At 71.6% G+C, this 56,872-nt stretch carries 51 protein-coding genes, 1 pseudogene and 1 riboswitch (1 of these 53 cut by a window edge); of the genes and pseudogenes, 17 read left to right on the top strand and 35 right to left on the bottom strand.

The window, feature by feature from the left end; genetic code table 11:
* Positions 1-256: 256 nt before the first annotated feature.
* On the top strand, positions 257-2,197 hold the full coding sequence (gene pknB, locus ACIODU_RS27170) for a Stk1 family PASTA domain-containing Ser/Thr kinase (protein WP_401770573.1): 1,941 nt from the start codon (positions 257-259) through the stop codon (positions 2,195-2,197).
* Between the two features lie 6 nt (positions 2,198-2,203).
* Positions 2,204-3,058 (top strand): deoxyribonuclease IV, encoded by an 855-nt coding sequence (locus ACIODU_RS27175; RefSeq protein WP_401770576.1) that lies wholly within the window; start codon positions 2,204-2,206, stop codon positions 3,056-3,058.
* A gap of 15 nt (positions 3,059-3,073) precedes the next feature.
* On the opposite strand, the gene ACIODU_RS27180 is transcribed toward ACIODU_RS27175, so the two are convergent.
* Positions 3,074-3,703, bottom strand: a complete 630-nt coding sequence (locus tag ACIODU_RS27180; RefSeq protein WP_401770579.1) for a sulfite oxidase-like oxidoreductase — start codon at positions 3,701-3,703, stop codon at positions 3,074-3,076.
* A 155-nt stretch (positions 3,704-3,858) separates the two neighbouring features.
* Between ACIODU_RS27180 and bfr the strand changes: the two genes are divergently transcribed.
* Positions 3,859-4,338 carry a bacterioferritin gene (gene bfr, locus ACIODU_RS27185; RefSeq protein ID WP_356432998.1) on the top strand — a complete coding sequence of 160 codons (480 nt, stop codon included), beginning with the start codon at positions 3,859-3,861 and terminating at the stop codon, positions 4,336-4,338.
* Positions 4,339-4,340: 2 nt separating this feature from the next.
* On the opposite strand, the gene ACIODU_RS27190 is transcribed toward bfr, so the two are convergent.
* Both ACIODU_RS27190 and ACIODU_RS27195 read right to left on the bottom strand, forming a co-directional pair.
* Positions 4,341-4,637, bottom strand: a complete 297-nt coding sequence (locus tag ACIODU_RS27190; protein ID WP_401770583.1) for a bacterioferritin-associated ferredoxin — start codon at positions 4,635-4,637, stop codon at positions 4,341-4,343.
* A 169-nt stretch (positions 4,638-4,806) separates the two neighbouring features.
* Positions 4,807-6,159, bottom strand: a complete 1,353-nt coding sequence (locus ACIODU_RS27195; protein WP_356432994.1) for a class II 3-deoxy-7-phosphoheptulonate synthase — start codon at positions 6,157-6,159, stop codon at positions 4,807-4,809.
* Positions 6,160-6,420: 261 nt separating this feature from the next.
* Between ACIODU_RS27195 and ACIODU_RS27200 the strand changes: the two genes are divergently transcribed.
* Positions 6,421-8,337, top strand: a complete 1,917-nt coding sequence (locus ACIODU_RS27200) for an anthranilate synthase family protein (protein ID WP_401770585.1) — start codon at positions 6,421-6,423, stop codon at positions 8,335-8,337.
* Positions 8,338-8,383: 46 nt separating this feature from the next.
* On the opposite strand, the gene ACIODU_RS27205 is transcribed toward ACIODU_RS27200, so the two are convergent.
* Genes ACIODU_RS27205 through ACIODU_RS27215 form a run of 3 tightly spaced genes read right to left on the bottom strand, consistent with a single transcriptional unit; the run spans position 8,384 to position 11,064 of the window.
* Positions 8,384-9,088: a response regulator gene (locus tag ACIODU_RS27205; protein ID WP_401770588.1), complete on the bottom strand. Its 705-nt coding sequence runs from the start codon at positions 9,086-9,088 to the stop codon at positions 8,384-8,386.
* The gene (gene macS, locus ACIODU_RS27210; protein WP_401770591.1) at positions 9,085-10,308 is read right to left on the bottom strand and encodes a MacS family sensor histidine kinase; all 1,224 of its coding nucleotides are present in this window, start codon (positions 10,306-10,308) and stop codon (positions 9,085-9,087) included. Before macS ends, ACIODU_RS27205 begins: the two co-directional genes overlap by 4 nt.
* A 42-nt stretch (positions 10,309-10,350) precedes the next feature.
* Positions 10,351-11,064, bottom strand: a complete 714-nt coding sequence (locus ACIODU_RS27215; RefSeq protein WP_356432986.1) for a lysophospholipid acyltransferase family protein — start codon at positions 11,062-11,064, stop codon at positions 10,351-10,353.
* Positions 11,065-11,212: 148 nt separating this feature from the next.
* Here ACIODU_RS27215 and ACIODU_RS27220 point away from each other — a divergent pair, with 148 nt between their 5' ends.
* Positions 11,213-11,992, top strand: a complete 780-nt coding sequence (locus tag ACIODU_RS27220; protein ID WP_356432984.1) for an alpha/beta fold hydrolase — start codon at positions 11,213-11,215, stop codon at positions 11,990-11,992.
* Positions 11,985-12,680, top strand: coding sequence for a hypothetical protein (locus tag ACIODU_RS27225; protein WP_401770594.1), 696 nt, complete (start codon positions 11,985-11,987; stop codon positions 12,678-12,680). The genes ACIODU_RS27220 and ACIODU_RS27225 overlap by 8 nt, the downstream gene beginning before the upstream one ends.
* 54 nt (positions 12,681-12,734) lie before the next feature.
* On the opposite strand, the gene ACIODU_RS27230 is transcribed toward ACIODU_RS27225, so the two are convergent.
* The 6 genes from ACIODU_RS27230 to ACIODU_RS27255 all read right to left on the bottom strand — a co-directional run bounded on the left by ACIODU_RS27230 (position 12,735) and on the right by ACIODU_RS27255 (position 17,761).
* Positions 12,735-13,490: an endonuclease/exonuclease/phosphatase family protein gene (locus ACIODU_RS27230; RefSeq protein WP_356432981.1), complete on the bottom strand. Its 756-nt coding sequence runs from the start codon at positions 13,488-13,490 to the stop codon at positions 12,735-12,737.
* Positions 13,491-13,645: 155 nt separating this feature from the next.
* Positions 13,646-14,587: an ROK family glucokinase gene (locus ACIODU_RS27235; RefSeq protein ID WP_356432979.1), complete on the bottom strand. Its 942-nt coding sequence runs from the start codon at positions 14,585-14,587 to the stop codon at positions 13,646-13,648.
* A 66-nt stretch (positions 14,588-14,653) separates the two neighbouring features.
* Entirely contained in the window at positions 14,654-15,199 is a 546-nt protein-coding gene (locus ACIODU_RS27240) for a DUF5304 domain-containing protein (protein WP_401770597.1), read from the bottom strand.
* Positions 15,200-15,268: 69 nt separating this feature from the next.
* Positions 15,269-16,483 carry an ArsA family ATPase gene (locus ACIODU_RS27245; RefSeq protein ID WP_401770600.1) on the bottom strand — a complete coding sequence of 405 codons (1,215 nt, stop codon included), beginning with the start codon at positions 16,481-16,483 and terminating at the stop codon, positions 15,269-15,271.
* 5 nt (positions 16,484-16,488) lie between these two features.
* Positions 16,489-16,938 (bottom strand): SRPBCC family protein, encoded by a 450-nt coding sequence (locus tag ACIODU_RS27250; RefSeq protein WP_356432974.1) that lies wholly within the window; start codon positions 16,936-16,938, stop codon positions 16,489-16,491.
* 55 nt (positions 16,939-16,993) lie between these two features.
* Positions 16,994-17,761, bottom strand: coding sequence for a metallophosphoesterase (locus tag ACIODU_RS27255; protein WP_356432972.1), 768 nt, complete (start codon positions 17,759-17,761; stop codon positions 16,994-16,996).
* A 296-nt stretch (positions 17,762-18,057) separates the two neighbouring features.
* Between ACIODU_RS27255 and ACIODU_RS27260 the strand changes: the two genes are divergently transcribed.
* Positions 18,058-19,854, top strand: coding sequence for an AMP-dependent synthetase/ligase (locus ACIODU_RS27260; protein ID WP_401770604.1), 1,797 nt, complete (start codon positions 18,058-18,060; stop codon positions 19,852-19,854).
* An 853-nt stretch (positions 19,855-20,707) separates the two neighbouring features.
* On the opposite strand, the gene ACIODU_RS27265 is transcribed toward ACIODU_RS27260, so the two are convergent.
* Positions 20,708-21,862 (bottom strand): glycosyltransferase family 4 protein, encoded by a 1,155-nt coding sequence (locus ACIODU_RS27265; RefSeq protein ID WP_401770606.1) that lies wholly within the window; start codon positions 21,860-21,862, stop codon positions 20,708-20,710.
* Between the two features lie 97 nt (positions 21,863-21,959).
* On the opposite strand from ACIODU_RS27265, the gene ACIODU_RS27270 reads away from it, so the two are divergent.
* Positions 21,960-23,234 carry a glycosyltransferase 87 family protein gene (locus ACIODU_RS27270; protein WP_401770609.1) on the top strand — a complete coding sequence of 425 codons (1,275 nt, stop codon included), beginning with the start codon at positions 21,960-21,962 and terminating at the stop codon, positions 23,232-23,234.
* On the opposite strand, the gene ACIODU_RS27275 is transcribed toward ACIODU_RS27270, so the two are convergent.
* From ACIODU_RS27275 to ACIODU_RS27295, 5 genes and pseudogenes are all read right to left on the bottom strand, one after another.
* Positions 23,191-24,441 carry a hypothetical protein gene (locus ACIODU_RS27275; protein ID WP_401770612.1) on the bottom strand — a complete coding sequence of 417 codons (1,251 nt, stop codon included), beginning with the start codon at positions 24,439-24,441 and terminating at the stop codon, positions 23,191-23,193. The two genes, ACIODU_RS27270 and ACIODU_RS27275, sit on opposite strands and share 44 nt — an antisense overlap.
* Positions 24,442-24,488: 47 nt before the next feature.
* A complete protein-coding gene (locus ACIODU_RS27280; RefSeq protein ID WP_401770615.1) occupies positions 24,489-25,529 on the bottom strand; it encodes an NlpC/P60 family protein in 1,041 nt (346 codons plus the stop codon).
* 253 nt (positions 25,530-25,782) lie between these two features.
* Positions 25,783-26,811 (bottom strand): C40 family peptidase, encoded by a 1,029-nt coding sequence (locus ACIODU_RS27285; RefSeq protein ID WP_161307675.1) that lies wholly within the window; start codon positions 26,809-26,811, stop codon positions 25,783-25,785.
* A 317-nt stretch (positions 26,812-27,128) separates the two neighbouring features.
* Positions 27,129-28,493, bottom strand: a complete 1,365-nt coding sequence (locus ACIODU_RS27290; RefSeq protein WP_356430747.1) for an NYN domain-containing protein — start codon at positions 28,491-28,493, stop codon at positions 27,129-27,131.
* Positions 28,494-28,526: 33 nt separating this feature from the next.
* Positions 28,527-28,767, bottom strand: a pseudogene (locus ACIODU_RS27295) (hypothetical protein).
* Positions 28,768-28,948: 181 nt separating this feature from the next.
* Between ACIODU_RS27295 and ACIODU_RS27300 the strand changes: the two are divergent.
* Together ACIODU_RS27300 and ACIODU_RS27305 are read left to right on the top strand one after the other, a co-directional pair.
* Complete coding sequence (locus tag ACIODU_RS27300; protein ID WP_401770828.1) at positions 28,949-29,626, top strand: rhomboid family intramembrane serine protease; 678 nt, start codon at positions 28,949-28,951, stop codon at positions 29,624-29,626.
* Complete coding sequence (locus ACIODU_RS27305; RefSeq protein WP_356430749.1) at positions 29,623-29,904, top strand: Lrp/AsnC ligand binding domain-containing protein; 282 nt, start codon at positions 29,623-29,625, stop codon at positions 29,902-29,904. The genes ACIODU_RS27300 and ACIODU_RS27305 overlap by 4 nt, the downstream gene beginning before the upstream one ends.
* Positions 29,905-29,968: 64 nt before the next feature.
* Here ACIODU_RS27305 and ACIODU_RS27310 read toward each other — a convergent pair whose 3' ends face one another.
* The 6 genes from ACIODU_RS27310 to ACIODU_RS27335 all read right to left on the bottom strand — a co-directional run bounded on the left by ACIODU_RS27310 (position 29,969) and on the right by ACIODU_RS27335 (position 37,153).
* Positions 29,969-31,375, bottom strand: coding sequence for an aminotransferase class V-fold PLP-dependent enzyme (locus ACIODU_RS27310; RefSeq protein WP_401770620.1), 1,407 nt, complete (start codon positions 31,373-31,375; stop codon positions 29,969-29,971).
* Between the two features lie 41 nt (positions 31,376-31,416).
* Positions 31,417-31,534: riboswitch (SAM riboswitch) on the bottom strand.
* A 123-nt stretch (positions 31,535-31,657) separates the two neighbouring features.
* Complete coding sequence (gene trpD, locus ACIODU_RS27315) at positions 31,658-32,722, bottom strand: anthranilate phosphoribosyltransferase (protein WP_356430751.1); 1,065 nt, start codon at positions 32,720-32,722, stop codon at positions 31,658-31,660.
* A gap of 241 nt (positions 32,723-32,963) precedes the next feature.
* Complete coding sequence (locus ACIODU_RS27320; protein ID WP_356430752.1) at positions 32,964-34,595, bottom strand: cytochrome bc complex cytochrome b subunit; 1,632 nt, start codon at positions 34,593-34,595, stop codon at positions 32,964-32,966.
* Positions 34,592-35,650, bottom strand: a complete 1,059-nt coding sequence (locus ACIODU_RS27325; RefSeq protein WP_356430754.1) for a Rieske 2Fe-2S domain-containing protein — start codon at positions 35,648-35,650, stop codon at positions 34,592-34,594. Before ACIODU_RS27325 ends, ACIODU_RS27320 begins: the two co-directional genes overlap by 4 nt.
* The gene (locus ACIODU_RS27330; RefSeq protein ID WP_401770624.1) at positions 35,647-36,456 is read right to left on the bottom strand and encodes a c-type cytochrome; all 810 of its coding nucleotides are present in this window, start codon (positions 36,454-36,456) and stop codon (positions 35,647-35,649) included. The genes ACIODU_RS27325 and ACIODU_RS27330 overlap by 4 nt, the downstream gene beginning before the upstream one ends.
* 76 nt (positions 36,457-36,532) lie before the next feature.
* Complete coding sequence (locus ACIODU_RS27335; protein WP_356430756.1) at positions 36,533-37,153, bottom strand: heme-copper oxidase subunit III; 621 nt, start codon at positions 37,151-37,153, stop codon at positions 36,533-36,535.
* A gap of 202 nt (positions 37,154-37,355) precedes the next feature.
* On the opposite strand from ACIODU_RS27335, the gene ACIODU_RS27340 reads away from it, so the two are divergent.
* Positions 37,356-37,757 (top strand): hypothetical protein, encoded by a 402-nt coding sequence (locus ACIODU_RS27340; protein ID WP_356430758.1) that lies wholly within the window; start codon positions 37,356-37,358, stop codon positions 37,755-37,757.
* Positions 37,758-37,845: 88 nt separating this feature from the next.
* Here ACIODU_RS27340 and ACIODU_RS27345 read toward each other — a convergent pair whose 3' ends face one another.
* From ACIODU_RS27345 to coxB, 4 genes are all read right to left on the bottom strand, one after another.
* Positions 37,846-39,102 carry an Ig-like domain-containing protein gene (locus tag ACIODU_RS27345; protein ID WP_401770628.1) on the bottom strand — a complete coding sequence of 419 codons (1,257 nt, stop codon included), beginning with the start codon at positions 39,100-39,102 and terminating at the stop codon, positions 37,846-37,848.
* 110 nt (positions 39,103-39,212) lie between these two features.
* Positions 39,213-39,611: a cytochrome c oxidase subunit 4 gene (locus ACIODU_RS27350; RefSeq protein ID WP_161307686.1), complete on the bottom strand. Its 399-nt coding sequence runs from the start codon at positions 39,609-39,611 to the stop codon at positions 39,213-39,215.
* Complete coding sequence (gene ctaD / locus ACIODU_RS27355; RefSeq protein WP_356430762.1) at positions 39,608-41,350, bottom strand: cytochrome c oxidase subunit I; 1,743 nt, start codon at positions 41,348-41,350, stop codon at positions 39,608-39,610. Before ctaD ends, ACIODU_RS27350 begins: the two co-directional genes overlap by 4 nt.
* Positions 41,347-42,309 carry a cytochrome c oxidase subunit II gene (gene coxB / locus ACIODU_RS27360; RefSeq protein WP_161307688.1) on the bottom strand — a complete coding sequence of 321 codons (963 nt, stop codon included), beginning with the start codon at positions 42,307-42,309 and terminating at the stop codon, positions 41,347-41,349. The genes ctaD and coxB overlap by 4 nt, the downstream gene beginning before the upstream one ends.
* 259 nt (positions 42,310-42,568) lie before the next feature.
* On the opposite strand from coxB, the gene ACIODU_RS27365 reads away from it, so the two are divergent.
* On the top strand, positions 42,569-43,951 hold the full coding sequence (locus tag ACIODU_RS27365; protein ID WP_401770631.1) for a cysteine desulfurase/sulfurtransferase TusA family protein: 1,383 nt from the start codon (positions 42,569-42,571) through the stop codon (positions 43,949-43,951).
* A 29-nt stretch (positions 43,952-43,980) separates the two neighbouring features.
* On the opposite strand, the gene ACIODU_RS27370 is transcribed toward ACIODU_RS27365, so the two are convergent.
* The gene (locus ACIODU_RS27370; protein WP_401770633.1) at positions 43,981-44,955 is read right to left on the bottom strand and encodes a carbohydrate kinase family protein; all 975 of its coding nucleotides are present in this window, start codon (positions 44,953-44,955) and stop codon (positions 43,981-43,983) included.
* A 140-nt stretch (positions 44,956-45,095) separates the two neighbouring features.
* On the opposite strand from ACIODU_RS27370, the gene ACIODU_RS27375 reads away from it, so the two are divergent.
* Both ACIODU_RS27375 and ACIODU_RS27380 read left to right on the top strand, forming a co-directional pair.
* Complete coding sequence (locus ACIODU_RS27375; protein WP_401770849.1) at positions 45,096-45,353, top strand: hypothetical protein; 258 nt, start codon at positions 45,096-45,098, stop codon at positions 45,351-45,353.
* A gap of 134 nt (positions 45,354-45,487) precedes the next feature.
* Positions 45,488-46,978 (top strand): hypothetical protein, encoded by a 1,491-nt coding sequence (locus ACIODU_RS27380; RefSeq protein WP_401770635.1) that lies wholly within the window; start codon positions 45,488-45,490, stop codon positions 46,976-46,978.
* A gap of 112 nt (positions 46,979-47,090) precedes the next feature.
* Here the strand turns inward: ACIODU_RS27380 and ACIODU_RS27385 are convergent, their stop codons facing one another.
* Positions 47,091-47,447 (bottom strand): iron-sulfur cluster assembly accessory protein, encoded by a 357-nt coding sequence (locus ACIODU_RS27385; RefSeq protein WP_161310179.1) that lies wholly within the window; start codon positions 47,445-47,447, stop codon positions 47,091-47,093.
* 258 nt (positions 47,448-47,705) lie between these two features.
* On the opposite strand from ACIODU_RS27385, the gene nadA reads away from it, so the two are divergent.
* Positions 47,706-48,902, top strand: a complete 1,197-nt coding sequence (nadA, locus tag ACIODU_RS27390; protein ID WP_401770637.1) for a quinolinate synthase NadA — start codon at positions 47,706-47,708, stop codon at positions 48,900-48,902.
* A 112-nt stretch (positions 48,903-49,014) separates the two neighbouring features.
* On the opposite strand, the gene ACIODU_RS27395 is transcribed toward nadA, so the two are convergent.
* The 5 genes from ACIODU_RS27395 to ACIODU_RS27415 form a co-directional block, all read right to left on the bottom strand.
* Positions 49,015-52,167 carry an efflux RND transporter permease subunit gene (locus ACIODU_RS27395; RefSeq protein WP_401770640.1) on the bottom strand — a complete coding sequence of 1,051 codons (3,153 nt, stop codon included), beginning with the start codon at positions 52,165-52,167 and terminating at the stop codon, positions 49,015-49,017.
* 199 nt (positions 52,168-52,366) lie between these two features.
* Positions 52,367-53,053, bottom strand: a complete 687-nt coding sequence (locus tag ACIODU_RS27400; protein WP_356430773.1) for a response regulator transcription factor — start codon at positions 53,051-53,053, stop codon at positions 52,367-52,369.
* Positions 53,050-54,348, bottom strand: a complete 1,299-nt coding sequence (locus ACIODU_RS27405) for a sensor histidine kinase (protein WP_401770644.1) — start codon at positions 54,346-54,348, stop codon at positions 53,050-53,052. The genes ACIODU_RS27400 and ACIODU_RS27405 overlap by 4 nt, the downstream gene beginning before the upstream one ends.
* Positions 54,349-54,539: 191 nt before the next feature.
* Positions 54,540-54,821 (bottom strand): hypothetical protein, encoded by a 282-nt coding sequence (locus ACIODU_RS27410; protein ID WP_356430777.1) that lies wholly within the window; start codon positions 54,819-54,821, stop codon positions 54,540-54,542.
* A 9-nt stretch (positions 54,822-54,830) separates the two neighbouring features.
* Positions 54,831-55,616: a PspA/IM30 family protein gene (locus ACIODU_RS27415; protein WP_356430778.1), complete on the bottom strand. Its 786-nt coding sequence runs from the start codon at positions 55,614-55,616 to the stop codon at positions 54,831-54,833.
* 313 nt (positions 55,617-55,929) lie between these two features.
* Between ACIODU_RS27415 and ACIODU_RS27420 the strand changes: the two genes are divergently transcribed.
* Together ACIODU_RS27420 and ACIODU_RS27425 are read left to right on the top strand one after the other, a co-directional pair.
* Complete coding sequence (locus ACIODU_RS27420; RefSeq protein ID WP_356430780.1) at positions 55,930-56,520, top strand: DUF3043 domain-containing protein; 591 nt, start codon at positions 55,930-55,932, stop codon at positions 56,518-56,520.
* Positions 56,517-56,872, top strand: the 5' end (the start) of a protein-coding gene (locus ACIODU_RS27425) for a class I SAM-dependent methyltransferase (RefSeq protein WP_401770830.1). It continues 442 nt past the right edge of the window; the window shows 356 of its 798 coding nt (coding positions 1-356); it begins with the start codon at positions 56,517-56,519; its stop codon lies beyond the right edge, outside the window. Before ACIODU_RS27420 ends, ACIODU_RS27425 begins: the two co-directional genes overlap by 4 nt.

Genomic DNA, 56,872 nt, shown 5'->3' on the forward strand with positions numbered 1-56,872 from the left:
ATGGCGAACGTCAACCAATACGACCGGTCGCACGCGACGTAAAACATGCAGTGCAGGACACGACCCCTGACCGGCCCCCGGCAACAACCCGCACCAGCGCCACCGGCCCGCAGCGGGCACCACCAAGCCCGTCCGGCGATTGAGGACAATCAGCGACCGCAACGCGGTCGCCCGGACGCGCGGCAAGCGTCACAGGTGCGCTGCAAGAGCAACGCGCCCACGGCGCCACCACCACCCCGGCTCGTACACTCGCACCGTGGACACCACCCTTCACGACCCCCTCGTCGGGCACCTGCTCGACGGCCGGTACCGCGTCGACGCGCGCATCGCGGTGGGCGGCATGGCCACCGTCTACCGCGCGTTCGACACCCGGCTCGACCGGGTCCTGGCCCTCAAGGTGATGCACCCGGCGCTCGCCGGAGACGTCGCCTTCGTGGAGCGGTTCATCCGCGAGGCCAAGTCCGTCGCCCGCCTCGCGCACCCCAACGTCGTCGCCGTCTTCGACCAGGGCGCCCAGGGCGCGTACGTCTACCTCGCGATGGAGTACGTCGAGGGCTGCACCCTCCGCGACGTCCTGCGCGAGCGCGGCGCGCTCCAGCCGCGCGCCGCGCTCGACATCCTGGAGCCCGTGCTCGCCGCGCTCGGCGCCGCCCACCGCGCCGGGTTCGTGCACCGGGACATGAAGCCGGAGAACGTCCTCATCGGGGACGACGGCCGCGTCAAGGTCGCGGACTTCGGGCTCGTCCGCGTCCTGGGCGACGTCACCAACACCACGGGCACGGTCCTCGGCACGGTCTCGTACCTCGCGCCCGAGCAGATCGAGCACGGCACCTCCGACACCCGCGTCGACGTGTACGCCTGCGGGGTCGTCCTCCACGAGATGCTGACCGGCGGCAAGCCGCACGCCGGCGACACCCCGGCGCAGGTGCTGTACCTGCACCTCAACGAGGACGTGCCCGCCCCGTCCACCGCCGTGCCGGGCCTCGCCGTCGAGCTGGACGGGATCGTCGCGGCGGCCACGGCCCGCGACCCCGGCCGCCGCCCGTACGACGCCGTCGCGCTGCTCGCCCTGGCCCGGGAGGCCCGCTCCCGGCTGAGCGAGGCCCAGCTGGACGCCGTACCGCCGAAGGCCAGGCCCGTCCCGGAGGGCGGTCCCGAGGGGCGTACGAAGGTGATCCCGCGCGTCCTGCCTCCCGAGCAGCCTCCGCGCGACCAGCGGCGCAGGCCCGACGGAGTCCACCGCACCAGCCGGCTGGAGATGGCGCCCCCGGATCTCCCCCGGCCGGCACCTCGCCGCCGCACCCCGCAGCCGCCCCGCCGGGGCGTCATCACCGCGCTCGTCGCCGTCCTCCTCGTCCTGGGCGTCGGCACCGGCGTCTGGTACATCAATTCCGGCCAGTTCACCCGCGTCCCCTCCCTGCTCGGGCAGACCGAGCAGGAGGCGAAGGAGCGGCTGGCCGACGCCGGTCTGGACGTGAAGGTCGGGAACGACTTCAGCGACACCTTCGAGCGCGGCACGGTCATGGGCAGCGACCCCGGCTCCCGCGCGCGGGTGCGCGGCGGCGGCCCCGTGACCATCGTCGTCTCGCGCGGCCCGAGGATCGTGAAGGTTCCCGACCTGGAGGGCTCGACGCTCGCCGGGGCGAGGCGGGCGCTCAAGGAGGCCGGGCTGGCCGCCGGTGTGGTGACCCGGTCGTTCGACGACGACGTCGAGCAGGGCGCCGTGATCCGTACCGACCCCGCGCCCGGAACCGAGGTGCGCCCCGACTCGGGGATCAGGCTCACCGTGAGCAAGGGCAGCCCGATCGAGGTGGAGGACGTGACGGGCGAGACCGAGGAGGACGCCACCGCCCGGCTCACGGACGCCGGCCTCACGGTGCGCGTCGCCCCCGCGCGCGTGAACTCCCCGGAGGACGCCGGTTCCGTCGCCCGGCAGTCCGTCGCGGAGGGCACCGAGCTGGCCCGGGGCGACACGGTCACACTCACCCTCTCCAAGGGGCCCCGGGAAGTGAAGGTGCCCGACGTGACGGGCCAGAAGCTCGACCAGGCGAAGAACGCCCTGGAGGACGCCGGCTTCGAGGTCAGCGTGGACCGGAGCTTCCCGTTCCTGGACGACACCGTCTCCGAGCAGTCCGTCGAGGGCGGCGATACCGCCCCCGAGGGCAGCACGATCACCCTCAAGACCAAGGGACTCTGAACACCGATGCGCAACCCTGTCGGCGGCCACGTACCGGTGGCCGGCGGCCTCGCCACGACCGGTCTGGCCTACGCCCGCGAGCTGGGCGCCGAGACCGTCCAGGTCTTCGCGGCCAATCCGCGCGGCTGGGCGACCCCCGCCGGGAACCCGGCGCAGGACGAACAGTTCCGCGCCGCGTGCGCGGCCGGGGAGATCCCGGCGTACGTCCATGCCCCGTACCTGATCAACTTCGGCTCGCACACGGAGGCCACCGCCGACCGCTCCGTGGACTCCCTGCGCCACAGCCTGCGCCGGGCCCGCGAGATCGGCGCACTGGGGGTGGTCGTGCACACCGGCTCCGCGACCGGCGGGCGCTCCCGCGAGGTGGCGCTCGCGCAGGTACGGGAGCGGATGCTGCCGCTGCTCGACGAGCTGATCGAGGACGACGACCCGTTCCTGCTGCTGGAGTCGACGGCGGGCCAGGGGTTCTCGCTCTGTTCCAGGACGTGGGACTTCGGCCCGTACTTCGAGGCGCTGGACTCCCACCCCAGGCTGGGGATCTGTCTGGACACCTGCCACATCTTCGCGGCGGGCCACGACCTCGCGGAGCCGGGCGGCACGCACCGGACCCTGGACCTGCTGGTGGAGACGGTCGGGGCCGGGCGCCTCAAGCTGATCCACGCCAACGACTCCAAGGACGTGGCGGGCGCGCACAAGGACCGCCACGAGAACATCGGTACGGGCCACATCGGCGAGGACGCGTTCCGCGCGCTCTTCACGCATCCGGCGACCGAGGGCGTACCGCTGGTGATCGAGACACCGGGCGGCAAGGAGGGGCACGCGGCGGACGTGGCCCTGCTGAAGAAGCTCCGCGACCAGTAGACCGACTAGGAAGGCCTAGAGTTCCGGGCCCTCTCCGGGGCCCTCCTGGTACGAGTAGCGCTGCTCCGTCCACGGGTCGCCGACGTTGTGATAGCCGCGCTCCTCCCAGAAGCCGCGGCGGTCGGCGGTCATGTATTCCACGCCCCGGACCCATTTGGGCCCTTTCCACGCATACAGGTGCGGTACGACGAGGCGCAGCGGAAATCCGTGCTCGGCCGTGAGCAGTTCGCCGTCCTTGTGGGTGGCGAAAATCGAGCGGTCGGCGGCGAAGTCGGCGAGGCGCAGATTGGCGCTGAAGCCGTATTCGGCCCAGACCATCACATGGGTGACGGCGAGGGCGGGAGGGACCAGTTCCAGCAAGGTTCTGGCGGGCACTCCGCCCCATTCGGCCCCCACCATGCTGAACTTCGTCACACAGTGCAGATCACCGATCACCGTGGAGAACGGAAGCGCGGAGAATTCCTGGTGATTCCAGCAGCGTTTGCCGCCGTCGAGCGTGGCGCCGAAGACCCGGAATTCCCAGCGTTCCGGCCGGAAGCGGGGGACGGGGCCGTAGTGGGTGACGGGCCAGCCGCGCTGAAGGCGCTGACCTGGTGGAAGTTCGGCCTGATCCGGCTCTTGACGTTCCCGGTTCGGCTGCCCCATACCTTCCATGGTGACAGACCGGAAGGGGTGGTCATGACCAGGTCTCGGCGGATTCGGGCAACTGGTGGTAAGCATGCACTTACTGGACGCCCGCGGGTGGCGGTGCGACGATTCCCGCATTCCTGCCCGTCACCCGCCTGGAAGGAGCCGCCGCGATGCAGGGCGACCCCGAGGTCCTCGAATTCCTCAACGAGCAGCTGACCGCGGAACTGACCGCGATCAATCAGTACTTCCTGCACGCCAAGATGCAGGAGAACTTCGGCTGGACGAAGCTCGCGAAGTACACGCGCGCCGAGTCGTTCGACGAGATGAAGCACGCCGAGCTGCTCACCGACCGGATTCTTTTCCTGGACGGCCTCCCGAACTACCAGCGGCTGTTCCACGTCCGGGTCGGGCAGACGGTCACGGAGATGTTCCAGGCGGACCGCGAGGTCGAGGTGGAGGCGATCGACCGCCTCAAGCGCGGGATCGACGTCATGCGGCAGAAGGCGGACCACACGTCCAAGCGGATCTTCGAGTCGATCCTGGCGGACGAGGAGCACCACATCGACTATCTCGACACGCAGCTCGCGCTGATCGAGAAGCTCGGGGAGCCGCTGTACCTCGCCCAGGTCATCGAGCAGCCGGACAGCTGACCTCAGGCCGCCGGCGCCGCTTCGACGCGTACGGGTTCGGGGCGCACGGCTTCGACGCGTACGGGTTCCGCGCGCACGGACTCGACACGTACGGTCTCGGCGCGCACGGGCTCCTTCAGCAGCTCGCGGCGGGGGCACACCGCTCCCCGGCCGAGGAGGGACTGGATCCGGCGCACGCACGAACCGCAGTCGGTGCCGGCCTTGCTGGCCGAGGCGATCTGGCGCGGTGTGCAGGCGCCGCTGTCCGCGTGTTCCCTGACCTGCTTCTCGGTGATGCCGAAACACGAGCACACGTACACGCGGTTCACCTCCGGCGGGAAACAGTGGGGCAGTGCGGCGGGCGGTCGCCCCGACCGTCCCGGTGAGGCAAACCTAACCTTACCCGCCCCCACTCGCGCGCAAAAGTCCCGGAACGGACGATGGGGCGCGGATCACATCGATCCGCGCCCCATCGGCCGTTCCCGTCACCTACTGCGCCCGGTACATCTCCGCCACCAGGAACGCGAGGTCCAGCGACTGGCTGCGGTTGAGCCGCGGGTCGCACGCCGTCTCGTACCGCTGGTGCAGGTCGTCCACGAAGATCTCGTCGCCGCCGCCCACGCACTCCGTGACGTCGTCGCCCGTCAGCTCCACGTGGATGCCGCCCGGGTGCGTGCCCAGGCCCTTGTGCACCTCGAAGAAGCCCTTGACCTCGTCCAGCACGTCGTCGAAGCGGCGGGTCTTGTGGCCGGAGGCCGCCTCGAAGGTGTTGCCGTGCATCGGGTCGGTCACCCACGCCACGGTGGCGCCGGAGGCGGTGACCTTCTGGACCAGCTCGGGGAGCTTGTCCCTGACCTTGTCCGCGCCCATCCGGACGATGAAGGTCAGCCGGCCGGGCTCGCGGTCCGGGTCGAGCCGGTCGACGTACGCGAGCGCGTCGTCCACCGTCGTCGTCGGGCCCAGCTTGATGCCGATGGGGTTACGGATCTTCGAGGCGAACTCGATGTGCGCGCCGTCCAGCTGGCGGGTGCGCTCACCGATCCAGACCATGTGGCCCGAGACGTCGTACAGCTCGCCCGTCCGGGAGTCGACGCGGGTCAGCGCCGACTCGTAGTCCAGCAGCAGCGCCTCGTGGGACGAGTAGAACTCGACCGTGCGGAACTCGGCCGGGTCGGTCCCGGCCGCCTTCATGAAGTTCAGCGCGTTGTCGATCTCGCGCGCGAGCTGCTCGTAACGCTGCCCGGAGGGCGAGGACTTCACGAAGTCCTGGTTCCAGGCGTGCACCTGGCGCAGGTCGGCGTAGCCGCCGGTGGTGAAGGCGCGGACCAGGTTGAGCGTCGCCGCGGAGGCGTTGTACATCCGCTTGAGGCGCTCCGGGTCCGGGATCCGGGACTTCTCGTCGAAGGCGAAGCCGTTGACGGAGTCGCCCCGGTACGTGGGCAGGGTCACCCCGCCGCGGGTCTCGGTGTCCTTGGAGCGCGGCTTCGAGTACTGCCCGGCGATCCGTCCGACCTTGACCACCGGCACGGACGCCGCGTACGTGAGGATCGCGCCCATCTGGAGGAGGGTCTTGAGCTTGCCGCGGATGTGATCGGCGGAGACACCGTCGAAGGCCTCGGCGCAGTCCCCGCCCTGGAGCAGGAACGCCTCGCCCGTGGCGACGGCCGCCATCCGGGCGCGCAGCTGGTCGCACTCGCCGGCGAAGACGAGCGGGGGGTACGACTCCAGCTCGGCCACCACTCCGCGCAGGGCGTCCCGGTCCGGATACTCCGGCTGCTGGGCAGCGGGAAGATCTTTCCAGGTCGGCACATGGGTCGCGGGGTTCTGAGCGTTCACTGTCACGCGCCCAGATTACGTGGTCGCGGCCTGTGCCATGGCCGAAGCTCACAGTATGGAACGCCACGCGCTTCCGGGGCGGTCGATGCGCTAGGGTGCCGTCCATGTTCGCGCACGCACAGCAGACCTGGTGGTGGACCGCTCACTCGGCGGCCCACTGATTCAGCGCGCGACACGAATCGAGAAGGCCGCCCGAGGGGCGGCCTTCGGTGTTTCCGGGTCCTCTCGGGAGCGGGCCGTTCCTCCCACCCGGAAGGAACACCGCCCATGACGACCACCCCGACCGCCGCCCTCCTCGGCCGGCTCCTGGACGACGACGCCCCGCCCTTCGCCCTGCTCCGCCGCCGCACCCCGGGCCGTGACCACGACGTCGTGGAGCTGCTGACCGGCCCGGTGCACGAGGCCGCGCGCCTCGCGGACCTGCCGGACGGGGAACGCCCGGCGCTCGCGCTGGTGCCGTTCCGGCAGATCAGGGAGCGCGGCTTCGACGTACGGGACGACGGGACCCCGCTGGCCGTGCTGGTCGCGGACGAGCGGTACGAACTGCCGCTGGACGAGGTGCTCGCCCTGCTGCCGGAGCACGCGGTACGGGTCGAGGGGGGCGCCTTCGACCTGGACGACGAGGAGTACGCGCGGATCGTACGGCGGGTCGTGGAGGACGAGATCGGCAGCGGCGAGGGCGCGAACTTCGTCATCCGCAGGACCTTCGAGGGCCTGATCCCCGGCTTCTCCCGCGCCGACGCCATGGCCCTGTTCCGGCGGCTGCTCGCCGGGGAGCGGGGCGCGTACTGGACCTTCGTGGTGCACACCGGGGAGCGCACGCTCGTCGGCGCCAGCCCGGAGGTGCATGTGCGGATGAGCGGCGGGACGGTCGTGATGAATCCGATCAGCGGCACGTTCCGCTATCCGCCGGGCGGTCCGACGGCGGAGGGCCTGCTCGGCTTCCTGGGCGACCGCAAGGAGACCGAGGAGCTGTCCATGGTCGTGGACGAGGAGCTGAAGATGATGTGCACCGTCGGCGACCGGGGCGGGGTGGTGATCGGGCCGCGCCTCAAGGAGATGGCCCACCTCGCGCACACCGAGTACGAGTTGCGCGGGCGGTCCTCGCTGGACGTGCGCGAGGTGCTCAGGGAGACGATGTTCGCCGCCACCGTGACCGGGTCGCCGGTGCAGAACGCCTGCCGGGTCATCGAACGCCACGAGGAGGGCGGGCGCGGCTACTACGCGGGCGCGCTCGCCCTGATCGGCCGGGACGCGGGCGGGGCGCAGACGCTCGACTCGCCCATCCTGATCCGTACCGCCGACATCGACCGCGACGGCGGGCTGCGGGTGCCGGTCGGCGCCACGCTCGTACGGCACTCGGACCCGGCGGGCGAGGTGGCGGAGACGCACGCCAAGGCGGCGGGGGTGCTGGCGGCGCTGGGGGTACGGCCCGGCGGGCCGCACACCGCACCGGAGGGCCCACGCCTCGGGGACGACCCGAGGGTGCGGGCGGCGCTGGACGCGCGGCGCGCGGACCTCGCGCCGTTCTGGCTGCGGATGCGGACCGCGTCGGGCTCCCTGGCCGGGCACGCGCTGGTCGTGGACGGCGAGGACACCTTCACGGCGATGCTCGCGTACGTCCTGCGCTCCTCGGGTCTGGAGGTGACGGTACGGCGCTACGACGAGCCGGGCCTGCGGGCGGCGGCGCTGGCGCACCCCGGGCCGGTGGTGCTGGGGCCCGGTCCGGGCGATCCGGCGGACGCCGCCGACCCGAAGATGGGCCTGCTGCGCGGGCTGGCCGCCGACTTGCTCCGCGACCGGCGGCACGGGCTGCTCGGGATCTGCCTCGGCCATGAGCTGATCGCGGCGGAGCTGGGTCTGGGAACCGTACGGAAGCGGGTCCCCCACCAGGGCGCGCAGACCGCCATCGACCTGTTCGGCCGGGCCGAGACGGTCGGCTTCTACAACAGCTTCACGGCGGCCTGCGACGACGCGGCGGCGGCGGAACTGGCGGCGCACGGCATCGAGGTGAGCCGCGGGGACGGGACCGGTGAAGCGGCGGACGGCGAGGTCCACGCCTTGCGCGGCCCCGGTTTCGCCTCCGTGCAGTTCCACCCGGAGTCGGTGCTGACCCTGAACGGGCCGGAGATCGTACGGGAGTTGCTCGCCGGGGCGATGAGCGGCGCCCGCGCCCGGGTGTGAGGCGGCCGCCCGGACGGGCCCGGGGTCCGTCCGGCCGCGGGCCGGCTCAGACGTCGTCGAGGCCGCGCTCTATGGCGTACCGGACCAGCTCGACGCGGTTGTGCAGTTGCAGCTTGCCCAGGGTGTTCTGGACGTGGTTCTGCACCGTGCGGTGCGAGATGACCAGCCGCTCGGCGATCTGCTTGTACGACAGCCCCTTGGCGACCAGCCGCAGCACCTCGGTCTCCCGGTCGGTGAGCTGGGGCGCCTTCGGTTCGTCGGGGGCGGCGGGCACGGGCTCGGAGGCGAGTCTCCGGTACTCCCCGAGGACCAGCCCGGCGAGGCCGGGGGTGAAGACCGGGTCGCCGGCGGCGGTCCTGCGGACGGCGTCGACCAGCTCGTCCGTACTGGCCGACTTGAGCAGGTAGCCGGTGGCGCCCGACTTGACCGCCTCCAGCACGTCGGCGTGCTCGCCGCTGGCGGAGAGGACCAGGACCCGCAGGCCCGGCTGGAAGGCGACCAGCTCTTTGCAGACCTGGACGCCGGGCAGGCCGGGCAGGTTCAGGTCGAGGACGAGGACCTGCGGGGTGGTGGCCTTCGCCCGGCGTACGGCCTGCGGGCCGTCCCCGGCCGTGGCGATCACCTCGAACCCGGCCGCGTCCAGGTCCCGGGCGACGGCGTCGCGCCACATCGGGTGGTCGTCGACGACCATCACCCTGATCGGCGCCGCCGTCCCCGTCCCCGTCGCCGTCCCCGTCATGTCCGTGCTCATCGCTCCGCCTTCCCCCGTGGAACCCTCAACTCGACTTCCGTGCCCTGCCCCGGGACGGAGATCAGCTCCGCCGTACCGCCCAGGTCCCGCAGCCTGCCAAGGATCGACTGGGCGACTCCGAGGCGCCCCTCGCCCTCCGCCTGCGCGAGCCGGCCCTCGGGGATGCCGGGGCCGTCGTCCCGTACGGTCACGATCACCTCGTCCGGGTCCTCCTCGACCAGGATCCAGGCGCGGGCGTCCGCGCCCGCGTGCCGGCCCACGTTGTCCAGGGCGGCGCCGACTGCGGCGGCCAGCTCCCTCGCGGCGGCGGGCGCCAGCAGGACCGGGGCGCCGGGCTCGGCGAAGGTGACCTTCGATCCGGTGTACGGCGCGAGGAGCGAGCGCAGGTCGCACGGCTCCGGTCCGCCGGTGTCCGCGCCGGACGGGCCGGCTGCCGTACGGAGGACCGCGGCGCCCCCCGGGCCCGCGTCGTCGTGCGGGGCGCGGGCCGTGGGGACGAGGCCGCTGGAGACCAGGGTCCGCAGGGCGACCTCCTGCTCCCCGGCCATCCTGCCCAGTTCGGCCGCCTCGCCGCCCAGGGCCGTACCGCGCCGCTGCACCATGGCCAGCACCTGGAGGACGCTGTCGTGGATGTCACGGGCCAGCCGCTCGCGCTCGCGGGTCGCGGCCTCGATCTCCAGGGCGCGGGCGAGGATGCGTTCGGAGGCGCGGGCCACCTCCACGATGTAGCCGATCGCGATCGAGGCGATCCACACCAGCAGCACGTTGTGGAGCGTGTCCCTGCTGGGGTGCGCCCGCTCGACGAGGTTGGCGACGGCGACGAAGGTCGAGGCGAGCGCCGCCCACCGCCAGCCGCCCTTGATCGCGAACGCGAGGACGGAACCGGCCGCCCATATCGTCGGCAGCGTGGGGCCGTCGACCTGCTGCGCCTGCTCGTCGGCGAGCGGGGTGAGCAGGATGCCGGTCACCGCGACGGTGAGGTCCGCGACCAGGAACGGCTTCGTGCAGCTCGCGGCGTTCGCCACCCGGGGCAGGGTCGCGGCGGTCCAGACGGCGAGGAACGCGAGGAAGGCGAGGGCGACCCAGGGGCGCTCGAACTTGTCGCGCTCGAACGCGAACAGGAGGATCGCGTAGACGGCGGTCAGCACCCGGTAGCCGGTCAGCGCCCGCCACAGCGGCTGCTCGACCGACATCCGTACGACACGCTCCCGCTCGACCATGGCCCCGCCCCCCGTTCCGCGGCCCCCCGGCCACGCCCGCCGTCACTCGCCGGACAGGCTCTTCTCCTTGGCCGCCTCGGCCAACTGCCGCTTCGCGGCCGTCGCGTAGACGTCCACGTACTCCTGACCGGACAGCTTCATGATTTCGTACATGACCTCGTCGGTCACCGAGCGCAGGATGAACCGGTCACCCTCCATGCCCTGGTAGCGGCTGAAGTCCAGCGGCTTGCCGATCCTGATGCCCGGGCGCATCAGCTTGGGCACCACCTTGCCGGGCGGCTGGATCTTCTCCGTGTCGATCATGGCGACCGGAATGACCGGCGCGCCGCTGGCGAGCGCCACCCGGGCCAGGCCGCCGGGCTTGCCCCGGTAGAGCCGGCCGTCGGGCGAGCGGGTGCCCTCGGGGTAGATGCCGAACAGCTCGCCCCTGGCCAGGACGTCCACGCCGCTCCTGATCGCCGCCTCACCCGCCCCGCGCGCCCCGGAGCGGTCCACCGGCAACTGTCCGACGCCCTTGAAGAAGGCCGCCGTCAACTTCCCCTTGATACCGGGCGTGGTGAAGTACTCGGCCTTCGCGATGAAGGTCACCTTGCGGTCGAGGACGGCCGGAAGGAAGAAGGAGTCCGAGAACGAGAGGTGGTTGCTCGCGAGGATCGCGGGCCCTTCGGCGGGAACGTTCTCGATGCCCTCCACCCAGGGCCTGAAGGCGAGCTTCAGCGACCCTCCGACGGAGAACTTCATTGCACCGTAGATCAACTCGGATGCCTCCTGTGTGCTGTCCGACTGACCTTAACGCCTGGGCGTCCCGCGCTCTCCTTCCCGGGGGCCGAACGCACCTGGTCGGTGTCGGTCCGGTCGCGTACGGTGAAGTACATCGTCCGAGCCTCACGAACAGGAGACCCCGGTGCCGGTCCTTCCTGGAGCCGAGCCGTACCACCACGAGGGCGGCGAGGTCGGCGTCCTCCTCTGTCACGGATTCACCGGTTCCCCGCAGTCGATGCGCCCGTGGGGCGAGTATCTGGCGGAGCGCGGGCTGACGGTGTCCGTGCCGCTGCTCCCCGGGCACGGCACGCGCTGGCAGGACTTGCAGTCCACCCGGTGGGAGGACTGGTACGCGGAGGTGGACCGGGAGCTGCGCGAGCTGCGGGAGCGGTGCGCGCGGGTCTTCGTCTGCGGGCTGTCCATGGGCGGGGCGCTGACGCTGCGGCTGGCCGCCAAGCACGGGCCCGCGATCAGCGGGATCGTCGTCGTCAATCCGGCGGTGAGGATGCACGGGGCGGCGGCGTACGCCCTGCCGGTGCTGCGGCACGTGCTCCCCTCGGTCGGGGGCCTGGCGAACGACATCGCCAAGGACGGGAAGGTGGAGCTGGGGTACACCCGGACGCCTCTGCACGCCGCGTACTCGCTGGGGAGGCTGTTCCGTCTGGTGGACGCGGCGCTGCCGCAGGTGACCCAGCCGCTGCTGCTGTTGCGCAGTCCGAAGGACCATGTCGTGCCCCCCTCCGACTCCGCCCGGGTGCTGTCCCGGGTCTCCTCGACGGATGTCCGGGAGATCGTGCTGGAACAGAGCTACCACGTCGCGACGTTGGACCATGACGCGGAGCGGATCTTCGAGGAGAGTCACGCGTTCATCGGCCGGCTCGCTCCGACTGTCGGGAAGAAGGGGAGCACCACCGGTGGCTGAGCAACATGACGCGGACCGCGAGCCGCAGCCGATCGACGAGGACGCCGCCTGGGCGGCGATCGTGGCGGGGTACGGCGACGAGCCGGCGGACCCCCCGGGCGCCAAGCCGTTCAAGTCGGTGGACGGACTGGCCCTGCTGGAGGGCGGGAAGAACAGCACCGGGAGCGGTCCGGAGCCGTCCCCGGACCAGGGCGCGAAGAGCGCTGAGGACGGCGCGGGGAACAGCCCGGAGAAGAGTGCCGGGAAGACCGCCGCGAAGAGCACCGGGGACAGCCACGACAGTGGCGCGGAGAGTGGCGCGGACGGCGGTACGGACGGCGGTACGGACGAGGCGAGGCCCCCGCTGGGGGGCTCGGTGGTCTTCGCTCCCGGGGTGGGGTCGCGGGTGGCGGGCCCGCGCGACTACGAGGCGCCGGAGGACCCCGACGACCCGGACGACGAGGGGCACTTCGTCCCGCCGGAGCCGCCGCCGCTGCCGGAGGCCGACGTCACGTCGAAGTTCGCCTGGCTCGGGGTGGTGGGTGGCCCGGTGCTGATGCTGGTCGCCGTGCTGCTCCAGTGGGACATGACGTGGTGGCTCACCACGATCTGCGTCGGCGGCTTCCTGGGCGGCTTCGCCACGCTGGTGGCGCGGATGAGCCACGGCGACGACGAGGACGACGATCCGGGGCGCGGCGCGGTGGTGTAGGGCGTACGGCAGGGTGTCGCGCGTCCTGGCCCCGGGGCCGGGACGCGCGACGGGTCAGGACGCGGGGACGCGTACCGCCGCCAGCACCGGCAGGTGGTCCGTGGCCGTCCGCAGGTCGTGGTCGGTGAGGCCGGGCAGGCCGCGCGGCACCCCGCAGCCGAGCACCTCCACGCCCTCCGTGGCGAAGATCGCGTCGATGCGCCGGGGCGGTCCGCTCCGGACCCAGGTGTGCTCCCCGCCCCAGGGCGTGGCCGCCCAGCAGTCCTGGAGCTTGGCCGCCAGCCGCCGGAACGCGGGGCGGTCCGGCGGCTCGTTGAGGTCGCCGCCGGCGACCGCGTGCGGGACGTCCAGCGCGTCGAGGCGGTCGAGCAGCATCCCCGCCTGCGCCTCGCGTTCACCGGCGTCCAGGCTCAGATGGCAGCTGAGCACCCCGAGCCTGGCCCGTCCGAACCGTACGACCGCCGTCGCGAACCCGCGCCGGTGCAGGCCCGGGGTGCGGGGCAGCAGGACGTCCTCGGTCCGCTCCACGGTGGCGCGCAGCGAGCAGAGCAGCAGCGGGCCCGCCGCGGTGCCGCCGCCGCCGAGCACCACCAGGTCGGTGCGGGAGGCGAGCCAGGCGGCGCGCTTGCGCCAGCGGAAGAACAGCGGGGCCTCCTGGATCAGCACCAGGTCGGGCGCACAGGCCTTGATCACCCGGACCAGCGCCTCACGGTCGTCCCGCATCGAGCGGATGTTGTAGCTGAGGACCCGGATCACGGCCGAACCGTCCTGCTCGGTACGGGAGTCGGGCAGCGGTGGCGGCATTTCCATGGTCACCAGATTACGTGAGCCACCCATGGGGTACGCGGCCGACACCGGGCGGACAGGCCGGGGCGACACGGCACACCCTGCGGGGACATGGCTGTGCCCGCCGCACCCCCCGCCAGGTCCTGTCCGGCGGGTGCGACGGGCACAGTCGTTCCGGATCAGCCCTGTCTGGCCAGGTCCGCGGCGCCCACCAGCCCGGCCTCGCCGCCCAGTTGGGCGGCCAGGACCTGGGCGTGCGGCCGCCACTCGCCGCCGATCAGCCAGCGCCGGAAGGACTTGCGGATCGGGTCGAGGACCAGTTCGCCCTCGTCCGACACGCCTCCGCCGACGATGAACGCGGACGGGTCGAAGAGCGAGGCCAGGTCGGCCAGCCCCGCGCCCGCCCAACGGGCCAGCTCCCGGAAGGAGTCGACGGCCACCGGGTCACCGGCGCGGGCGGCGGCACTGACGTGCCTGCCCTCGATGCCCTCGGCGGTGCCGTCCCCGAGACCGAGCAGTGTCTCGGCGTTCTCCGGCGTCGCGTTGGCGCGCTGGCGCGCGTACCGGACCAGGGCGCGGCCGGACGCGTACTGCTCCCAGCAGCCCTGGCTGCCGCACCCGCACAGCAGCCCGTCCGGTACGACCCGGATGTGCCCGAACTCCGCCGCCACGCCGAAGCGTCCGCGGCGGAGCTTGTTGCCGATGATGATGCCCCCGCCGAGGCCGGTGCCGAGGGTGATGCAGATGACGTCGTCGTGGCCCTGCCCGGCCCCGAACCTGTACTCGCCCCACGCGGCGGCGTTCGCGTCGTTCTCGACCACGACCGGCAGGCCGACGCGCTGTTCGACCTTGTCCTTGAGCGGTTCGTGCCGCCAGTTGATGTTCGGCGCGAACAGGACGGTGGCGCGCTTGTCGTCGACGTAGCCGGCCGCGCCGATGCCGACCGCCTCGATCTGGTGTCCCTCGCCCGCGCCGGAGACGGCGGCGCAGATCGCGTCGACGATGCCTTCGGCGGTCTGCGGGGTGGGCACCTTGTGCATTCCCCTGATGGTGCCCTCTTCGTCGACCACGCCCGCCGCGATCTTGGTGCCGCCGATGTCGACGCCGATGGTGAGTCCCATGAGTCCCTCAGTTTTCGGTCGTGCCCCGCTAAGGCCAACCGTACCCGAGGGCGGGCGCCCGCCTGTTCAGTCCAGGTCGATGCGGCCGTCCGGACCTGGTCCTTCGTCCCTGGGGTCCGTGGGGTCGTGGGAGCTCTTTGTGTCGTCCGTGACACCCGGGGCGTCCGGAAAGGCCTGCTCGACGTTTTCGTACCCCTTCGGGCCGTCCGTACGCTCCGCGGCCGGCACGCCGGGTCCGCTTCCGGGGCCCTTGGTCCAGCGGCTCTCCTGGCCCTCGACCGCGTCGCGGTAGGCGGCGAGGAGTTCGCTGCCCGCGGCGGCGAGGTGGTCGAAGACGCCGGGGTTGCGCTCGATGACCGGTTCGACGGCGGCCCTGGCCTGGTTGATCAACTGCTGGACGGCGCCCTGCGCGGCCATGCCGAAGAGCGGGTTCTGGAGCGAGGTGACCTTGTCGGAGACGGCGTCGACCAGCTTCCGCAGTTCCTCGGAGGCGGAGGCGGGCGGGCGGCCGTGGACGGCCCGGCGGCGGGCCTTCTCCGCCTCCAGGTCCTCGGCGCACGCCGTGGCCCAGGCGTCCGAGTCGGCGGCGGGGCGCTCGGTGGAATCGCTCATGGGGGTTCTCCTGCGTCAGGGACGGCGGAAGGGTGTACCTCCGACGGTACCCGAACGGCGGTACAGCGTTCAGTCGGAACGCGGCCACAGGGCGGCATCGGGGGTGAACCTGACGCGCAGCAGCCCGTCCGCGAGGGCCGCCCCGGCGACCGTGCAGCGGCGCAGCACGGAGGGCAGCGGAACGATTCGGCGGAACGGGCCGACGGTGAGGACGAGTTCGTCGTCCCTGCGCACGAGGTGGAGTTCGCTCTTGGTGACGCCGGGCAGCGGGAGGCACCAGACCAGCAGTCCGTCCTCGGCGAGCCGGTCCTCGACCCGCCAGGGGTCGTCGCGGAGCCCGGCCCCGGCGGGGGCGGCCGTCTCCACGGCGAGTCCGCCGGCCTCTGCCTCCGTGTCCAGCCGCGCAAGGTCGTCGGGCCCGTGCGGGTCGCGGCCCAGGTGGCGTACCGGACGCAGGTCGGCCGCGGGCGTCCCGGCGCCGCGCCACGCGTCCAGGCTCTTGTGCTGCTGGGCGGCGAGGGCCGCCAGCCAGGGGTCGGCGGAGTCCGCAGGCAGCAGCCGGTTCGGTACGAGCGTGTCGACGGGCAGGCCGTACAGCGCGGCCCCGGCGCGGGCGAGGCGCAGGGCCTCCTCCCCGGCGGGTCCGGGTTCGGCGACCAGGCGCAGGGTGGTGCCCCGGTCCTCGATCACCGACTGGACGGCGGCCAGCTCGGTGTCCCGGTGGGCGGCCATGTCGTACAGCCACTGGGCGGGCAGGGGGACGCCGGCCAGCTGGGCCATCATCGGGCGCAGGGCGCGCGCGGCCTGCCGTTCGCGGGGCAGCAGCCGGCGCAGGTAGCGGCGCAGCTGTTCGGGCAGGGCGAGGGTGGCGAGGGCCTCGCGCAGCGGGGGCAGGTCCACGACGAGGACGTCCCAGTCGCCCTCGGCGGCCCGGCGCAGGGCGTGCAGCACGGCGAACTGGCCGCTGCCCGGCAGCTCGGTCAGCTCTTCCCCGCGCAGCGGGCGGGCGCCGAGGAGGTCGAGGGCGGGCGTGACGCGTTCCTGGAGCGTGAGCAGTTCCGTACGGAAGTGGTCACCGGAGTCGATCCGCGCGGCCCACAGGCCGTCCGCGACCCGCGCGGGGTCGGCGGGGCCGGGGCCCGGGGGCGTACCGAGCAGGGTGTCGAGGGGGTCGGCGGAGAGCAGCAGGGTGCGGCCGCCGCTCCGGGCGGTGGCCAGGGCGGTGGCCGCGGCGACCGTCGTACGGCCCGCACCGCCGGGGCCGGTGACCAGGACCGTACGCATACGGGTCAGACTCCGGGGACGGACTCGACGCGCTTCTTCAGCCCGGCGAGCGCGCGGTCGATGATGACCTTCTCGGCCTTGCGCTTGATCATGCCGAGCATCGGGATCTTGACGTCGACGGTCAGCCGGTAGGTGACCTCCGTGCGGTCACCGGCGCCGACGGGCGCGAGGAGGTACGAGCCGTCGAGCGCGCGCAGCATCTGGGACTTCACGAGCGTCCAGCTGACCTCGTCGTCGCCGGTCCAGGTGTACGCGAGGGTGTGGTCGTCCTTGATCGCGCCGGCGTCCAGGACGAGTCTGACCTGCTCGGCGCGGCCCTTGGCGTCGCGTTGGAGCACCTCGGCCTCCTTCACCTCGCCGGTCCACTCGGGGTAGCGGGCGAAGTCGGCGATCACGCCCATGACGTCGGCCGGTGCCGCCTCGATCGTGATGCTCGAACTGGTGTGTTCCGCCATCGCCGTGCTCCTCAGTGCTGGGTACGCGGTGTGCAGGCTATCGCGACCGCGGGCGTCACCATTCCAGTGCCCACGGGCGTCCGGTGGCGGCGAAGTGACCGACGTTCACGCACTCCGTCGCGCCCACCCGCATCCGGCGCGCGAGGGGCTGGTGGACGTGGCCGAAGAGGGCGTAACGGGGCTTTGAACGGTGGATGGCGGCGAGGAGCGCCCGGCTGCCGCGTTCGAAGCGGCGGGCGACGACGTCGTACGTCAGCTCGGGCACGTCCGGCGGGATGTGCGAGCAGAGGACGTCGACCTCGCCGAGCGCCTCGACCTTGGCGGCGTACTCCTCGTCGGAGATCTCGTAGGGGGTGCGCATGGGGGTGCGCAGCCCGCCGCCGACGAAGCCGAAGACCCGTCCGCCGATCTCGGCGCGCTCACCGTCGAGGACGGTGGTGCCCGGTCCGGCGTACTCGGGCCAGAGCGTCGGGATGTCGACGTTGCCGTAGGTGGCGTACGTAGGAGTGGGGAGGACCGCGAACATCTCCGCGTACTGGCGGCGTACCGCCCCCTCGATGGCGGCGGCGGGCTCGACGTCCAGCGTGGCCCACAGCTCGCGGCCGAACTCCCTGGCCTCGTCGAAGCGGCGGGCGGTGCGCAGCTCCACGATCCGGTCGGCGTTCTCGACGCCGAACAGGTCGGGGAAGATCCCGCGCGCGTGGTCGGCGTAGTCGAGGAAGAGCACGAGGTCACCGAGACAGACCAGGGCGTCGGCGCCGTCCCCGGCGGTGGCGAGGGCCCGGGTGTTCCCGTGCACGTCGCTGATCACGTTGACTCGCATACCCCTACCTCGCATGACGATCACCCTAGAACCTCTGCCCCCTCACCCGGGAGAGGGCGCCGGACCTGCGGTTACCCCGACGGTGTCGGAGGCGTGGACTACTGTGCGCGAGGTACCGTCAAAGTCGTGTGACGCCAGGAACATCTGGCCGGGGCCCCCTATCCGTGGGTCAGTACCGGTGGGTAACGTCCGGGCAGTCCGGTCGTGCTCGCAGCCACCGAGCACCTGCCCGATCTTGGACCGCGGCCGGCGCACCACACCGACGTGGCGCCGGCGCCCGATGAGGAGCAGCAGTCTTGCGCGAGTTCAGCCTTCCGGCCCTGTACGAGGTCCCCGCGGACGGCAATCTGACGGATCTGATCCGCCGCAACGCCGTCCAGCACCCCGACGTGGCGGTCCTCGGCCGCAAGGTGGGCGGTGTCTGGACGGATGTGACCGCGGTCCAGTTCCTGGCGGAGGTCAGAGCGACGGCCAAGGGCCTGATCGCGGCGGGCGTCCGGCCGGGTGACCGGGTCGCGCTGATGTCCCGTACGCGGTACGAGTGGGTGCGGCTCGACTTCGCGATCTGGACCGCCGGCGCGGTGACCGTACCGGTGTACGAGACCAGCTCGGCCGAGCAGGTGCAGTGGATCCTGGGCGACTCCGGCGCGGTCGCGGTGATCGTGGAGAGCGACGGGCACGCGGAGACCGTCTCGTCGGTACGGGACGCGCTGCCGGAGCTGCGGGACGTGTGGCAGATCGACAAGGGCGGGGTCGAGGCGCTGGTCACGAGCGGCGCGGAGGTCGACGACGCGACCGTCGACGCGCGCGCGTCGTCCGCGAAGGCCGACGACCCGGCGACGATCGTCTACACCTCGGGCACCACGGGACGCCCCAAGGGCTGTGTCCTCACCCACCGCAGCTTCTTCGCCGAGTGCGGGAACGTGGTGGAGCGGCTCAGGCCGCTGTTCCGTACGGGCGAGTGCTCGATCCTGCTCTTCCTCCCCGCCGCGCACGTCTTCGGGCGGCTGGTCGAAGTGGCGGCGGTGATGGCGCCGATCAAGCTCGGCTGCGTCCCCGACATCAAGAACCTCACGGAGGAGCTGGCGGCGTTCCGGCCGACGCTGATCCTGGGCGTGCCGCGGGTCTTCGAGAAGGTCTACAACGGGGCGCGGGCGAAGGCGCAGGCGGACGGCAAGGGCAGGATCTTCGACAGGGCGGCGCGGACGGCGATCGCGTACAGCCGCGCGCTGTCCACGCCCCGGGGTCCCTCGCTGGGCCTGCGGATCCGGCACACCCTCTTCGACAAGCTCGTCTACGGCAGGCTGCGCGCGGTGCTGGGCGGCGCCGGGGAGTACGCGATCTCCGGCGGCGCGCCGCTGGGCGAGCGCCTGGGGCACTTCTTCCGGGGCGTGGGGTTCACCGTCCTGGAGGGGTACGGGCTGACCGAGTCCTGCGCCGCGACGTCCTTCAACCCGTGGGACCGCCAGAAGATCGGCACGGTCGGGCAGCCGCTGCCGGGGTCGGTCGTACGGATCGCGGACGACGGCGAGGTGCTGCTGCACGGCGAGCACCTGTTCACGGAGTACTGGAACAACGAGACGGCGACGGCGGAGGCGCTGGCCGACGGGTGGTTCCACACGGGCGACATCGGCACGCTGGACGAGGACGGGTACCTCGCGATCACCGGCCGCAAGAAGGAGATCCTGGTGACGGCGGGCGGCAAGAACGTGGCGCCCGCGGTGATCGAGGACCGCATCCGCGCGCATGCGCTGGTCGCGGAGTGCATGGTCGTGGGCGATGGGCGTCCGTTCGTGGGCGCGCTGATCACCCTGGACGAGGAGTTCCTCGCGCGCTGGGCCACGGAGCACGGCAAGCCGGCGGGGTCCACGGCGGCGACGCTCCGCCTCGACGCGGAGCTCCTGGCGGAGATTCAGGGGGCGGTGGACGAGGGGAACGCGGCGGTGTCGAAGGCGGAGTCGGTTCGGCGGTTCCGCGTGCTGTCGTCGCAGTTCACGGAGGCGGGGGGCCATGTGACGCCGTCCCTGAAGCTGAAGCGGAACGTGGTCGCGAAGGAGTTCGCCTCGGAGATCGAGGGCCTGTACGCGTCTTGAGGGGCGGGGGGGGTGTCCGTTGCGCCCCGGTGGTGGGCGCGGCGTCTTGCGTGCCCTCGTCGCTGGACGGGCGTCTGCGCCCCGGTGGTGGGCGCGCCTTACTACTTGTCCTCAATCGCCGGACGGGCTGGGTGTGTCGTGGTGACGGGGGGCGGGGCCTCCGGAGGCACGTATGTCCGGACTGCATGTTTTACGGCGCGTGCACGAACTCGTTTCGTTAACGGTAGCCATGCGCCACAAAACACTCTTTACGTCCGGACACACGCACCTCCTCCGACCCCACCCCCCTCACGCCGAGGGTGAACTGAACGACCCCGCCCGCCCCGGGGGTGGTTGTGGCCCGGCACGCGGGCGCGGCTCACTGATGTCCTCAAACGCCGGACAGGCTGGGGGTGCGTCCGGGCGGGCTGGATGGTGGCCTCCGCGCGGTGCGCCGGTACGGGTCAAAGATGTCCTCAATCGCCGGACGGGCTTAAAGACCCGGAGCGGGCCGGGTAGTGACGCGGGCCTGGAAGGGGGACGGGCAGGGGTCGTGTCCGGAACGTAAAGCGTGTTTTGTGTCGCATGACTACCGTTACGCAAAACAAGAGCGCGCACGCGACGTAAAACATGCAGTGCAGGACACGACCCCTGACCGGCCCCCGGCAACAACCCGCACCCAGGCCACCGGGCCGCAGCGGGCACAATCAAGCCCGTCCGGCGATTGAGGACATCAGTAAGCCGCGCCCGCGCACCGGGCAGACGCCACAAACAAGCCCGTCCGGCGCTTGAGGACAAGCAGGAAGCCGCGCCCCCCACCGGGGCGCAGACGCCCGTCCGGCGCGAGGACAAAAGCCGGCCGCCACGGCCACCGCTACAGCAGCGCCTCCAGGCGGGACGCCAAGAGGTCCCAGCGCCAGCGTTCGTCGACCCAGGAACGCCCCCGCTCGCCCAGAGCGTGCCGCAAGGACGGATCCCGGAGCAGCGTCACCACCCGGTCCGCCACCGCACTCGACGCCAGCGCCGCCGGAGCCCCCGGCACCACCCACCCCGTCTCCCCCTCCAGCACCGCGTCCGGCGCCCCCCCGGAGTCCCCCGCGATCACCGGCAGCCCCGTCGCCGACGCCTCCAGGTACACGATGCCGAGGCCCTCCACGTCCAGGCCCCCCCGCCGTGTCCGGCACGGCATCGCGAAGACGTCGCCCGCCCCGAAGTGCGCCGGCAGCTCCGACCACGGCACCGCCCCGGTGAAGCGCACGGACTCCGCCACCCCCGACGAGCGCGCCAGCCGCCGCAGCGCGGACTCGTAGGGGCCGCCCCCCACGAGGAGCAGCACCGCGTCCGGCACCGCCGAGAGGATCGCGGGCATCGCCCGGATCAGCGTGTCCTGCCCCTTGCGCGGCACCAGGCGCGACACGCACACCACCACCGGACGGTCCGTCAGGCCCAGCCGGGAGCGCACCTCCGCGCCCCCCGACCCGGGGTGGAACGTCTTCTCGTCCACACCCGGCGGCAGTTGGACCATCCGCCCGGCCGCCGCGGGCGACAACGCGGGGGCGATCCGCGCGCGCGTGTACTCGCCGAGGTACGTGATCGTGTCCGTACCCTCCCCGATCCGCCGCAACAGCTGCCGGGACGCCGGCAACTGCGCCCAGCCCGCCTCGTGCCCGTGCGTCGTCGCGACCAGGCGCCGCGCGCCCGCCCGCCGCAGCGCGGGCCCCATCAGCCCGAGCGGGGCCGCCGCGCCGAACCACACGGACGCGCAGCCGTGCGCGCGCAGCAGCTCCGACGCCCGCCGGGTGACGCGCGGCGTCGGCAGGAGCATCGTCGTGGGGTCGCGTACCACCGTGAAGGGCTGCTCCGCGTCGAACGCGGCGGTCGCCTCCGCGCCTTCACGGCCGCGCTTCCAGGTGGAGGCGTAGACGACGACCTTCGCGGGGTCCAGGCGCAGCGCGATGTTGTGCAGGAAGGCCTGGATCCCGCCGGGCCTGGGCGGGAAGTCATTGGTCACGATCAGGGTCTTGTGCATCGCCCAGAACGATATCGCCGCGCCGTGTCGCCGCGGACCGGGACCGACGGCCCCGCCTCCCCGCCCGCGCCCCCTCCCGCCCGGCATCATGACAACCATGACCAGGTGGGCGGGCCGGGCGGCAACCGGCGGACGAGCGGCGGGGTGGACGGTCGCGGTGTGGGTCGTCACCAGAGCCGCCCTGCTGCTCTGTGTCCTCAAGGTCGTCACCCTGCCGGGCCCCGACGTCACCGGCGACGTCTCGGTGATCTACCGGGGCTGGTTCGAGGTGCTGAGGACCGGCACCTATCCGCTGGACGACGTGACCTGGCAGTACCCGCCCGCCGCCGCGCTCGCGATCGCCTCCCCGGCGGTGCTGCCCTTCCTGGAGTATGCCACCGCCTTCTTCGTGCTGGCGTGTGCCTGCGACGCCCTCGTCCTGGGCCTGCTGCTGCGGGCGGGCCGCCGCCCGGGCGGGTCGGCGCGCGGGGTCGGGGTGTGGGTGGCGGGGGTGCCGCTGCTGGGGCCGACCTCGTACGCGCGGTACGACCTGATGGTGACGGCCGTCGCCGTGGCGGCGCTGGTCACCGGGGCGCGCCGCCCGGTGGTGAAGGGGGCGCTCGCCGGGTTCGGCGCGCTGCTGAAGATGTGGCCGGTGCTCCTGCTGGTGGGCACCCCGCGCGGACGGTCCACCCGCCGGACGTGGGCGGCGGCGGCCGGGACCGCGCTGGCACTGACCGTGGTGTGCGGGGCGGCGATGCCCGGCGCGCTCGCGTTCCTGGCGTTCCAGCGGGACCGGGGTACGGAGATCGAGTCGCTGGGCGCGCTCGTCCTCCACGGCGCGCGGCACTTCGGCTGGGAGGGGGAGGTGCGGCTGAACTACGGCTCGGTGGAATTCCTCGGCCCGTACGTCCCGCTGGTGAGCGGCGCCGCCCTGGCCCTGTCCGTGGTGGCGCTCGGCTGGCTGGTGGTGTGGCGGCTGCGGGCGCGCGAGTTCGCCGCGAGCACGCCGTACGACGCGGCCTTCGTGGCGGTGCTGCTGTTCACCACGACGAGCCGGGTCATCAGCCCGCAGTACCTGTTGTGGCTGGTCGGTCTGGCCGCCGTGTGTCTGGTGGTGCGCACGAGCGGGATGGTGCTGCCCGCGCGCCTGGTGCTGGTGGCCACGGGCGTGACGCTGCTGGAGTTCCCGCTGCTGTTCGCGCACGTCGTCGCGAGCGACCCGCTGGGTGTGCTGCTGCTGGTCGTACGGAACGGTCTGCTGGTCGCGGCGGCCCTGATCGCCTGCCGGCGGCTGTGGGTACGGACGGTGTCGGCGCCCCGGCGGCGGGCGGCGCGGACCGGCCTGGTCAGCCCAGGCGGTTCCGTACGTACGCGCGCCAGCGCACGGTGAAGTCCTCCGGCGTGGTCGACAGGACGTCATTCATGGCCTTCTCGACGGCGCCGTCGGGCTGCCGGCCCGCGCCGACCGCGCGGTAGAAGGAGGTCAGCCGCTTCTCGCCCCAGTGGTCCGCGATCAGTGCGCAGGCGAGCCAGCCGCTCTCGTACGCCCGGGCAAGCGTGTCGGCGTCCCCGCCGAAGGAGAAGGCGTCGTTGCCGGGGAGCGCGGCGGGCACCTCGCCGCGCCGGACGGCCCGCTGGAGTTCGGGGGCGATCTGCGCGGCGGTCCGGCCGGTCGAGCGGTACGCGACCCAGTCCGCGAAGCCCTCGGAGAGCCAGGTGGGGGTGGCGGAGGAGGTGGCGGTGCGGGTGGCGACGTGGGTGGTCTCGTGGGTGAGGACGATCCGCTGCCCGAAGTCGCCGAGGGCGCCGTACGCGGCGGGGTTGACGACGACCCGGTCGGCGGGTGAGGCGCCGGAGCCCCCGGTCTCCCCCGTGGTGACCGCCGCGATGCCCCGGTAACCGTCCTCGGGCGCCCCCAGGAGGGCCGCCATGGCGGGGAGGGAGCCGGGAACCAGCAGGACGACGCGGTGGGCCCAGGCGCCCGTCCAGGCGTCGTCCACGGCGGGCACGGCGAGGTCGGCGGTGGCCGCGATCGCGCGCAGCCGGGTGGTGGTCTGCCCCACGCCGAGGACGAGGCTGCGCGCGCCGCGCACGACCCGTACCGCACCCTGCTGCCAGAGCTGCTGGGCGCCGCCCTCGGCGGGGCGGTCGCCGGTCACGTACCAGCGGCCGGTGTGCTCGGTCAGGCTCAGTTCGCGGGGGGTCGAGACGGGGGCGCTGTCGTAGCCGGCGATCCGGTAGCGCAGTTCGACCTGCGCGGTGGCGCGGCCGCCGGACCGCTCCATCGCGGTGATCCGGTACGCCCAGGAGCTCAGCGGTACGTCGGCGAGGTTCGCGAACTCCGCGCGGGCGGACGCCCGCAGGCGCGTCGCGGCGGGGTCGAGGGCGGCGAGGTAGGCGTTCTCGTGCCGGTCCAGGACACCGGCGGCCCGGCCGTCCAGGGTCCGTTGGACCGCCGCCGCGGCGGGGTCGGGCGCGGGCGGCGCCCCGGAGCACCCGGACACGAGCAGCAGCCCGGAGAGCCCCAGCCCGAGGACGCCCCGCCGGGTCGGGTGTCCTCTCTCCTGCTCCGCGGCAGTACGCCGCTGACCTGCCACGTCACGATCGTACGGGGGCCACCCACGCCCGCCGCGTCCCGGGAGGCTCAGATACGGGTCACCGACGAGACCGGCATCATCCCCACCGGGTCGTACCGCACCGCCGCGCCCGGGTACGGGGCGTGGATCACCTGGCCGTTGCCGACGTACATCCCGATGTGGCTCGCGTCGTCGCGGTATGCCACCAGGTCGCCGGGGAGCGCCTGGGACAGCGGGACCTGCCGGCCCGCGTACCGCTGGGCCTGCGAGGTGCGGGGCAGGCCGACCCCCGCCTGGGCGTACGACCACTGCGTCAGCCCCGAACAGTCGAAGCCGGTGGGCCCGTTGGCGCCCCACACGTACGGGCGGCCCACCGCGCCCGCGGCGGCCCGGACCGCCGCCGCCGCGCGGCCGGAGGCCGGTACCGCGCCGGAGGGGCCGGGCATCGCGTCCCGGCCGGAGGAGCGCGACGCGCGGTCGTAGGACGCGCGGTCGGCGTCCGGCAGGGCGTTCACCAGCCGTCGCGCCTCGACGAGTTTGCGCTCGACGGTCCGCTTGTGGCGGGCGACGGCCGCCCGGCTGCGTTCCAGCTCGGCCAGGTCACGGGCGGATTCGAGCCGCTCCTGCGCCAGTCCGCGCTGGGCCTGGCGGAGTTCGAGCAGCGTGCCGGACTGGTGCTCGGCGACCCGGTCCAGGACGGACGCCTTCTCCAGGTACTCGTCCGGGTGTGAGGAGAGCAGCAGCGCGAGTCCGGGGTCGATGCCGCCCGAGCGGTACTGCGCGCCCGCGAGGGAACCGAGCGCGCCGCGCATGCGGTTGACGCGTTCCTGGCCGCGCGCGGCCCGGTCCTGTGCCTGGTCGACCAGCGCCCGCAGCTCACCGGCGCGTTCGCCGGCCTTGTTGTACAGCTCGGTGGCCTTCTCGGCCTGCTCGAAGAGCCGGTCCACCCGGGCCCGGGTCGCGTCCGGTGTCAGATGGGGGTCGGCGCTCGCCGGGGCCGCGCCGAGGGCGGCGGCCGCCGTGGCCGCCGCGACGGACACGGCCGTCACGGCGCCGCCGCGGACACCGAATCCCTGACCGGGCTGTGAGGGGCGACGATGGGACACCACAGAGCCGCGCTCCCTTCCGCTGTACGCACACGCGCAGCCCCTGCCGCCCGACGGGCGGACCGATGGCCGGGGTTGCGCGTGGCAGACAGTAGCCGGGCGGACACGGGGCGGCCAACGACCGGCTCGCGCACACACAGTGACGCCCCGCCGTGGACCACAGGTCACCGGCGGGGCGTGGTGCCGACACGGGAGCGGGGAAATTCGCCCGAATGGGCGGTCCCCGCCGTGTCGCGCCGCCTTGCGGAGGCGCCGCTCAGATGCGGACGCCGAACTGGTAGCTGCCGGCCCACTCCATGGCCTCGTACCGCACCACGGCACCGGGCTTGGGAGCGTGGATGACCTGGCCGTTGCCGACGTACAGGGCCACGTGGCTGAGACCGCTGAAGAACACCAGGTCGCCGGGGGCGAGTTCGCTGCGGGCGATGCGGGTGCCCTCGTTGGCCTGGGTGTAGGTGGTACGGGTGAGCTGGACGCCGGCCTGGGCGTACGACCACTGGACGAGTCCCGAGCAGTCGTAGGCGTTGGGGCCCTCGGCGCCGGATATGTAGGGCTTGCCGAGCTGGGTCTTGGCGGCGGCCAGGGCGGCGGCGGCGCGGCCCGAGGCGGGCGGCGGGGTGTCGCCGAGGTCCACGCGGTCGTTGCCGCGGCTGGCGCGCTCCGCGTCGGCGGCGGCGAGTTCGGCGCGCTCCTTCGCGGTCAGGGTGTTGAGCACCTGCTGCGCGGCGGCGAGCTTCTTCTGGACTTCCTTCTTGTTGTCCGCGAGCTGCTTGCGGGCGTCGGACAGGTCCTTGACCTTGTCCTGCGCCTCGGTGCGCTGCTGGGCGAGGGACCGCTGCTTCGCCTGGATCTGCTGGAGCGTCTCGGCCTGCTTGGCGCTGACCTGGTCCAGCGTGGAGGCCTTCTCCAGGTAGGTGTCGGGGTCCGAGGAGAGGAAGAGCTGGATGGACGGGTCGATGCCACCGGTGCGGTACTGGGCGCTGGCGATCGAACCGAGCTCGTCGCGGAGGTCGTTGAGGTCGTCCTGGCCGTTGGCGACCCGGTCCTGGAGGGTGCCGACCTGCTTCTCCAACTTGTCCTGGGCGTCTTCGGCGGCGTGCAGCTTCTCGTTGGCCACCTCCGCCTCGTGGTAGAGCTTGTCGACCTGCTCCTTGACCTCGGCCTTGGACGGCTTCGGCGCCGCGTTGGCGGCCTGGGAGGTCAGCGCCACGGCAGCGGCCGCGGTCACGGTGAGAACGGTCACCCGGGCACGGTTGGGCTGCTTGGGACGACGGTGGGACGCCACGAAGGCGAGCTCCTTCTTCCTCAGCCGCCTACCGGGCAGGGGACGTGTGTCCCGGCTCCGCGCGCTCAGCTCCCCCGGGAACCGGGCTGAACGGTGTGGACTCGGCGGTTCCTCCGCTGCCACCCCGAATGAGTGATCGACCGCGCGAAGGTTCGAGGCCTGACCCTAGTGACCTTCCTGTGATCAGTTCAAATCCTCACGGGAAAAATCTCGGCCGCGAGGGGCATAATTTACCGACACCACACAGGCAGTAATGGTCATTTGACGCTGCGGTGGCCACAAGAGACACCAAACCGGTCATTGGCCGCACGAGTTGACTAGCTGCGCGAAAGCCGCTTCAGCAACAAGGCGGACGCGACGGGCCGGGCGCCTGCCTTCGCCACGCCGTCCGCGACCTCGCGGTCGGTGGAGACCACCACGACGGGCCGCCCCGGCGGCTCCGCGCGGACGAGCTGGCGGATCAGTTCGTCCGCCGTGATCCCGGGCTTCGAGAACAGCACCCGTACCCCGCGCGGCGGCGCGAGCAGCACCGGGGCCGCCAGCTCGGCCCCGTCGAAGACACACGTCATCTCGGCGCCCGACTGGGCCGCCAGCATGGCGAGTCCGCCCAGCAGCCGCAGCCGCTGCTTCTCCAGCGGCATCGTCGGATAACCGGTCTTGGTGACGTTGTAGCCGTCCACGATCAGATGCGCCTGCGGCAGCGCCAGCAACTGGTCGAGCAGCGCCGGGTCCATGTCGGACAGGGCCCGCGCCGCCACGTCCTTCGGCGACATCCGGCCCGGCTCGACGGCGTCCACCGTGTCGGCCGGCCGGGCGTTGGCCGGCGGCAGGGCCAGCTCGCGGCGCAGCCCCTGCGCCGACTCCAGAACCGTGTCCAGCAGCAGCCGCAGCCGCATGTCCTCTATCGACCGGCCCTCGCGCGCGGCCCTGCGGCTCGCCTCGACGGTGGACTCGGCCTCGTTCAGCCGCGCCCTGATCCGCCGCGTCTCGCTCTCGGCGGCCGACACCTGCGCGGCGGCCTCGGCCTTGAGCGCCTCGGACTCGGCAGTGGTACGGCGCAGGGCGGCCTCGCCCCGCTTCACATCGCTCTGGGCGCTCCGCAGCTTGCGGTGGAGCGACTCGGCCTCCTTGCGGGCCGCCTCCAGCTCCGTACGCAACCGTTCGTTCTCGGTCTTCGTCAACGCCCTGGCGACGGCCAGCTCCTCGCGCAGCCGCTCCAGCTCACGCCGGGCCTCCTCGCCCGCGCGCTCGGCGTCGGCCCGCTGCGCCTCCTCGCCGGCGGCCGCCACCAACTTCACCCATCCGGGGGGCCGCAGCACGTACGCGGCGGCCGCCACGTCGACGGGATCGGCCGCGGCGGGCGGCGATCCGGCGTCCAGGGCGGCGGACAGCTCGGGCTGCGACTGGGTGATCCGCTCCCCGATCCGCTGGCGGAAGAGCGGGTCGCTCTCCAGCGCGGCGGCCATCGCGTTGCCCGCGAACTTGGCACGCCTGTTCGGGGTGAACCGGGCGTACTGGCGCAGCTGCGCCGGGAGTTCGGTGACGGTCAGCCCGCCGAAGGCGTCCGAGACCAGCGCGACGACCCGGCGTCTCACCCCGTCCGGGAGCGGACGGTCGAGCGCCTCGGCGGCGTCACCGCCGGCCGCACCGGCCGGCTCGGCACCGCTGTCCGGCTGCTCCACGCTCCGTCACCCCACTACCCTCGGGCGGTTCCCTCAGGAACCGGCGCCCGGCCTGTCGACCAGCTCGATCTGGTCCACCGCGTTGCACCAACGGCAGCGCACGGACTCGATGGTCTCACTGACCACCTCACGCTCCTCCACCTTCGGCTCCCCCGCCAGGTCCAGATGGACGTACTCCACGACCCTCGACGAACGGGTCACCGAAGCGCGTGAGATTGCCGCAGAGCGTGCAGCGCCACCGGGTGGCGGCCGTCGGCCGGGGAACCGTCGTCATCGTGCCGTCCTTGAGTGTCGGGGTGGGGCCGGCGGTGCGCCGTCGAACGTGTGGAGGTCCGCCCGTAACCCTACGGCCTCCCGGGTACCCCAGGGTCCGGCGAGGCATTCCCGCCCGATGACTCCCGGTACGCCATGCTCTGTCCGTGATCAATTGGCGCACGGCGAACGACGGCCCCGTGGTGACGTACGGACTGATCGCGCTCTGCGCGCTGACGTTCCTGATCAGCCCCGCGTCGGGCTTCACCCACGCGTACGGGACGGGCGAGGCGCTCCTCGGGGCGCAGAGCGCGTACTTCGAACGCTGGGGCGTCATCCCCCACCAGCTGACGCACGACCCCACCCCGCGCGCCCTGCTGACCCCCCTCACCGCGCTCTTCGTCCACGGCAGCTGGCTGCACCTGCTCGGGAACATGCTCTTCCTCTACGTCTTCGGGGCGATGACGGAGGAGCGGATGGGACGAGTGCACTTCGCGCTGTTCTACCTGGGGGCCGGCTACGCCGCCCTGTTCGTGTACGCGATGGCCAACGCGGGCTCGGAGCAGACCCTGGTGGGGGCGTCGGGCGCGATCTCCGCGGTGCTGGGCGCGTTCCTGCGGCTCTTCCCCCGGGCCCGGGTCACCAGCCTCTTCCCGTTCCTCCTCTTCCTGCCGCTGCGCTTCCCCGCCTGGATCGTGCTGATCTTCTGGTTCGTCCTCCAGTGGGTGGCCGCCCGGAACGCCGGATCGGGGCCCGGGGTCGCCTACCTGGCCCATCTGGTGGGCTTCGCCGCGGGCTTCTGCTACGCCTGGGGGCGTTACCGGCGTAGCGATAGGGTGGAGGTCAAAGCCGTGGCCACCGAGGGAGAACGTCAGCCGTGATCACCGCGATCGTGCTCATCAAGACCAGCGTCGGCCGGATCCCCGAGATCGCCGAGTCGATCGCCGCGCTGGACAGCGTCAGCGAGGTCTTCTCGGTCACCGGTACGTACGACCTGATCGCCATGGTGCGCGTCGCCAGGCACGACGACCTGGCGGACATCATCCCCGGGGCGATCAGCAAGATCGACGGCGTCGAGGCGACGGACACCCACGTCGCGTTCCGTACGTACTCCCAGCACGACCTGGAGGCGGCCTTCGCGATCGGACTCGACGCGTAGACCGCCCCTCCTGAGGTGCCGGGCCCCTCCTGTAGGTGCCGGGGCGGGCCCGTCAGGCCGTACGTCAGACGGTCTCGCCGTCCCGGTCCGGGACGCAGCGGCCCTCCTCGGTGCGGTAGCTCCAGCGGGCGCCCTCGCGCACCAGTTCCTTCACCGCGCCGACGAACCGGTCCACGTGCTCGTCGGGCGTCCCCGCGCCGAAGCTCACCCGGATGGCGTTGAGCGAACGCTCGCCCGGCTCCGCCTCCGGGGCGCCGCACTCCCCCGGGTCCTGCGGGTCGCTGCCCAGCAGGGTCCGTACCAGCGGGTGGGCGCAGAACAGGCCGTCCCGTACGCCGATGCCGTACTCCGCGGAGAGCGCGGCGGCGAAGTGCGAGCTGTTCCAGCCCTCCACCACGAACGAGAGCACGCCGACGCGCGGGGCGTCGTCGCCGAACAGCGACAGCACCCGGACCTCGGGCACCGCGGCCAGTCCGTCCCGCACCCGGCGGACGAGCCGCTGCTCCCGGGCGACGAGCGTGTCGAACCCGGCCTCTTCGAGCGCCTTGCACGCCGAGGCGATGGCGTACACGCCGATGACGTTGGGCGAGCCCGCCTCGTGCCGGGCGGCCGTGGTGTGCCAGTCGACGTCCACCCCGCCGTCCGCGCGCCGGGCGACCTTGCGGCTGGCGCCGCCGCCCGCGAGGTACGGCTCCGCCTCCCGCAGCCAGTCGGCGCGGCCCGCGAGGACACCGGAGCCGAAGGGCGCGTAGAGCTTGTGCCCGGAGAAGGCGACCCAGTCGACGTCCAGTTCGGCGATGTCCACGGGGTGGTGCGGGGCGAGCTGCGCCGCGTCGAGGACGATCCGGGCGCCGTGTCGGTGGGCGGCGGCGGCCAGCTCCCGTACCGGCCAGATCTCCCCGGTCACGTTGGACGCGCCGGTGACGCAGACCAGGGCGGGGCCCTGCTCCCGCCCGGCGAGCGCCCGGTCGAGCGTGGCGACGGCCTCCTCGGGGGTACGGGGCGCGTTCAGGTACGTCACCCGGGCGTCGCGCCAGGGCAGCAGCGAGGCGTGGTGCTCCGTCTCGAACACGAAGACCTGGGTGCCGGCGGGGATCACGGCGGCCAGCAGGTTGAGCGAGTCGGTGGTCGAACGGGTGAAGACGACCTGGTCGGCGGGGCGGCAGCCGAGGAACTCCGCGACGGTGCGGCGGCTGTTCTCGAACAGGTCCGTCGACAGCTGGGAGAGGTAGCCGGCGCCGCGGTGCACGCTGCCGTAGTACGGCGCGTAGGCGGCGACGTCGTCCCACACCCGCTGGAGCGCGGGGGCGCTGGCCGCGTAGTCGAGGGCCGCGTAGGTGACCGCGCCCCCGGTGACGAGCGGGACGGTCACGTCGCGCCCGAGCACGGGCAGCGGCGCCGCACAGGCGGGGTCCTCGGTGGTGGTGCTGCTGGACTGCGACGCGGCGGCGTTCAGGTATGCGGACGTCACGGGACTGCTCCCTCGGGGACCTGGACCCCAGGAAAGCCAGGGGTCCGCGCTTGCCATAGACCTCGCTGCCTACGGCCTGGTCTTCACCCGGGGCACCCCGCCACGGACGGAGGGTTGCCGGACAGCGAGCCGGGGCCTAAATCGCTGTCACTCATGACCTTGTGCACGAGCTTGACACACCCGGGCAGCGGCCTCAAGTCCGCGTCCGGGATGTGGAACAGAGCAGGTGGGGGGAACGGAAGAGGCGGGGCGCGGCCGGTGGCCGTGCCCCGCCCGCTTCCGCTACCGGTGCGACGCCTCGACCCAGCGCGCCAGGGCCCGCCCCGCCGCCCCCGAGTCCACCGACTCCGCCGCGCGCGCGATGCCCGCCGCCAGCTGGAGTTCCAGCACGTCGTCCGTCGGGTCCAGCGCGACCAGCGCCGCCGCCGCGTTCAGGAGCACCGCGTCCCGTACGGGACCGGTCTCGCCGGCCAGCAGCCGCCGCGCCACATCCGCGTTGTACGACGCGTCCGCGCCCCGCAGCGCCTCGACGGGCACGATCGCCAGGCCCACGTCCCGCGGGTCGAACGGCACCTCGCCGACCTTCCCGTCGCGCACGACCCACACCCGTGACGTCGCGGTCGTGGTCAGCTCGTCGAGCCCGTCGTCGCCCCGGAAGACCAGCGCCGAACTGCCGCGCTCGGCCAGCACCCCCGCCACGATGGGCGCCATCCGCACGTCCGCCACGCCCACGGCCTGGGACCGTACCCGCGCCGGGTTGGTCAGCGGCCCGAGGATGTTGAAGGTGGTCTGCGCGCCCAACTCCCGCCGCGCCTTGGCCGCGTACCGCAGCGCGGGGTGGAACTTCACCGCGAAGCAGAAGGTGATCCCCGCCTCCTCCGCGACCTCCGCGACCCGCTGCGGGGTCAGTTCCAGGTTGACGCCGAGCTTCTCCAGGACGTCGGAGGCGCCGCTCGCGGACGACGCGGCGCGGTTGCCGTGCTTGACGACCTTCGCGCCGGTGCCCGCGACGACGATCGCCGCCATCGTGGAGATGTTGACCGTCTTGGCGAGGTCGCCGCCCGTGCCCACGATGTCGACCGTACGGCCCGGCACCTCGATGGTGTTGGCGTGGCCGTACATCGCGCGGACCAGGCCGGACACCTCCTCGACGGTCTCGCCCTTCGCCCGCAGCGCCACCGCGAAGCCGGCGATCTGCGCGTCGGTCGCCTCGCCGTCCATGATCTGGTTCATCGCCCAGGCGGTGTCGTCCGTGGACAGGTTCTCGCCGCGCAGCAGGGGGTTGAGGACGCCCGGCCAGGACCGGGCCGCCACGGTGTCGCCTCCGACGGGGGTAACAGCGCTCATGCTCGCTCCTGGGTGTCAGCACCACGGGCCCCGGCCTGCCGCCGGACCCACGGCCCAGCCTATCGGCGGACACCGCCCCGGCGGGCCCGGTGCCCGTACTGCGGACCATCCGGTCCCGGGGGTGCCGGGGGTGCCGGGACCGCGCCGGAGGACGTCCGCCAACGCCGCGGGCCCCGGCCGGTCTCCGGGGAGGAGACCGGGCCGGGGCCCGCGGTGGTGGCGACCCTGGGGGCCGGTGGGATCAGTGGTGGCCGTGGCCGCTCGTGATCTCCTTGTACTCCTCGGCGGTGGGCTTGGGGATCTGGGTGTTCTCCCCGTAGAAGCCCTTGCTGAGCTTCACCCGCGCCTTCTCGACCGGCGAGACCTTGCGCTCGACACCGTTCTCGTCGACCGTCGGGCCGAGTTCGGCCGGCTTGGGCTGGTCGTGCGCGGTGAGCTTGTACAGGTCGCCCTGGTCCAGCGGCGTGTGGACCTCGACGAACTCGCCGTGCGGCAGCCGCTTGATGAGCCCGGACTCGCGTCCGTGCAGCACCTTCTCCGCGTCCCGGCGCTGGAGGCCGAGGCAGAACCGCTTGGTGACGAGGAAGGTGAGGACCGGGACGACGAAGAACCCGACCCGGACGAACCAGGTGATCGTGTTGATCGACAGATGGAAGTGCGTGGCCCAGATGTCGTTCCCACCGCCGACCAGCAGCACGAAGTACCACGACAGCCAGGCGACACCGAAGGCCGTACGGGTCGGCGCGTTGCGCGGCCGGTCCGCGATGTGGTGCTCCCGGTCGTCCTTGGTGACCCACGCCTCGATGAACGGGTACACCGCGATCGCGACGAGGACCATCGGGAAGATGACCAGCGGGATGAACACGCCCAGGACCAGGGTGTGGCCCCAGAAGTTGATCTCCCAGCCGGGCATGAACCGGATGAGCCCCTCGGAGAAGCCCATGTACCAGTCGGGCTGCGCGCCGGTGGAGACCTGGTCGGGCCGGTAGGGGCCGATGGCCCAGATCGGGTTGATCGTGGCGATCGCCGAGACGACCGAGATCACGCCGAAGACCAGGAAGAAGAACCCGCCGGCCTTCGCCATGTAGATCGGCAGCAGAGGCATGCCGACGACGTTCTTCTCCGTACGGCCGGGGCCCGCGAACTGGGTGTGCTTGTGCACGAACACCAGGATCAGGTGCCCGGCCACCAGGCCCAGCATCAGTCCGGGCAGCAGCAGGATGTGGACCGAGTAGAACCGGCTCACGAAGTCGCCGCCGGGGAACTCTCCGCCGAACAGGAACATCGAGATGTACGTACCGACGATCGGCACGGACAGGATCGCGCCCTGCACGAAGCGCACACCGGTGCCGGACAGCAGGTCGTCGGGGAGCGAGTAACCGGTGAACCCGGTGAACATGCCGAGGACGAACAGCAGGAAGCCGAACAGCCAGTTGACCTCACGGGGCTTGCGGAACGCACCCGTGAAGAACACGCGCATCATGTGCACGAGCATCGCCGCGAGGAAGATCAGCGCGGCCCAGTGGTGGATCTGGCGGATCAGCAGACCGCCGCGGACGTCGAAGCTGATGTCCAGCGTCGAGGAGAACGCCTCCGACATCCGTACGCCCTGGAGGGGGACGTAACTGCCGTGGTAGACGACCTCGTTCATCGACGGGTGGAAGAACAGCGTCAGATAGACACCCGTGAGGATGATGATGATGAAGCTGTAGAGGCTGACCTCGCCCAGCATGAAGGACCAGTGGTCCGGGAAGATCTTCCGCATGTTGGCCTTGGCCAGGCCGTAGATGCCCAGCCGGCCGTCCGCCCAGTCGGCGACCCGTTCCCCGGCGGGCGTCTTGCGGTTGTTCGTCTCGTCCGAGCTGTTACTCATCCGCGCTCCCAGAAGGCAGGGCCGACGGGCTCTTCGAAGTCGCCGAGCGCCTCGAGGTTGCCCTCACCGTTCACTCCGATCCGCAGCTGCGGAAGAGCGTGACCGGCCGGGCCGAAGAGGACCCGGGCGCCGTCGGAGAGGTCGAAGGTGGACTGGTGGCACGGGCAGAGCACGTGGTGCGTCTGCTGCTCGTACAGGCTGATCGGGCAGCCGACGTGGGTGCAGATCTTCGAGTAGGCCACGATCCCCTCGTGGGACCACTCGAGTTCGCGCTTGTCCTTGATGTCGTCCGGCTGGATACGGACGATCATCAGGGCCGCCTTGGCGATCTCCTGCTGGAACTCCTCGCTGTCCTCCTCCAGGCCCTCGGGCATGGCGAAGGTCAGCGAGCCCACGACGACGTCCTCGGGACGCAGCGGCTCCAGGGTGTTCATGTTGATGAGCTGCTTGCCCTTGGCCCACAGGGTGCTGCGGAGCTTCTTCTCCGGCAGCGGGCCGAGGTCGCGCAGCAGCACCACACCGGAGAGCGGTACGAACGCCAGCGCCCCGAACATCGTGTTGCGGATCAGCTTGCGCCGGCCGAAGCCGGACTCCGACGCACCGGCCGCGAAGTCCGCCAGGACCTTGGCCTTGACCTCGGGCGTCGCCGCGATGGGGTGGCGCTCGTCGGTCATCTCGACGTCCGACATCAGCGTGCGCGCCCAGTGGACCGCGCCGGCGCCGATGCAGAACAGGGCGACGCCGAGCGTCACTCCCAGCGAGAAGTTCAGGATGCTGATGTGCCCGAGCGGCCAGATGTAGACGATCTTGTCCACGGGGAACGCGACGAAGGACGCGATGAACGCGACCGTCGCCAGCATCGAGAGCAGGAACAGGAAGGCGACCACCCGCTCGGACCGCTTGGCGGCCCGCTCGTCGATGTCCTGGATCCGCGGCTGATGCGCGGGCAGTCCCGGGTCGGCGAACGGATCGTCCGCCCGCTCGACCGCGCCGCCGTGCCCTGGCTCCTGCGCGCTCGGCAGGTTCTCTTCTTCTGGAATCTCTTGGCTACTCATGACTTCTTGGCCTTAGCGGTGTGGGCCGCGACCCAGATGGCGACTGCGATACATGCGCCGAGCCCGAAGATCCAGCCGAACAGGCCCTCACTGACGGGGCCGAGGCCGCCCAGATTGAGGCCGCCGGGGCTCGGGGAGTCCGCGCCGTTCACCGCCTGGATGTACGCGATGAGGTCCTTCTTCTGCTGTTCCGGCATCGTCGTGTCCGGGAAGGACGGCATGTTCTGCGGGCCGGTCTGCATGGCCTCGTAGATGTGCTTCGGGCTGACGCCGTTCAGGTTCGGTGCGGTCTTGCCGTGTGTCAGCGCGCCGCCCTCGCCCGTGAAGTTGTGGCACTGCGTGCAGTTGGTACGGAACAGGTCGCCGCCCTTGGCGATGTCCGCGCCGTCGGGGCTGTACTGCTCCGAGGTCGGCTGGGCGGGTCCCGCGCCGAGGGACGCGACGTACGCGGCGAGCTGGTCGATCTCCTTCTGCGAGTAGATGACCTTCTTCTTCGGCACCTGCGCGCCGGGCTGCTGGGCCGGCATGCGGCCGGTGCCGACCTGGAAGTCCACGGCGGCCGCGCCGACGCCCACCACGGAGGGACCGTCGCTGCTGCCCTGGCCGCCCACTCCGTGGCAGCTCGCGCAGCCCACGGAGTAGAGCTTCTTGCCCTCCTCGATGGCGAGTGACTGGGAGGTGGTGTCGGCCTGCGCCTTGTCCGCGGGCGCGAACGCCGCGTACAGCCCCCCGGTGGCCGCCAGCGCGAGGAGTAGGACGACGACCGCCGCCAGCGGATGGCGTCGTCGTGCGGAGAGCTTTTTCACGGATTACCCCGGTGTCAGGATCTTCTGCGTCGGTGCTTGCTGGACAGTGTGCGGACGCGCTCAGGGGCGCGGTCCGTTACTTGATCAAGTAGATCGTGGCGAAAAGGCCGATCCAGACCACATCGACGAAGTGCCAGTAATAGGACACAACGATGGCGGCGGTTGCTTGTTCGTGGGTGAACCTCTTGGCCGCGTACGTCCTGCCGAGGACGAACAGGAAGGCGATCAGACCACCTGTCACATGCAGACCGTGGAAGCCGGTGGTCAGGTAGAACACCGAGCCGTACGGGTCGGAGGACAGCGAGATGCCGTCGTTCCTGACCAGTTCGGTGTACTCGAAGATCTGACCGCCGATGAAGATCGCACCCATCACGAACGTGATCACGAACCAGGTGCGGAGCTTCTTCACGTCACCGCGCTCCGCGGCGAAGACGCCGAGCTGGCAGGTGAGTGAGGAGAGCACCAGGATCGTGGTGTTCGTCGCCGAGAACGGAACGTTCAGGGACGACGCCACTTCCTTCCAGTGCTCCTCCCCCGTCACGGATCGCAGGGTGAAGTACATCGCGAAGAGGGCCGCGAAGAACATCAGCTCGGAACTCAGCCAGATGATCGTTCCGACGCTGGTGAGGTTCGGCCGATTGACCGACGGGTGCGCGTGCCCGGTTTCTACTGTCGTTGCTGTCGCCACGACCGACATTATGTCGGTCCCTTATCCCGCCCTCACTCCGGGGGGTGCAGTTCGGTGTGTCCATGCGCCTGTCCAGCCCGAACGGCCCAGCGAAGAGCTGTCATTACCCGTGCTGACAAGCTGTCCGACGGAGTAGCATCCGCGCATCGGTTCAGGGCACGTGCCCTGGAGCCCCTGAAGCCCTCGCAGACACGGATGTCACGGAGGAACAATGCAGCCGACCGCCACGGTGCTGGTCTACAGCGACGACGCGAACACCCGCGAGCAGGTACGGCTGGCGGCGGGACGCAGGCCGGCCGCCGACGTGCCGCCGATCCGCTTCCTGGAGTGCGCCACCCTTCCCGCGGTGATCAAGGCCCTGGACCGGGGCGGCATCGACGTCTGCGTGCTGGACGGCGAGGCCGCGCCGTCGGGCGGCATGGGCGTCTGCCGGCAGATCAAGGACGAGATCTTCAACTGCCCGCCCGTGCTGCTCCTGATCGGGCGCCCGCAGGACGCCTGGCTGGCCACCTGGAGCCGCGCGGACGCCGCGGTGACCCTTCCGGTCGAACCGGTCGGCTTCGCGGACACCCTGGCCGCCCTGCTGCGTACGAGGCAGGCCGTGGGGGCGTAGTCCCGCCCGGTCCGGTCCACGACGACGCGAACGGGCGGCTGCGGTGCGGGAGTGGTCCGGTACCGCAGCCGCCCGTCGCCGTCGCCCGTCAGACCTCGGGACGCAGCCGTCCGGCCGCCGCGCGCCCGGTGCCCTCCGGGACCCCGGCGGTCAGGACGCTGCCGCCGCGCCACTTGTCCCAGCTCAGGTTCCAGTCGCCGAACCCGTTGCCGAAGTTCTCCATCGTGTGACCCTCGCTGTTGACGACCCGCACGATGTCGCCCTGGCGGACGACCCCGAAGAACCACTTCGCGTTCTCGGTGGACATCCCCACGCAGCCGTGGCTGACGTTGGCGGAGCCCTGCGAGCCGACGGACCAGGGCGCGGCGTGCACATACTCACCGCTCCAGGTGACGCGGGTCGCCCAGTAGACGGGCAGGTCGTACGACTCACCGCTGCCGGCCGCGATGCCGACGCTCGTTCCCCGCATCCGGACGAACTGCTCCTTGCCCAGGATCACTTTGATCCCGTTACGCGTGGAGAAGCCCGGTTTGCCGGTGGTCACGGGGATGCTTTTTATCTCTTTGCCGTTGCGGAAGACCGTCATGTAGTGCGATCCGGCGTCGGCCACGGCCTCGACGCGGTCGCCGGTGGACAGCTTCAGCGGCTTCACGGGCCCGCCGTACAACCGGCCGACCCTCACTCCTTGGAGCGTACTGGTCGCGGTGACGGTGCCGTTGGCGGGCCAGAACTCCTTCGGCCTGAAGTGCAGGGTCTTGCTGTCCACCCAGTGCCAGGCGCCCTGGGCGCCGGGGCTGGAGCGCACCCTGAGGGAGCGTTCGACGACGGCGCGGTCCGCCTTCGCCTTGACCGGGGCGCTGAGGGTCGCCGTGACGGGCTGCCCGACGCCGTACTTGCCCGCCTCGGGGCCGAACTTGACCGTGAGGAGCTTCTTGCCCTTGGGGGCCTGGGTGTCGAAGGAGAGGGTCCGGGAGCCGGGGGCGCCGCCGTCGTCCTCGGTGGCGACGTGGACGGTGTAGCGGGTGCCGGCGGCGAGCGGGGCGGTGGAGCGCCAGCGTGAGCCGTCGGCGGTGAGTTCACCGGCGAGGTAGCGGCCCGAGGTGTCGGTGGCCGTGACGTCCGTGATGCGGCCGCCACCGCCCTTGGAGGTGACTTCCAGGGGCTTGTCGGGGTTGGCCTTCTCGCTGCCGGAGGGGGCGCTGAACGCGATCTGCCCGGCGGCGTCGTAGGGCTCGGCCGAGAGGGGGTTGTCGTTGCCGTCCCCGCACGCGGTCGCGCCCGCCCCGAGGGACACGACCAGCAGGATGCAGCTGAGAACGGTGCGGAAGCGTGGCGTGTGGTTCATGCCCCTCACGCTATGAAGCTTCGCCTTCCACAGCGCGACGGAGTAGGCCGAACGGGGGGAGGCCGGGCACTCCTCTCGGAGTGTCCGGCCTCTTTTCGCCTCGGGTCGTGCTACTGGGTGCGGCTCTCGCCGCGGTAGTACTCGAAGACCCAGCCCCACAGGCCCACCAGGATCAGCGGCGCCGAGAAGTACAGCAGCCACCAGCCGATCGCGATGCCCAGGAAGCCGAGCGCGCCGCCGACGGCGAGCGAGAAGGGCTGCCAGCTGTGCGGGGAGAAGAAGCCCACCTCGCCGGCCTCGTCCGCGACGTCGGCGTCCTTGTTGTCCTGGGCCATGGCGTCGACACGCCGGGCCGTGAAGGACAGGTAGAAACCGATCATGATCGTCAGGCCGAAGGCCAGGAAGAGCGCCGTGGTGCCGGCGGCCTCCTTGGACCACACGCCGTACAGGACGGCGATGCCCAGGATGAAGACGCTCAGCCAGAGGAAGAGCGTGCCTTGGATCTTCACTTCCCGGCCTCCTTGCCACCGGCGAGGGCGCCGGTACCGGCTCCGTGACCGGCGTTCTCCAGCTGTTCGAGCGCGGCGATCTCCGGGTGGTGGAGATCGAACGCCGGGGATTCGGAACGGATGCGCGGCAGGGTGAGGAAGTTGTGCCGCGGGGGCGGGCAGGAAGTCGCCCATTCGAGTGAACGGCCGTAGCCCCACGGGTCGTCGACCTCGACCTTCTTGCCGTACTTGGCGGTCTTCCACACGTTGTAGAAGAACGGCAGGATCGACAGGCCGAGCAGGAACGAGCTGATCGTGGAGATGGTGTTCAGCGCGGTGAATCCGTCGGCGGCGAGATAGTCCGCGTACCGCCGTGGCATGCCTTCCGCGCCCAGCCAGTGCTGGACGAGGAACGTGCCGTGGAAGCCGATGAACAGCGTCCAGAAGGTGATCTTGCCGAGCCGTTCGTCCAGCATCTTCCCGGTGAACTTCGGCCACCAGAAGTGGAATCCGGCGAACATAGCGAACACCACGGTGCCGAAGACGACGTAGTGGAAGTGCGCGACCACGAAGTACGAGTCGGAGACGTGGAAGTCCAGCGGCGGCGAGGCCAGGATGACGCCGGTCAGACCACCGAAGGCGAAGGTGATCAGGAAGCCGATCGTCCAGAGCATCGGTGTCTCGAAGGACAGCGAGCCCTTCCACATCGTGCCGATCCAGTTGAAGAACTTCACCCCGGTCGGGACCGCGATGAGGAACGTCATGAAGGAGAAGAACGGCAGCAGGACTCCGCCGGTGACGTACATGTGGTGGGCCCACACGGTCACGGACAGGCCGGCGATGGAGATCGTCGCCGCGATCAGGCCGATGTAACCGAACATCGGCTTCCGGCTGAACACCGGAATGATCTCGGAGATGATCCCGAAGAAGGGCAGGGCGATGATGTACACCTCTGGATGCCCGAAGAACCAGAAGAGGTGTTGCCACAACAGGGCTCCGCCGTTGGCGGCATCAAAGACATGTGCTCCGAACTTGCGGTCCGCCTCCAGTGCGAAGAGGGCGGCGGCGAGCACCGGGAAGGCGAGCAGGACCAGCACACCGGTCAGCAGCACGTTCCAGGTGAAGATCGGCATGCGGAACATCGTCATGCCGGGCGCGCGCATGCAGATGATCGTGGTGATGAAGTTGACCGAACCGAGGATCGTGCCGAAGCCGGAGAAGGCCAGGCCCATGATCCACAGGTCGGCGCCGACACCCGGCGAGCGGACCGCGTCCGACAGCGGGGAGTAGGCGAACCATCCGAAGTCGGCGGCACCCTGGGGGGTGATGAAGCCGCTGACGGCGATGATCGAGCCGAAGAGGTAGAGCCAGTAGGCGAACATGTTCAGCCGCGGGAACGCCACGTCGGGCGCACCGATCTGGAGCGGCATGATCCAGTTCGCGAATCCGGCGAACAGCGGCGTCGCGAACATCAGCAGCATGATCGTGCCGTGCATCGTGAACGCCTGGTTGAACTGCTCGTTCGACATGATCTGCGTGCCGGGACGGGCCAGCTCGGCGCGCATGAAGAGCGCCATCACCCCGCCGATGCAGAAGAACGCGAACGACGTGATCAGGTACATCGTGCCGATCGTCTTGTGATCGGTGGTGGTCAGCCACTTCACGACGACGCTGCCGGGCTGCTTGGGGCGTACCGGAATCTCGTTCTGGTACGCGTCCTCCGCCGCGGCGGCACCCTGGGGTTCGTCGAGGATGCTCACAGGTTCTTGTCCTCCGCGTTCCTGGCGGGGTCCGTCTGCGCGATGCCCGCCGGGATGTAGCCGTTCTGGCCTTCCTTCGCCAGGTCCTTGAGGTGCTGCTGGTAACGCTCCGGGGAGACCACCTTGACGTTGAAGAGCATCCGGGAGTGGTCGACGCCGCAGAGTTCGGCGCACTTGCCCTTGAAGGTGCCCTCCTGATTGGGGGTCACCTCGAAGGCGTTGGTGTGGCCGGGGACGACGTCCATCTTCATCAGGAAGGGCACCACCCAGAAGTCGTGGATGACGTCGCGGGAGGTCAGGATGAAGCGGACCTTCTCGCCCTTGGGGAGCCAGAGGGTCGGGCCGGGGTTGCCGGTCTGCGGATTCCGCTCGCCCGGGACGCCGGCGTCGTAGACGCCTTCGGCGCCCTTCGGGAAGTCCTTGAGGAACCGGTTCGGGATGGAGCTGATCTCACTGGGGATCTTCGTCCCGGTGGTCGCGTCGCCGTCCACGTTCTCGATGTAGTTGAAGCCCCAGCTCCACTGGTAGCCGACCACGTTCACAGTGTGGGCCGGCTTGTCGGAGAGGTTGAGGAGCTTCGTCTCGTCACGCGCGGTGAAGTAGAAGAGCACCGAGACGATGATGAGGGGGACCACGGTGTACAGCGCCTCGATGGGCATGTTGTACCGGGTCTGCGGAGGTACCTCCACCTTGGTGCGGCTGCGCCGGTGGAAGATGACGCTCCACAGGATCAGACCCCATACCAGTACGCCCGTGATGAGCGCTGCCGCCCACGAGCCCTGCCAGAGGGAGAGGATCCGAGGGGCCTCTTCCGTCACCGGGGTGGGCATACCCAGGCGGGGGAAGTCCTTGTACGTGCAACCGGTGGCGGTCGCAAGGATCAGGCCCGCAGTCAGCACCTGCGGCAGCGTCCGCCGCATCGGGCGCCGCGACGAGCGGTCGGAGCCGTTGGGACTCACGTAGCGCCTTCCCGAGAGTCTCGCCCGCACGGCCGGCTGCGGCCGTGTCGGTCGGTCGCCGGCCCTGACGCGGGCAGGGGTTTGGATGTTTATGCGGACCAAACCCTACTGGACGCAATTTGGGGTCACGCAGCGAGGGTGCCCAACGCGCCGCCGCGCACCTCGAAGGGGTGGAATACCCCCCTCCGGGACGCTTCTGACACCCCCTCCGGGCGCCGTCGCCGACTGGGCCGCCGGGCCCCGGGGTTAGCGTGGCGGCGTGCCCTACTTCGACGCCGCCTCGTCCGCCCCGCTCCACCCCGTCGCGCGCCAGGCGCTCCAGGCCTCGCTGGACGAGGGGTGGGCCGACCCCGCCCGGCTGTACCGGGAGGGGCGGCGGGCGGCGCTGCTGCTGGACGCGGCGCGGGAGGCCGCGGCGGAGGCCGTGGGCTGCCGTCCCGACGAGCTGGTGTTCACCCCGTCCGGGACGCACGCGGTGCACGCGGGCGTGGCCGGGGTCCTCGCGGGCCGCCGGCGTGTCGGCCGGCACGTGGCCGTCTCCGCGGTGGAGCACTCCTCGGTGCTGCACGCGGCGGCGTCCGGCGGTGACGTGACCGAGGTGCCGGTGGACCGGTTCGGGGCGGTTTCGCCCGAGTCGTACGGTGAAGTCCTGCGTACGGACACGGCGCTGGCCTGTCTCCAGTCCGCCAACCACGAGGTGGGGACGGAGCAGCCGGTGGCCGGGGTCGCCGGGGTGTGCCGGGACCGGGGGGTCCCGCTGCTGGTGGACGCGGCGCAGTCGCTGGGGTGGGGGCCGGTGGAGGGCGGCTGGTCGGTGCTGACCGCGAGTGCCCACAAATGGGGCGGTCCGGCGGGGGTGGGGCTGCTGGCCGTCCGCAAGGGGGTGCGGTTCGCGCCCCAAGGCCCGGCCGACGAGCGGGAGTCGGGGCGGACCCCCGGCTTCCAGAACATTCCGGCGGTCGTGGCGGCGGCGGCGTCCCTGCGCGCGGTACGGGCGGAGGCCGCGGCGGAGGACGCGCGGCTGCGGGCGCTGGTGGACCTGGTCCGGGCCCGGGTGCCGGAACTGGTCCCCGATGTCGAGGTGGTGGGCGATCCGCTGCGCCGACTCCCCCACCTGGTGACCTTCTCGTGTCTCTATGTCGACGGCGAGGCGCTGGTGCACGCGCTGGACCTGGCGGACTTCTCCGTCAACTCCGGCTCGTCCTGCACGAGCAGCACGCTCACCCCCAGCCATGTGCTGCGGGCGATGGGCGTGCTGTCGGAGGGGAACGTACGGGTCTCGCTGCCGCCCGGCACCCCGGCGGCGGAGGTGGAGCGGTTCCTGGAGTTGCTGCCCGGGGCGGTGGCGGGGGTACGGGAGCGGCTGGGCGCGCCGGTCACGGTCACCGGTCCGGGCGCGACGCCCCCGCTCGTGGTGGACACGCTGGTGGTGGACGCGCTCGGGCGTCGCTGCCCGATCCCGGTGATCGAGCTGGCGAAGGTGATCGCGGACGTGCCGGTCGGCGGGACGGTGACGGTCCTCGCGGACGACGAGGCGGCGCGGCTGGACATCCCGGCGTGGTGCGCGATGCGGGGCCAGGAGTACGTGGGCGAGGAGCCGGCGGACCACGGTGCCGCGTATGTGGTCCGCCGGGTGTCGTGAGGCGGGGGGCGGGACCGCCCGGCGCCGCCTCAGACCAGGTGCGCCCTGACCTCGGTGGCCGCGTCGTGGCCGTACGCCTTGGTGAAGCGCTCCATGAAGTGCGTGCGGGCGAGCGTGTACTCCTGGGTGCCGACCGTCTCGATGACGAGTGTCGCCAGCATGCAGCCCACCTGGGCCGCGCGCTCCAGGCCGACGCCCCAGGACAGGCCGGAGAGGAAGCCCGCGCGGAAGGCGTCGCCGACTCCGGTGGGGTCGGCCTTCCTGTCCTCCTCGGGGCAGCCGACCTCGATCGGGTCCGCGCCGACGGATTCGATGCGCACGCCGCGCTTGCCGAGGGTGGTGACGCGGTGGCCGACCTTGGCGAGGATCTCCTCGTCGGTCAGGCCGGTCTTGGACTCGATGAGCCCCTTCTCGTACTCGTTGGAGAAGAGGTAGGTGGCGCCTTCGAGCAGGGTGCGGATGTCGTCGCCGGTCATCCGGGCGATCTGCTGCGAGAAGTCCGCGGCGAACGGGATCTTGCGGGAGCGGCACTCCTCGGTGTGGCGGAGCATCGCCTCGGGGTCGTCCGCGCCGATCAGGACGAGGTCGAGGCCGCCGACGCGGTCGGCGACCTTCTTGAGCTCGATCTGGCGGGCCTCGCTCATCGCGCCCGTGTAGAAGGAGCCGATCTGGTTGTGGTCGGCGTCCGTGGTGCAGACGAACCGGGCCGTGTGGAGGACCTCGGAGATCCGGACCGAGGCGGTGTCGACGCCGTGCCGGTCGAGCCAGGCGCGGTATTCGTCGAAGTCCGCGCCGGCGGCGCCGACCAGGATGGGTCCGGTGCCGAGCTGGCCCATGCCGAAGCAGATGTTCGCGCCGACACCGCCCCTGCGTACGTCGAGGTTGTCGACCAGGAAGGAGAGGGAGACCGTGTGGAGCTGCTCGGCGACCAGCAGGTCGGAGAAGCGGCCGGAGAAGGTCATCAGGTGGTCGGTGGCGATGGAGCCGGTGACTGCGATTCGCACGGCGTGAACGCTCCTGGGGAGGAGAACGGTTGACAGTTCACGCTACCGGTTGCCCGGCCGCCCTCCTAAGAGGCCCCAACCCGGAAAATGACCCGAAAGTACAACTTTCTTCGCGAGCCGGTCCGTGCGACGCTTCGTCCATGGCCATGGACAGCGTGCCGTTCGAGAACCCCTTGAGTACCCCTCCGGCCGGAAGTGAGACCGGAAGTGAGACCGATGGTGGGGACGAGGTGACCCTGGCCGGGCTCCGCGAGGACTGCGCGCGGATGGCGGCGCACTGGGCAGCGCGGTCCGCCGGGACGCGGGCCCCCGTACCGCCGTCCCTGATCCACGGCGTGACCGTACCGCCGGGATCAGTGCGGCTGCTGGACAAGATGTCCGGGTACGGCGACTGCTGATCCGGATCGGCCGCGCGCGCCCGATCCGGGCCGACTCCCCGCCTGTCCCCCCTTCGGGGGAACCGCGCGGCGCTCCCTTCCGTCCCACCGGTGTCCCCGTCCGGGGACACGTACGTGGTCGAAGGAGCGAAGCCGTGACGAGTACGGAGGGTACGGAGCCCGACCCGAGCACCGGTACCGGCGGTCCGCGCCGGCGGCGTTCCCCGCTGGCCGTCGCGACGGTGGTGGCAGCGGTCCTGATCGCGGGGGGCGGCGGGCTGTATCTCGCGGGCGCCACCCCGGGGGGCGGGGGTGGCGGCGCGGGGGCGAAGAGCGAACCCCCGCCCCTCGCCCTGGACAGCGCGGCCCGGGCCGCGGAGCCGTCAGCGCCGCCCCCGGGGATCGCGCCGGGCGAGCCGGACCCGAACGGGGTGACGTACCGCGCCGGTGTCGAGCTGCCCGAAGGGCCGGACGCGGCGCCCGTCTTCCGCACGGACGGCACGGTCACCTCGGCCGACGTGGCGGAACTGGCGGCGGCGCTCGGTGTGGCGGGGACCCCGCGCACGGACGGGACGACGTGGAAGGTGGGCACGGACCAGGACGGTTCCGGGCCGCTGCTGCGGGTGGAGAAGCAGGCCCCGGGGACGTGGACGTTCGCGCGCTTCGGTCCTTCGCCGGGCGGTGACAACTGCCTCAAGGGCAAGAGCTGCCCGAGCGGGGACCTCGCGGCCGGCGAGGGGGCCGCGGTGAGCGAGGCGGCGGCGAAGAAGGCCGCGGCCCCGGTGCTCAAGGCGCTGGGCCAGGACGACGCGAAGCTGGACGCGCGGCAGGTGATGGGCGCGGTCCGGGTGGTGAACGCGGATCCGGTGGTCGGCGGGCTGCCCACGTACGGCTGGTCGACGGGGATCCAGGTCGGCGCGGACTCCACGGTGACCGGCGGCAGCGGGCAGCTCCTGGCCCCGGAGCGGGACCGGGAGTACCCGGTGGTCGGCGCGGACGCGGCACTGGCGGAGCTGAACCGTACGGCCGGCGGCCCGCCCGGGCCGGGGATCGGCGGCTGTGCGACGGCGGAGCCGCTGGAGGGCGAGATGAAGCCCGCCGCTCCCTGCGAGCCAGGGACGGGTCCCGCCGCCCCGGAGCCGCTGGTGATCGACCGGGCGGTCTTCGGGCTCGCCCTGGAGGCCGAGGGCGGCGCACCGGCGCTGGTGCCCGCGTGGCTGTTCCGGGTGGCGCCCGGCGGGGGCGCGGAGCCGTACACGGTGACCAGGACGGCGGTGGCGCCGGAGTTCCTGACCGCGCCGGCGGCACCCTCCGTACCGCCGCACAAGGAGGCACCCGGCGGGGGCGGGTCGGGGGCTGTCGATCCGGACGGCGCCGGTGGGGCGCTGCGCCCCATGATCTCGTACGACTCCGAGGGCACGACCCTGACCGTGCGCTTCTGGGCCGGGGTGTGCGGGTCGTACGCGGCCCGGGCCGACGAGAAGGGCCCGGACGTGAAGGTGACCGTGTACCAGGCGGATCCCGACCCCGACCGGGTGTGTGTGGCGATGGCGAAGGAGCGGACGGCGACGGTGGCGCTCAAGGCGCCGCTCCGGGAGCGGAGCGTGGTCAACGCGGCCACGGGTGAGCCGGTGCCGCGAGGCTGAGGAGGTGACACGGGGCCCGTACGGTCCCGTGGTCACGCGCACGCGAAAGGCGGCGGTCCCGGTCGGGGCCGCCGCCTTTCGGTGCTGGTCCGGTACGGCCGGACCGGCCGTACTAGCTGAAGGAGTCTCCACAGGCGCAGGAGCCCGACGCGTTCGGGTTGTCGATCGTGAAGCCCTGCTTCTCGATGGTGTCGACGAAGTCGATGGAGGCGCCGCCCAGGTAGGGGGCGCTCATCCGGTCGGTGACGACCTTGACGCCGCCGAAGTCCTTGACGACATCCCCGTCGAGCGAGCGCTCGTCGAAGAAGAGCTGGTAGCGGAGGCCCGAGCAGCCGCCGGGCTGGACAGCCACGCGCAGCGCGAGGTCGTCCCGGCCTTCCTGGTCCAGCAGGGCCTTGACCTTGCCCGCGGCTGCATCCGACAGGAGGATGCCGTCGCTCACGGTTTTGGTGTCGTCCGATACGGACATCTGCTTCTCTCCCGGGTTGGTACGGACTGCTTGCCGACACTGCAACCGGCGCGGCCGCGGATTCATTCCGGACCCTGGCGTGTGTCATTCCCTTCTTCATGCTCGCACACGGGGTCGCGGAACGGGAGCGGGAGCCTTCGCGGGATTCCCGAACGGGAATGCGTCACATCGACGCTATCGCCATCGTCAAAGTGACATGAAGCGGTTATGATAGATAACGTCAAATAGACGAAAAGGCTCGTTCGCAGAGAAGAAAGGGTGCGTGACGTGACCACCGCCCAACCCCAGCAGGACCTGGCCGTCCAGCCGACTCCCCTCGCCCTGCTGCTGCTCGGCCGCCAGGCCGACCCGCGCAGCGAGCGGGGCGTGGAGTGTCCCGGCGATCTGCCCTCCCCGTCCGACCCGGACCTGGTGGAGCGCGCCCGCGCGGCAAAGGAGAAGCTCGGGGACAAGGTGTTCGTCCTCGGCCACCACTACCAGCGCGACGAGGTCATCCGGTTCGCCGACGTCACCGGTGACTCCTTCAAACTCGCCAGGGACGCCGCCGCCCGCCCCGAGGCGGAGTACATCGTCTTCTGCGGGGTGCACTTCATGGCCGAGTCGGCGGACATCCTCACCGGCCCGGGCCAGAAGGTGGTGCTGCCGGACCTGGCGGCGGGCTGCTCCATGGCCGACATGGCGACGGCCGAGCAGGTCGCGGAGTGCTGGGACGTCCTGACGGAGGCCGGGATCGCCGAGCGGGTCGTGCCGGTCTCGTACATGAACTCGTCGGCGGACATCAAGGCCTTCACCGGCAGGCACGGCGGCACGATCTGCACGTCCTCGAACGCCGAGCGCGCGCTGAACTGGGCCTTCGAGCAGGGCGACAAGGTCCTCTTCCTGCCGGACCAGCACCTCGGGCGCAACACCGCCGTACGGGACCTGGGGCTGTCCCTGGAGGACTGCGTCCTCTACAACCCGCACAAGCCGAACGGCGGGCTGACCACCCAGGAGCTGCGGGACGCCAAGATGATCCTGTGGCGCGGCCACTGCTCGGTGCACGGCCGGTTCTCGGTCGAGTCCGTCCGTGACGTGCGGGAGCGGATCCCGGGGGTGAACGTCCTGGTGCACCCGGAGTGCAAGCACGAGGTCGTCAGCGCCGCCGACTACGTCGGCTCGACCGAATACATCATCAAGGCGCTGGAAGAAGCCCCGGCCGGCTCGAAGTGGGCGATCGGTACGGAGCTGAACCTGGTCCAGCGGCTGGCGAACCGTTTCGCCGCCGAGGACAAGGAGATCGTCTTCCTCGACCGTACGGTCTGCTTCTGCTCCACCATGAACCGCATCGACCTGCCACACCTGGTGTGGACGCTGGAGTCGCTGGCCGAGGGCAACGAGGTCAACCGGATCCAGGTCGACAAGGAGACGGCGGACTTCTCCCGGCTGGCGCTGGAGCGGATGCTGTCGCTGCCGTAGGCACGTACACGTACGACCGCATGACCAACGGCGTACGACCACATGACACCGCCCCCGGAGCAGTCGCTCCGGGGGCGGTGCGGTGTGCGGTGTGCGTGCGTGGACCGGTCGGTCAGACCTTCGCGGGCTCCGGAGCCGAGGGCTCCGACGGGGCGGATCCCGCCTCGGGGTCCCGCTTGGCCGCCTTCTTGGCCGCCCGGCGCTCCTTGCGCAGCTCGACCATCGCGTACAGCGTCGGTACGAGCAGCAGCGTCAGGACCGTGGACGAGATCAGACCGCCGATCACCACGACCGCCAGCGGCTGGGCGATGAAGCCGCCCTCGCCGGTGATGCCCAGGGCCATCGGCAGCAGCGCGAAGATCGTCGCCAGGGCCGTCATCAGGATCGGGCGGAGCCGGTGACGGCCGCCCTCGACGACGGCCTCGACCACGCCGAGCCCCTGCTTGCGGTACTGGTTGATCAGGTCGATCAGCACGATCGCGTTGGTGACCACGATGCCGATCAGCATCAGCATGCCGATCATCGCCGGGACGCCCAGCGGGGTCCCGGTCACGATCAGCAGGCCGAGGGCGCCGGTCGCCGCGAACGGGATGGAGACCAGCAGGATCAGCGGCTGGATCAGCGACCGGAAGGTGCCGACCAGCAGCATGAAGACGATCGCGACGGCCGCCAGCATGGCGAGCCCCAGGTTGACGAACGCGTCGTCCTGGTCCTGCGAGACACCGCCGATGGAGGCGGTCGCCCCGGCCGGCAGCTTCAGCGCGTCGATCTTCGTCTGGAGCGTGGCGCTCACCGCGCCGGTGTTGTCACCGGTCGGCCTGGCCGTGATCGTCGCCGCGCGGGCGCCGTCGATCCGGGTCATCGAGACCGGCCCGGGGACGAGCGCCACGTCGGCGATCTGGCCGAGCTTGACGCCGTTCAGCGGCAGGTTCTTGAGCTGGGCGATCGTCACGGCCGGGGTGGCCGAGGTGACCACGACGTCGCGTTCGGTGTCGTCCAGGATCGCCGTACCGGCCTGGGTGCCGCGGACGGCCTGGCCGACCACCGCCCCGAGGGTCGCGTCGTTGTAGCCCGCGTCCGCCGCCTTGGGCGTCGCCTTGACCGAGATGCGCGGCACGCTCTGCGCCAGGTCGCTCTGGACGTCGGTGACGTCGTCCAGCGTGGCGACGGCGTCCCGTACCTGCGCGGCGGCCTTTTCGAGCACCGCCCCGTCGGAGGCCTTCACCACGACGCTGAGGTCCTGGCTGCCGAAGCCGCCGCCCGCGGAGACCGTGGTGTCGCCGATGCCGTCGACGCCGGCCAGCTCCTTCTCGATCCGGTCGGTGGTCTCCTCGTACGTCGAGGCGTCCTTGAGCGTGATGTTGTACGACGCCTGGTTGGCGCCCGTACCGCCGCCGAAGGCCGCCAGGAAGCCGGACGAGCCGACCGTGACCTGGTAGTCCTTGATCGTGTCGATGCCCGCGAGGACCTTCTCGACCTTCTTCGCGGCGGCGTCGGCCGTGGTGAGCCCGGTGCCGGCCGGCAACTCCTGGTTGAGGGAGATGACTTCCTGGTCGCCCTGGTCGAAGAAGTTGGTCTTGAGCAGCGGCGCCATGCCGAACGTGGCGATCAGCACGACGGCCGCGATGCCCACGCTGGTGAGGCGCTTGCGGGTGGCGAAGCGCAGCACCGGCACGTAGAAGCGCTGGAGCCGGCTCTTGTTCTCCTTCTCCTCCGCCAGGCGGCGGGCCTCGGCGGGTTCGACGCCGACGGACTCCTTCGGCGGGCGCAGGAACCAGTACGAGAACACCGGTACGACGGTCAGCGAGACGAGCAGCGAGGCGAGCAGCGCCGCCGTCACGGTGAGCGAGAACGAGCCGAACAGTTCGCCGACGATGCCGCCGACCAGTCCGATCGGCAGGAACACGGCGACGGTGGTGAGGGTGGACGAGGTGACCGCGCCCGCGACCTCCTTGACCGCCACGGTGATGGCGCTGTAGCGCTCCTCGCCGTAGCCCAGGTGCCGCTTGATGTTCTCCAGCACCACGATCGAGTCGTCGACGACCCGGCCGATCGCGATGGTCAGCGCGCCGAGGGTGAGCACGTTGAGCGAGAGGTCGCGCGTCCACAGGACGATCAGCGCCAGGACGACGGAGAGCGGGATGGAGATCGCGGTGACCAGGGTGGAGCGCAGCGAGCCCAGGAAGACCAGGATCACGATGACCGCGAAGAGCAGGCCGAGCGCGCCCTCGGTGGTCAGTCCGGAGATCGACTTGGAGACGGCCGGGCCCTGGTCGCTGGCGACGGTGAGGGTGGCGCCGGAGCCGAGGTCCTCGCGCAGGTCCGGCAGCTTGTCCTTGACGGCGTCGGAGATGGCGACGGCGCTGCCGTCCTTGTCCATCGTGATCGCGATCGCGAGGCTGGGCCTGCCGTTCGTCCGGGCCAGGGAGACCGCGGTGGACGGCTTCTCCTCGACGGTGGCGAGGTCACCGAGCCGTACGGGCTTCGCGGGCCCGGCCGGGCCCGCGCCGCCGGGGGCGGGCTGGGGGGTGATCCGCAGGTCCTCGATCTGCCGGAGCGAGGTGTAGCCGCCGCCGACCTGCACGGTACGGCTCTTGCCGTCCTCCTCGAAGGAACCGGCGGGGACGGTCGCGCCGCCGGTCCGCAGCGCGTCGGCGAGTGCCTGGTTGCTCAGACCGGCCGCGGCGAGCTTCTTGGGGTCGGGGGTGACGGAGACCTGGAGGTCCCGCACGCCGTCCACGGTGACCTGGCCGACGCCGTCGATGTCCTCCAGGGCGGGGACGACCGAGCGGTCCAGCTGGTCGGCGAGCGCCTGCTGGTCCTTGTCGGAGGTGACGGCGAGGACGACGGTCGGGATGTCGTCCGTCGAGCCGGCCACGACCTGCGGGTCGACGGTGTCGGGGAGCTGGCTGCGGGCCCGGTTCACGGCCTGCTGGACGTCCGCGACGAGCTGCTTGGTGTTCTCGCTGCCGAAGTCGAAGCTGGCCATGACGACGGCGTTGCCCTCGCTGGCCGTGGAGGTGACACCGCTGATGCCGTCGACGGCCTTGAGCGAGTTCTCCAGGGGCTCGACGACTTGCTTCTCGACCACGTCCGGCGAGGCGCCCTGGTAGGGGGCGAGCACGGAGACGATCGGCAGTTCGATGGACGGCAGCAGTTGTTGCTTGAGCTGAGGGATCGCGATCGCGCCGAAGACGATCGCGATGATCGACATCAGCCCTATCAGGGCCCGTTGCGCGAGGCTGAATCTGGACAGCCAGGACATGGGGTCTCTCTTCTGTGGTGTACGCGGCAGGGTGGGCGCGGGAGCCCGACCGGGGAAGTCTGCGGGGACGGTCCCACCGTGCGGGCACAGTGACGGCCGTCCTCCTCTACGATCTGCCATCCCCGGGGCGGATGCGTAGCCCGTAGGTCCATTTCCTTACGCACCGCATACCGCGTCTGGAGTACGTGGCGGTGTGGCGTCACTCCACCCTTGGACGGACCAGGCCCGATTCGTACGCGATTACCACCAATTGGGCACGGTCGCGGGCACCGAGTTTGGCCATCGCCCGGTTCACATGGGTCTTGACGGTCAGCGGGCTCACCGCGAGGCGCTCGGCGATCTCGTCGTTGGAGTGGCCGCCCGCGACGAGCACGAGGACCTCGCGCTCGCGCACGGTGAGCGCGGTGAGGCGCTCGGAGTACGCCGCCATGTCCCGGTCGTCCACCGAACTGCCGCCCTGGGCGAGGAAGGTGGCGATCAGGCCCTTGGTCGCGAGGGGCGAGAGCAGCGCCTCGCCGGCGGCGGCGATCCGGATCGCGTTGAGCAGTTCCTCGGGCTCCGCGCCCTTGCCGAGGAAGCCGGAGGCGCCCGCGCGCAGCGACTGGAGCACGTACTCGTCCACTTCGAACGTCGTCAGCATCACGACGTGCACCCCGGCGAGTTCGGGGTCGGCGCTGATCATGCGGGTGGCGGCGAGGCCGTCCGTACCGGGCATGCGGATGTCCATCAGGACGACGTCCGCGCGCAGTTCGCGCGCGAGGGTGACGGCCTGGGCGCCGTCGGCGGCCTCGCCGACGACCTCCATGTCGGGCTCGGAGTCGACCAGGACGCGGAAGGCGCTGCGCAGCAGCGTCTGGTCGTCGGCGAGCAGCACCCTGATGGTCATGCGGTCTCCCCGGTGGGCGCGGTGGGTGTGGGCGGTGGTACGGCGGGGGTCCGCGCGGGCGGCGCGGAGGAGGCCGCCTGGAGGTGCCCCTTCACCGGGAGTATGGCCTGGGTGCGGAAGCCTCCCCCGTAGCGGGGTCCCGCGGTGAGGGCGCCGCCGAGCGCGGTGACCCGTTCGCGCATGCCGAGGAGGCCGTGGCCGCCGCCGTCGGCCGGTTCGCCGGTGCCCTCGCCGTTGTCGAGGACGGTGACCTCGACGGTCGGGCCGACCCGTACGACACTCACCTCGGCCCTGGCGCCGGGCCCCGCGTGCTTCCGCGTGTTGGTCAGGGCCTCCTGGATGATCCGGTACGCGGCGAGGTCGACGGCGGCGGGCAGGCGCGGGACGCCCTCGCCGGCCGCGAAGGTGACGGGCAGGCCCGCGTTGCGGAAGGTCTCCAGGAGCCCTTCGACGTGCGCAAGCCCGGGGGCCGGTTCGGTGGGCGCCTCCGGGTCGCCGGACTGGCGCAGCAGCCCGACGGTGGCGCGCAGCTCGTTGAGCGCGGAGCGGCTGGCCTCCCGTACGTGGGCGAGGGCTTCCTTGGCCTGGTCGGGGCGCTTGTCCATGACGTGGGAGGCGACGCCCGCCTGGACGTTGACGAGGGCGATGTGGTGCGCGACGACGTCGTGCAGGTCGCGGGCGATACGGAGGCGTTCCTCGGCGACGCGTCGGCGGGCCTCCTCCTCGCGGGTCCGTTCCGCGCGTTCGGCCCGCTCCCGTATCGCGTCGATGAAGGCGCGCCGGCTCCGTACGGCGTCCCCGGCCGCGCAGGCCATGCCGCTCCAGGCGAAGACCGCGAGGTTCGCCTGCGCGTACCAGGGGCTTGAGCCGAAGCACATCGCGGCGGCGGTGAGGACGGTCATGGTGGCGAGGCCGACGCGCCAGGTGGTGGGGCGGTCGGTGTGGGCGGCGACGGTGTAGAGCGCGACGACGGCGCTGACGACGACGGGGGCCGGGGGGTCGCCGGTGACCAGCTCCACGGCGGTCACCGCGCCGGTGCACAGCAGGACGGGCATGGGGGCGCGGCGGCGCAGGACGATCAGGGCGGCGCCGAGGAGCATGAGGCAGACGCTGAGGACGGTGGGGCTGCGGGTGCCGAAGGTGGGGGTGTTGTGGCCGGTGCTCGGATCGGCGAAGGAACCGACCAGCATGGCGACGAAGACGGCGGCGGCGAGGACGCCGTCGGGCGCGAGGGGGTGCGCGCGGGCCCAGGACCGGGAGCGCGTGAACGCGGTGCCGAGGGAGGTCGTCGTCACCTGAGCCACGGTACGGGGTGGGGGAAGCGCGGGAGCCGCCGCGGACAGGGCGGTGCCCCACGTCCCTGAGGAGGTGGGGCAGCCGGGGTGCGGGATGTGCGTGTGCGCCCGACGGGCACGCCTTCGACCGGACCTGTCGTCCGACCGGACCTGTCCTTCGACCGGACCGGTTCAGACCGACGGGATCAGCTTCAGACCGACGGGATCAGCCCGTCGTCGTCGAGCAGCGCGCGGACCTCGTCCAGCGTCGCGCCCGGCGCCGGCAGAATCAGCCCCGACGGCTCCAGGGCGTCCTCCGCCAGCGGCTCGCCCAGCTCGCGGACCTTGCCCAGGAGAGCGTGGAAGGTACGGCGGAAGCCGTCCTCGTCGCCGCCCCTGACCTCGGCCAGCAGTTCGTCGTCCAGCGTGTTCAGTTCGGCCAGGTGGCTGTCCGCGAGCTTCACCTGGCCCTCCCCCATGATCCGTACGATCATGACGAGCCCCTACTGTTTGTTGAATTTGTCCTGGTTCTGGGGGGCGTCCTGCTTGTCGCCCTGGCCGCCCTCGATCGCCTGCTGCGGCGAACCGCCGGCGAGCTCCGCCTTCATGCGCTGGAGCTCCAGCTCCACATCCGTACCACCGGAGATCCGGTCCAGCTCGGCGGCGATGTCGTCCCGCGCCACGCCCGACTGGTCCTCCAGCGCGCCCGACGCGAGCAGCTCGTCGATCGCGCCCGCCCTGGCCTGGAGCTGGGCCGTCTTGTCCTCGGCCCGCTGGATCGCCATGCCGACGTCGCCCATCTCCTCGGAGATGCCCGAGAAGGCCTCCCCGATCCGGGTCTGCGCCTGCGCGGCGGTGTACGTGGCCTTGATCGTCTCCTTCTTCGTACGGAAGGCGTCGACCTTGGTCTGGAGGCGCTGCGCGGCGAGCGTGAGCTTCTCCTCCTCGCCCTGGAGCGTCGTGTGCTGCGTCTCCAGGTCGGTGACCTGCTGCTGGAGCGCGGCGCGGCGGGACAGCGCCTCGCGCGCCAGGTCCTCGCGGCCGAGCGCCAGCGCCTTGCGGCCCTGGTCCTCCAGCTTGGTCGACTGCCCCTGGAGCTGGTTCAGCTGAAGCTCCAGGCGCTTGCGCGAGGTGGCCACGTCGGCCACACCACGCCGCACCTTCTGGAGCAGTTCGAGCTGCTTCTGGTACGAGTAATCGAGGGTCTCGCGCGGATCCTCGGCCCGGTCAAGGGCCTTGTTTGCCTTCGCGCGGAAGATCATCCCCATACGCTTCATGACACCGCTCATGGGCTTCGCGCGCCCCCTTCTGACGGACGTGAGATCCAGCACTTCAACAGAACCCACAGTACGGGCCCTGTCTCTATTACCGCACTGTTCGGAGGCGAATGCGCTCCTCCCCAAGGACGACTGTTCCCCGATCCGGTCAGGCGCGAGGAGTAGCCGACCCTGAGGAAACTCAGGTACACCATGCGCACAACAGGCGCACAACAGGCCCGGAACGGACAAAGTCCGCGTCTGTACCGGTAGAGACGTCCGCTGTTGCGGGATCGTTCCCCGCGGGGGTGGGGCCCAACCGCGACACCCCGTACCCTTGGGCTTTGTGTTCCGTAGCCGCGCCAATACAGAGAAGGCCGCCACTCAGGTGACGTCGGACCTCTCCACGCAGACCCGCGACCCGCAGGCCCCGAAGGGCCGCCCGACCCCGAAGCGCAGTGAGGCACAGTCGCAGCGGCGGCGTGCCTCGACGCCGACCGACCGCAAGTCGGCCATGAAGCAGCAGCGCGAGGCGCGCCGCACCGACATGGCCCGCCAGCGCGCCGCGCTGGCCAGCGGCGACGAGCGGTTCCTGCCGGCCCGCGACAAGGGACCGGTGCGCCGCTACGTCCGCGACTACGTGGACTCGCGCTTCTGCATGGCGGAGTTCTTCCTGCCGCTCGCGGTGGTGATCCTGGTCCTGAGCATGGTCCGGGTGGGTTCGCTCCAGAACATCGCGCTGCTGCTCTGGCTCGGCGTGATCGTGCTGATCGTCGTCGACTCGATCGGCCTGTGGCTGCGGCTGAAGAAGCAGCTGGCGGTGCGCTTCCCCGACACCCCCAAGCGGGGCGCGGTGGCCTACGGGCTGATGCGTACGCTCCAGATGCGCCGCCTGCGTCTCCCGAAGCCGCAGGTCAAGCGCGGACAGCGGCCCTGAGCAGCGGAGTCTCCGGTTTCGCGGGAGCCTCGAAAGGCTGGCTCGCCGGGCTCGGAGGGGTACGCAACGTCGTCCGCCAGGAACTGGTCGCACGGCAGCTGGACGAGCAGATCGCGGCCCGCTACCCGGTGGGGCAGCGGCTGAGGATCCTCGACGTCGGCATGGGCCAGGGCACGCAGGCCCTGCGGCTGGCGCGCGCCGGGCACACGGTGACCGGCCTGGAGTCCGACGCGGACATGCTGGCGACGGCCCGCGAGGCGCTCGCGGGCGAGCCGGCGGGGATACGTGAGCGCGTCACGCTCGTCGAGGGCGACGGCCTGGAGACCGGGGTCCACTTCCTGCCCGGCAGTTT

The organism is Streptomyces sp. NPDC088261 (assembly GCF_044740805.1).
In the GTDB taxonomy this organism is placed as follows: Bacteria; Actinomycetota; Actinomycetes; order Streptomycetales; family Streptomycetaceae; genus Streptomyces.

Bases quoted from the DNA above. Each gene is read 5' to 3' on its own strand.
- ACIODU_RS27400 (WP_356430773.1), bottom strand. From the start codon at position 53,053: ATGACCATCAGGGTGCTGCTCGCCGACGACCAGACGCTGCTGCGCAGC.
- ACIODU_RS27320 (WP_356430752.1), bottom strand. From the start codon at position 34,595: ATGAGTAACAGCTCGGACGAGACGAACAACCGCAAGACGCCCGCCGGG.
- bfr (WP_356432998.1), top strand. From the start codon at position 3,859: ATGCAGGGCGACCCCGAGGTCCTCGAATTCCTCAACGAGCAGCTGACC.
- ACIODU_RS27395 (WP_401770640.1), bottom strand. From the start codon at position 52,167: ATGTCCTGGCTGTCCAGATTCAGCCTCGCGCAACGGGCCCTGATAGGG.
- ACIODU_RS27235 (WP_356432979.1), bottom strand. From the start codon at position 14,587: ATGGGACTCACCATCGGCGTCGACATCGGCGGCACCAAGATCGCGGCG.
- ACIODU_RS27335 (WP_356430756.1), bottom strand. From the start codon at position 37,153: ATGTCGGTCGTGGCGACAGCAACGACAGTAGAAACCGGGCACGCGCAC.
- ACIODU_RS27415 (WP_356430778.1), bottom strand. From the start codon at position 55,616: ATGAGCGGTGTCATGAAGCGTATGGGGATGATCTTCCGCGCGAAGGCA.
- ACIODU_RS27180 (WP_401770579.1), bottom strand. From the start codon at position 3,703: ATGGGGCAGCCGAACCGGGAACGTCAAGAGCCGGATCAGGCCGAACTT.
- ACIODU_RS27250 (WP_356432974.1), bottom strand. From the start codon at position 16,938: ATGGCGGAACACACCAGTTCGAGCATCACGATCGAGGCGGCACCGGCC.
- ACIODU_RS27410 (WP_356430777.1), bottom strand. From the start codon at position 54,821: ATGATCGTACGGATCATGGGGGAGGGCCAGGTGAAGCTCGCGGACAGC.
- ACIODU_RS27340 (WP_356430758.1), top strand. From the start codon at position 37,356: ATGCAGCCGACCGCCACGGTGCTGGTCTACAGCGACGACGCGAACACC.
- ACIODU_RS27240 (WP_401770597.1), bottom strand. From the start codon at position 15,199: ATGAGCGATTCCACCGAGCGCCCCGCCGCCGACTCGGACGCCTGGGCC.
- ACIODU_RS27245 (WP_401770600.1), bottom strand. From the start codon at position 16,483: ATGCGTACGGTCCTGGTCACCGGCCCCGGCGGTGCGGGCCGTACGACG.
- trpD (WP_356430751.1), bottom strand. From the start codon at position 32,722: ATGAGCGCTGTTACCCCCGTCGGAGGCGACACCGTGGCGGCCCGGTCC.
- ACIODU_RS27175 (WP_401770576.1), top strand. From the start codon at position 2,204: ATGCGCAACCCTGTCGGCGGCCACGTACCGGTGGCCGGCGGCCTCGCC.
- ACIODU_RS27205 (WP_401770588.1), bottom strand. From the start codon at position 9,088: ATGAGCACGGACATGACGGGGACGGCGACGGGGACGGGGACGGCGGCG.
- macS (WP_401770591.1), bottom strand. From the start codon at position 10,308: ATGGTCGAGCGGGAGCGTGTCGTACGGATGTCGGTCGAGCAGCCGCTG.
- ACIODU_RS27255 (WP_356432972.1), bottom strand. From the start codon at position 17,761: ATGCGAGTCAACGTGATCAGCGACGTGCACGGGAACACCCGGGCCCTC.
- ACIODU_RS27270 (WP_401770609.1), top strand. From the start codon at position 21,960: ATGACCAGGTGGGCGGGCCGGGCGGCAACCGGCGGACGAGCGGCGGGG.
- ACIODU_RS27200 (WP_401770585.1), top strand. From the start codon at position 6,421: ATGACGACCACCCCGACCGCCGCCCTCCTCGGCCGGCTCCTGGACGAC.
- ACIODU_RS27230 (WP_356432981.1), bottom strand. From the start codon at position 13,490: ATGGAAATGCCGCCACCGCTGCCCGACTCCCGTACCGAGCAGGACGGT.
- ACIODU_RS27325 (WP_356430754.1), bottom strand. From the start codon at position 35,650: ATGAGTAGCCAAGAGATTCCAGAAGAAGAGAACCTGCCGAGCGCGCAG.
- ACIODU_RS27385 (WP_161310179.1), bottom strand. From the start codon at position 47,447: ATGTCCGTATCGGACGACACCAAAACCGTGAGCGACGGCATCCTCCTG.
- ACIODU_RS27265 (WP_401770606.1), bottom strand. From the start codon at position 21,862: ATGCACAAGACCCTGATCGTGACCAATGACTTCCCGCCCAGGCCCGGC.
- ACIODU_RS27375 (WP_401770849.1), top strand. From the start codon at position 45,096: ATGGCCATGGACAGCGTGCCGTTCGAGAACCCCTTGAGTACCCCTCCG.
- ACIODU_RS27345 (WP_401770628.1), bottom strand. From the start codon at position 39,102: ATGAACCACACGCCACGCTTCCGCACCGTTCTCAGCTGCATCCTGCTG.